A 55352-nucleotide genomic window follows, 5' to 3' on the forward strand; every position below is an offset into this window, starting at 1 on the left:
TTGCGACAAACCGGCGGCACGCACCAGATGCGGTCCGAGCGCGACACGTCCGTCGCGATGTACACCGATCAATTGGCTCAGTACAGCGCGGTCGAGAACGGCCTCGCGTTCGGCAGGCTCGATTTCCACAACGGTGACCGCTTCTACATCGGCCGAATCGGTCTCTTCGACGAGGACAAGGAATACGAGCCGCTGCTGATGGACTGGCGGGCACCCGCGGCCCGGCCGTTCTACCTCGCCACCGCGGCCTCCCCCGACGGCGTCCGGCGGCGCAGGCACCTGCGGACCCGCTCGCGCAAGGTCATCGGCCTCGACGACGAGGTGCTCGACATCAACTCGGTCGAGCCGTCGCGCAACGACGGCCTGACCGGCGAGGCGACGCTGCTGGCGGCGCTGAACGCCTCCCGCACCGGCCAGATGAGCGACATCGTCGCGACGATCCAGGCCGAGCAGGACATCATCATCCGCTCGGAGCTCAACGGTGTCGTCGTCGTGCAGGGCGGACCGGGCACCGGCAAGACCGCGGTGGCCCTGCACCGCGCCGCGTACCTGCTCTACACGCACCGCCGCCAGCTCGCGAAGCGCGGCGTGCTCGTCGTCGGCCCGAACACGACGTTCCTGCGCTACATCAGCCAGGTGCTCCCGTCGCTGGGTGAGACGGGCGTGCTGCTGTCCACGGTCGGCGAGCTGTACCCGGGACTGACCGCCACCGGCCGCGAGCCCGCCGAGGTGGCCGCGATCAAGGGCCGCGTCCAGATGGCCGACGTGATCGCCGCGGCCGTGCGCGACCGCCAGGAAGCGCCGCCGTTCGTCGAGGTCCGCTTCGACAACGACGTGCTGCGCCTGGACCGGCGCGCGATCTCCGACGCGCGGGGCAGGGCGCGCCGGACCCGCCGCCCGCACAACGAGGCCCGCCGCACGTTCGCCCGCGAGATCATCTCGACGCTGGCCGGCATGGTCGTCTCCCGCCTCGGCGGCCACCTGCTCGACAAGGCGGACGTGGACGACATCCGCCGCGAGCTGCGCGAGTCCGACGAGGTGCAGGCCGCGATCTCGTCGCTGTGGCCGGTGCTGACGCCGTTCTCGCTGCTCTCGGAGCTCTACCGGAACCCGAAGCGCCGCAACCGCGCGATGGCGAAGTTCACCCGCGAGGAACGCGACCTGCTGCAGCGCTCGTCGGACGACTGGACGCCCGCGGACGTCCCGCTGCTCGACGAGGCCGCGGAGCTCCTCGGCGAGGACGACACGGAGGCCAAGGCCCGCGCCGAACGCCAGCGCCGCCAGGCCATCGAGTACGCCCAGGGCGTCCTCGACATCCTCGACCTGGAGGACGACGCGGACCCGGACCTCCTGATGGCCTCGGACCTGATGGACGCGTACAGCCTGGCCCAGCGCCACGGCGTCGACCGCTACGAGACCGCGGCGGAACGCGCCGCCGCCGACCGCACCTGGACGTTCGGCCACATCATCGTCGACGAGGCCCAGGAGCTCTCGGCGATGGCGTGGCGCACGCTGATGCGCCGCTGCCCCAGCAAGTCCATGACGGTCGTCGGCGACATCGCGCAGACCGGCGACATCGGCGGCGCCACCTCGTGGGGCACCGTGCTGTCGCCGTACGTGCAGAACCGCTGGCGCCTGACGGAGCTGACGGTCAACTACCGCACGCCGGCCGAGATCATGGAGGTGGCCGCGGACGTGCTCGCCTCCGTGGACGCGTCCCTCGTGCCACCGACGTCGGTGCGGGAAACCGGTGTGGCGCCCTGGGTCTCGCGGGTGTCGTCGTTCACCGCCGAACTGCCGGCCCTGATCTCCGGTGAGGTCACCGCCGTCGGCGACGGCAAGATCGCGGTGATCGTGCCGGCCGCCCTGCTCCCGTCCGTCGGTGCCGCCGTGGTCGACGCGGTGCCCGCCTCCTCGGTGGGCAACGAGCTGGAGCAGGCGCAGGTCGTCGTGCTCGGCGTGACCGACGCGAAGGGCCTGGAGTTCGACTCGGTGGTCGTGGTCGACCCGGAGGGCATCCTCGCCGAGTCGCCCCGGGGGGCGTCGGACCTCTACGTCGCGCTCACCCGCGCCACGCAACGACTCGGCGTCGTGCACACCGGAACGCTGCCGGATGTGCTATCCCGGCTGAAAGACGTTTCCTGACGAACGGAGTCCCGGATGGCCGGCATCGAGTCCGCGGTCATCCGGGTCGTCGTCGGCGTGAGCGACCAGCTCTCCGCGCGCCTGACCGAGACGGTGGACGTTCGTCAGCCTTCCAGCGCCGCCACCGAAGGCCTGCTGGCGGACCTCGGCCGTTCCGACGTCGAGGCGCTGGACGCCTACCTCGGCTCCCCCGACTTCGCCGCGGTCGTCGCCCAGAAGCGCATCGGCGACCTGGCGGGCAAGTCGTCGAAGGACCAGTTGCGCGAAGGCCTCCGGCTGGCAGGCCTCCCCGCCCACCTGCTGGTCAGGGCCACCGACACCGTGCACGACGTGATGGTCGCCGCCTGCCAGGAGGTTTCGCCGCTCTACGCCGGTACGAGCGCCAAGATCGACCGCAGCGACCTCTACACCGCGGCGATCAACAACAGCGCGCTGCTCAAGCGCCTCAAGTCCCTCACCCGCGTCCACGCGTTCGCCGCCCGCATGCGCGACCAGGTGGTGGCGTTGCACAGCCGGATCCGGATGCCGCACGTCGGCGTGAGCCGTTCCGTGCGCTACGACCAGTTGTACGTCGAGCCCACGCTGGCTTCACCGTTCCTCCTCCGGCTCGGGGCGCCTGGCGAACGGGTCCTGGTGCAGGGCGATCCTGGTGCCGGCAAGTCGACGCTGGCCGCGAAGTTCGCGCACGACGTCGCCGTGTCCGGCCGCGTGCCGTTCCTGCTGGTGCTGCGGGAGTTCGCCACGTCGTTCGACGAGGGCGGCCACGATCTCCTGCACTACCTGGAGAAGCTGTGCCAGGCGCCGTACAACGTCAAGCCGCCGCGGGACGGCGTCGAGTACCTGCTGCGCACCGGCCGTGGCGTCGTCGTCCTCGACGGGCTCGACGAACTGGTGCAGACCGAGCTCCGGCGCCGGGTCGTGTCGCTCGTGGAGGGGTTCGCGCACCTGTACCCGTTGGTGCCGATCCTCGTCACGGCGCGGAAGGTCGGGTACGAGGACGCTCCGCTCAGCACGGAACTGTTCCTGTCGAGCACGATCGAGGAGTTCGACAGTCAGCGGGTCGCCGGCTACGTGCAGCGCTGGTTCACGCTGGACGAGGCCACCTCGCCCGCCGAACGCTCGCGGCTCATCACCTCGTTCATGGAGGACAGCGCGCAGATCCCCGAGCTGCGCAGCAACCCGCTGCTGCTGACGTTGTTGTGCGCCATGTACTCCAGCGACCGGTACCTGCCGCGCAACCTCGCGCAGGTGTACGAGCGGTGTGCGTTGATGTTGTTCGAGCAGTGGGACTCGAAGCGGGGCATCACGTTGCCGCTCAAGTTCCACGGGCGGTTGCGCGGGGCGGTGCAGCACCTGGCGTGGCGGATGTTCACGGCGGCGGAGTCCGGCAAGGCCATGCCGCGCACCAGGATCATCAACGTCCTGGTCGACTACCTGGAGGCCAAGCTCGACGACCACGACGAGTCCTCGGCCACCGCGGAGGAGTTCCTGGCCTTCTGCACGGGACGCGCGTGGATCCTCACGGACGTCGGTGCCGAGCGGTACGGCTTCACCCACCGCACGTTCCTCGAGTACTTCGCCGCCGAGCACGTGGTGCGAACCCGCCGGACGGCTGCCGATCTGTGGGCCACGCTCAGGCCCGACATCGAGCAGTGGGACGTCGTCGCCCAGATCGCGCTGCAGTTGTACGACCGCAACGTCGACGGAGGTGTGGACGAACTGCTCACCGAGGCACTGGCCGACGGTGGGCTCGGCTTCGCCGCCCGGTCGTTGCGCCACGTCCACCCCGCCGCTCGCACCGTTCGTGCCATCACCACCGCGGCGGTGGACCACGTCGTCCTGAGCCCCGTAGAGCTTCACCTGGAGGACGAAGGAGCCTCCGCTGAGATCTACGCTCCCTTGCTCGCTTGCGTCCTCGATTCGTCAGCGGCCAACGCACCGTCGATCGGCCGAGCCTTTCTGGACCGCATCGGCGAACTGGTCCAGCGGGGCGAACCCGGCGTCGCGCTGATGGTGGAGACCTTGTACTCCGGAGTCGCACGACATCTGGCCCAGGCCGTGATCCGCACACACCTGGCGGAGCTCGCCGATCTCAGCAAGGCCCTGCCGTGGGCAGGAGGCGTCATCGCTGTGACCTCGGCGGGTGTAGTACCTGAGATCATTCGCCGCCATGGCATGCGGGCTCTCTTCCTGGAGCACTACTCCAGCGAGTACGGCAGTTTCGCTTCCGCGGTCTTCGAAGGCGGATGTTCAGCTCTGCCCGATCCCGATTCGGTCGCAACGGCGATCACCGAGGCGCCCACTCCATGGCCGGAGGACGCGATGTCCGTGACGAACTGGATCGAAAACCCGGCGACGACGCTACAAGTGTTGTTGTCCCTGCCCGCCTTGGAATGGAGGTGCGAACTCACCAACGACCGCAGGGTTCCACCGCCGTCCTGGGATGGTGGGAGCACGCCGCAGGTCCGCGAGTTCCTCGCTCGTTGGCAGCGCGGGGAGTTCAGCGTGGCAACGCCCATCCCAGAGCTGCCGCGCCGACTCCCAGGGCAACGCTGACCACCGCGTTCAGCAGCGCCGGCCGGTACTTCCCGGCCTCCAGCAACTTCACCGTCTCATAGCTGAACGTCGAATACGTGGTGAGCCCGCCGCAGAACCCGATCCCGAACAACGGCATCCATTCCGTCCCGACGAGGAACCCGATCAGGAAGCACCCGAGGACGTTCACGGTCAACGTCCCCCAGGGGAAGTCCGACGAGTGCCGCCCCGACACGAACCGGTCCACCAGGTACCGGCAGGGCGCCCCCAGAGCGGCGCCGAGGAACACGGCCAGCAACGTCACCGGGTCACCCGCAACCCGAGGAACGCCGCCGCCACAGCACAAATCGGCGTAGCGAGGAGCGCCCACGACCACGAGACGGCGTACGACGAGAACGTCGTGAACCCGCCCAACAGCCCGACGCCGAAGAACGCGCGCACCAACGGCCGGGGCACCAGCCCCATCAGGACGCCGATCAGGAACGACCCCAGCACGTTGATCAGGAACAGCCCCCAGGCCCCAGGCACCAGTGCGGACAGCCCGTAGCGCGCCACGCCGCCGAGCCCGCCGCCCAGCGACACCAGCGAGACGAACGCGAGAGGCCGGTCAGGCGGTGGGTTCGGCAAGGTGCTCCACCAGGTGGTCCAAGGCCTTCAGGGCGCGCACCACGTCCTCCCGCTCCGAGGACTCCAGCTTGCCCAGCGCGGCGCCGATCCGCTTCTCGTGCTCGCGCTGCCAGACGAGCAGCTGTTCGTGTCCACGGGGTGAGACGGATAGCCGTGCTACCCGCCTGTCCCTGGGGTCTCCGCCGCGCACGACGAGGCCGGAGTCGATCAGTTGGGACACCAGGCCCGAGACCGTGTTGGGGGCCAGGCGGAGGGCCGCGGCGAGGTCGCCGACCTTCATCGGCGGACGTTCCGCGAGGGTCTGCAGCAGCTCTACCTGCGCCATCGGCAGGGATTCCCACGGCCAGTCGGCCCGGATGCTCGTCCGCAACGCCCGGCGCAGGCGGGTGACGACGTCGGTGAGCGTGCGGGCTTCGTCTGACATGCGGAAATCCTACTGAACCCCCGCTTATAGCTCGGTGTCAGATATAATCTGGATACGATGAACTGGTTCGTCACGGAGTCCCCCAGACCGGCCTGGATCGCGCGCCGGTCGTACGCGCCGTGGCTGGTCATCGCGACCGTGTGCTTCGGGGCTTTCATGGGGCAGCTCGACGCCTCGATCGTCACGCTGGCGTTCCCCGCGATGGTCGCGCACTTCCACGCCGATCCCGAGTGGATCTCGCTCAGCTACCTGATCACGCTCGTGGCGCTGCTCGTCCCAATGGGCAGGATCGCGGACCGCGTGGGGCGCAAGATCGTCTACATCTACGGCTTCGCGTTGTTCACCGGGGCGTCGATCGCATGCGTCTACGCGCCGGGGTTCGACGCGCTCATCGCGGCACGGGTCGCGCAGGCCGTGGGGGCGGCGATGCTGCAGGCGAACAGCGTCGCGCTCGTCACCACGGCGGTCGCGCCCGAGCAGCGGCGCAAGGCGCTCGGCGTCCAGGCCGCGGCACAGGCGGCGGGGCTGGCGGCGGGGCCGTTGCTCGGCGGGTACCTGACGGAGCACCACGGCTGGCAGGCGGTGTTCGCGATCAACGTGCCGATCGGCGTCGTCGCCGTGATCGCGGGCCACTACCTGTTGCCGCGCACGAAAACGGTGCGGGACAGGGGGAAGCCGAGCTGGAGGGTCGTGCCGGGACTGGTGGGCGTTCTGCTCACCTATGCGGCGTTGTTCGCACCGATGACGTTGCTGCCGTTCACCATGCAACGACCGTTGGCACAGATAGGACTCACGGTCGCCGCGCTGCCGCTCGGGTTCGCGCTGGCCGCGACGGTGCTCAGCAAGCCGGGCGTCCGGGTCGGGGCGCTGATCGCGGCCGTCGCGCTGCTTTCGCCCGTGCCGCAGGTGGTCCAGCTCGTCGTGGCGGGCATCGGGCTCGGGATCATCGCGCCGGCGTGCACCAAACGCGTCATGGGCGCGTTGCCGGAGGGGTCGGCCGGCGTCGGCAGCGGGCTCGTCAACGTCGCCCGCGGGCTCGGCACCGCGCTGGGTGTCGCCGTGGCGACGCTGCTGGTCCACGCTCTCCGATGACAGCAGCGGTTCCGCTGCTCCGAACGGGCTCCTCCACTGCCGTCGCCGACTCTCATCTCAGTAGGCTGCTCCCCATGTTCGAACGGGTGAGCTGGGTTCCGGAGGGCGTCGACACCGGCAAGCCGAGCGCGGCTCGCCTGTACGACTACCTCCTCGGGGGCGGGCACAACTTCGCCGCGGACAGGGCGCTGGCGGAGAAGTTCCTGCGCGCCCAGCCGAACGCGCGGACGATTGCACGGCTGAACAGGGCGTTCCTGCGCCGCGCCGTGCTCTTCATGATGGACAACGGCATCCGCCAGTTCCTGGACCTCGGCTCGGGCATCCCGACGGTCGGCAACGTGCACGAGATCGCGCAGAAGTCCGACCCCTCCGCCCGCGTCGTGTACGTGGACTTCGAGGAGGTCGCGGTCGCGCACAGCCAGCTCATCCTGGAGGACGACCCGCGCGCGGCGATCCTCCAGGAGGACATGACGAGGCCCGAGGCCGTGCTGAAGGCGGCGGAGGCGAGCGGTCTGATCGACTTCGCGCAGCCCGTCGGGGTCCTGACGGTGGGCGTCTTCCACTTCGTGCCGGAGGAGGCGGACCCCGCGTCGGTCATAGCGACGTACCGGGACGCCGTGCCGGCGGGCAGCTACCTGGCGTTCTCCCACTTCACGCAGGACCTGCAGCCCGCGGAGATGGCCGGGATCGTCGAGGTGATGGAGAAGAGCCAGAACCCGATCTTCCCCCGCACCAGGACCGAGGTCGAGGGGTTCTTCGCCGGGTTCGAGCTGGCCGAGCCCGGCATCGTGCCGCTGCCGCTGTGGCGGCCGGAAGGCACGAACACCGACGATCCGGACAAGGCGGGCATCTACGGTGCCGTGGGGCGCAAGCCGTAGAGCGCCTGTCGTTGTTGGCCGCGAGACGGCGAATCCGTACGCTCTGCACACAGATGGAACTTCAGGAGCTCGCCACCCGCTGGATGCACGCGCTGACGTCCACCGCGTACATCCCGCTGTCCCACGCCGAGATCGAGCGGGCACTGCTCGACGCGCTGGTGCGACTTCCGGAGTCACCTGAATCGGTCGCCGATCAACTGGTGTCACTGCACGCAACCGGTCCGGACTCGTTGCGCGTCACGATCGAGGTCCTCTTTCCCACCTTCGACCTACCGCTGCTCGCCCGGTTCAGCTCCGCGTACGCACAGGCCATGCGGATGGACGCGTTCGACCAGCAGGAGCAGATCAAAGTCGCGATCGTGCGCGCCAAGCAACGGGTCGAGCGCACGCTCAAGGTCAGCCAGGCGCGGTTCCGGGAAGTGTTCGACTCCGCCGCGCTCGGCATCGTGATCACCGACCTCACCGGCCGGTGCGTCGAGGCGAACGACACGCTCGCCGAGATCGTGGGCCTGAGGTCCGGCGCCGATTTCACCGACCGCGACCTGCGCGACTTCTACCACCCCGAGGACTTGGCCGCCCTGGGCGCCTCGTACCGCAAGGTGAGCGAGGGCCACCTCGACAGGTTCCGCGACCAGCGCAAGCTGATCCGCGCGGACGGCGAGCCGGTGTGGGTGCACCTCGTGGTCTCGGTGCTGCGCGACGCGGACGGCAACCCGACGCACCACGTGACGATGGTCGAGGACATCAGCGAGCTGCACCTGTTGCAGCGCAACCTGGACCACCAGCTGCTGCACGACTCGCTCACCGGGTTGTCGAACCGCCAGCACTTCGTCTCGCAGCTCGAACGGCAGCTCGACGGCACCCCGATCACCCTGTACCACCTGGGGCTCGACGCGTTCTCGGTCGTCAACAACGGCCTCGGCCACGACACCGGCGACAAGCTGCTCAAGATCGTCGCGCGCCGCCTGACCAAGCTCGCCCACGACAAGAAGGCGGTGCTGGCGCGGATCGGCGGCGACGAGTTCGCGTTGGTCGCGGTGGCCGACAACGTCACCTCGACCATCGTGGAGATCCAGGACGTCCTCGGCGAAGCCACGTTCGTGGACGACCACGGCATCGCGCTGTCCGCCAGCATCGGCGTCGTCGACCGCCCACCGGCGTTCGTCACGGCCGCCGAACTGATGCGGTGCGCCAACGCCGCACTGCGCCAGGCGAAAGCACGCGGCAAGCGGCAATGGGCGCTGCACGACCCGCACGACGACGCGCGCCGCCGCGGCAAGTACGCGCTGGCCTCGTCCATGCCGGGCGCCTGGGAGCACGGCGAGATCGAGATCGTCTACGCGCCGGTGCACGACCTGGAGACCCGCGAGGTCCTCGGCGCCGTCGCCCGCCTGCACTGGGACGACCTGAGCCACAACGACCTGATGGCGCTGGCGGACTCGACCGGCCTGTCGCTGCCGATCGGCCGGTGGCTGCTCCAGGAGGCGTGCGCCCAGGCCGCGCGCTGGGCCGGGGAGTTCGGCGACAGGGCACCTGTGCTGCACATCGCCCTGGGTGCCCTGCAGTCCCGCGACGAGGACCTGGTGGCCGACGTCAAGCGAGCGCTCGACGAGACGGGCCTGCCCGCCGGACGGCTGCGCATCGCCCTGGACATCTCCTCGGTGCTCGCCGGCGACGACAACGCGGTGGTGCTGCACGACAGCGGCATCGTGACGGCGCTGGACGGGTTCCGCGGCGGGCACGACGAGCTCGCCGTGCTGACCGAGGTGCCCGTTCGCTCGGTGATCACCCGGGCACCCGCCCCCGCGCCGGGTTCCCCGCTGCGGCAGGCGATGCGCGACCTGATCGCGACGGTGCACAGCTTCGGCGTGCGCTTCGGCGTCGACGAGGTCCACACCCTCGACGACGCCGAGCACTGGAGGTCCGCCGGCGCGGACGGCGTGATCGGCCTGCTGCCCGCCCTGCGCGCCGCCGAGGTGACGGACCTGCTGGCTAGAGCTGCTTCACCGCCGCCAGGAGCTTCGTGAGCGAGTCCTTCGCGTCCCCGAACAGCAGCGTCGTCTTCGGGTTGTAGAGCAGCTCGTTGTCCACGCCGGCGAAACCCGGCCGCATCGACCTCTTCATGAACACCACCGACTTCGCGCGGTCGACGTCGAAGATCGGCATGCCGTAGATCGGACTGGCCGGCTCGTCCCGCGCGCCGGGGTTCACCACGTCGTTCGCGCCGACCACCACGGCCACGTCGACCGACGTGATGCCGGGGTTGACGTCGTCGAGCTCCTTGAGCTGCTCGTAGGGCACGTCCGCCTCCGCGAGCAGCACGTTCATGTGCCCCGGCATGCGCCCCGCGACGGGGTGGATGCCGTACGACACGGCGACTCCGCGCTTCTCCAGCTGCGACACGAGCTCCCGCACCGCGTGCTGCGCCTGCGCGACGGCGAGCCCGTACCCCGGCACCACGACCACGTTGTTCGCGTACCCCAACAGGATCGCGACGTCCTCGACGGTGCCGGACTTGACCGTGCGCTGCTCTTGCTGTTGCGCGGTGGCGGTTGTCGCCTTGAACGCACCGAACAGGATGTTCGTGAGCGAGCGCCCCATCGCCTGCGCCATCAGCCGGGTCAGGATGGTGCCGGACGCGCCGACGAGCGTGCCCGCGACGATCAGCAGCGTGTTCGCCAGCACGTACCCGGACGCCGCCACGGCCAGACCGGTGAACGCGTTGAGCAACGAGATCGCGATCGGCACGTCCGCCCCGCCCACCGGCAGCACGAACAGCACACCGAGCGCGAGTCCCGCCGCCGCCAGCAGCCACAGCAGCACCCCGTTCGGCACCGCCACCGTCAGGGCGCACAGGGCGACCGACGCCACACCGGCGGCGATCGCGAGCTGCCGCCCGGCCGGCAGGAGCACCGGGCGCGTGGTCATCAGCTCCTGGAGCTTGAGGAACGTGACCACCGAGCCGGAGAAGCTGACCGAGCCGATCAGGACCGTCAGCACGGACGCGAGCCGGAACAGCACCGTGGTGTCCGGCACGGCGAAGAACTCCGCGAGTGCGACCAGGGCCGCGGCGGCGCCACCGACCCCGTTGAACAGCGCGACCATCTGCGGGATGGCGGTCATCTTCACGGAGCGCGCGGCCGGGATGCCCACGGCCACGCCGAGCGCGATGGCGAGCAGGATCCACAGTCCGTTGTGGACGACACCGTGGACGTAGGCGGTGACCACCCCGACCAGCATGCCGAACGCGCCGATGAAGTTGCCGTAGCGCGCGTACTTGGGCGAGCTCAGGCCTTTCAGCGCCAGGATGAAGCACAGCGACGCGACGAGGTACATCAACTGGACGATGGTCATTTCTTGAACATCTCCAGCATCCTGTCGGTCACCACGAACCCGCCGACCACGTTGACCGTCGCCAGGAACACGGCGAGCAGCCCGAGCACCAGTTCCAGCGTGCTCTCCGCCGACCCCGTGATCAGGATCGCGCCGACGAGGATCACGCCGTGGATGGCGTTCGCGCCGGACATCAGGGGTGTGTGCAGGATCGTGGACACCTTCGAGACCACCTCGAAGCCGACGAAGACGGCGAGCACGAAGATCGTCAGCAGGTCGATCACGGCAACTCCTTGCGGATCCGACCGTCGTGGGTGAGGCAGCAGCCGTCGAGCACCTCGTCGGTGAGGTCCGGCGACACCGTCCCGTCCGCGATCATCAGCTTGAGCAGGTTCACGACGTTGCGCGCGTACAGGCGGCTCGCGTGCACGGGCATCGACGACGGGAGGTTCTGGGCGCCGTGCACCAGCACGTCGCCGACCCAGGTCTCCGAGCCCGCGACGGAGCCCGCGTAGTTGCCGCCGGACTCCGCGGCCAGGTCGACGAGCACGGAGCCGGGGGCCATCGCCTTGAGCATGTCGGTCGTGACGAGGACCGGGGCCTTGCGGCCGGGAACGGCGGCGGTGGTGATCACGACGTCGGAGGCGGCGACGTGCTCGCCGATGAGCTCTCGTTGGCGTTCCAGGAACTCCTCGGACTGCACGGACGCGTAGACGCCCGACTGGGTCTCCAGGTCGAGCTCCAGGAACTTCGCTCCCAGGCTGCGGACCTCCTCGCCGGCCGCCTTGCGCACGTCGTACGCCTCGACGACGGCGCCCAGACGGCGGGCGGTCGCGATGGCCTGCAGGCCCGCGACGCCCGCGCCCAGCACCAGCACCTTCGCCGGGGGCACCGTGCCGGCCGCCGTGGTGAACATCGGGAGGAAGCGCGGCAGTCGTTCGGCGGCGACCAGGACGGCCCGGTAGCCCGCCACGAGTGCCTGCGACGACAGGGCGTCCGCGCCCTGGGCCCTGGTGACGCGGGGCAGGAGGTCGAAGCTGAACGACGTGACCCGGCGTTCGCGGTAGACCTCGAGCAGGTCCCGTTCGGCACCCGGCTGCAGGAAGCTGATCGTGACCGCGCCCGGTTTCAACCGGGAGGCCTGGTCGGGCGACAGCGGTTGCACGGACACGACGACGTCGGACTCGGGTGTCGGGTCCTCGGGCGTCACGGTCGCGCCCGCCGCCCGGTAGGCGGCGTCGGGGGCGTGGGCGTGTCGCCCGGCGCCCTCCTGGACTTGCACGGTCAGACCGGCGTCGACCAGCGACGACACCGTGTCCGGTACGCAGGCGACTCGGCGCTCGGCGGGCCGCGACTCTGCGGGGGTTCCCACTTTCACCGTACGCACGTTACGCGATCAAAGGTGACCTGGGCCACATCACAGTTGCCAGAGCACCGCACCGGCGAGGGTCAGGCACCCTGCCAGCCCAACGGCGGGCACGACCCGCTTACCGAGCGTCCACGCGCTGGCGTTGGCGATCGCGTAGTAGAGCAGCACGCAGAACGAGCTGAACACGATCGCCCGTGTGACGTCGACGGTGAGCACCAGCCCGATCGCGACCAGCCCGGTCGCGATCTCCGCCCAGCGCAGGTCGGCCAGGAAGCCGGGCAGCCTGCGGTCGCGCGCCATGGCCAGCGCGGTCCGGCTGACGCCCAGTTGCAACGACAGCAGCGAACCGAGGGCGGCCAGGCAAGCGGCGACGCGGATTACGGGCGCCAGAGAAGGCGACACGTCAGCCAGGGTCGACACGGCCAGACGACTGCCCAGCGCGTTCAACGCCACGACAGCCACCACGGCGTAAACGACCAAGGTGATGGCCAACGCGATGACCACGGCACGGGGGATCGTGCGTTCTGGTTCTCGAACCTCCTCTCCGAGAGTGGCAATGCGCGCGTAGCCGGCGAACGCAAAGAAGAGCAGCGCGGCGGCGGGAAGGATTCCTGAGGGCAGGAACTCCGCCGGCTGCACGGCATCGCGTGCCGTCACAGCGGTCAGCACCAGGACGAGCAGAACGGCGACCACGATCACGCGGGTGACCAGCGCCGACTTCTGGACGCCGGTCAGGTTCAGCACGGTCAGCGCCACGATCGCCGCCACCGCAACGGTTTTGGGTGCGCCGACGTACACGCCGACCGTCAGCGCCATGGCCGCGCACGACGCCGTCTTGCCGAGGACGAACGCCCAGCCGGCCAGGTCGCCCCACACGCGCCCGAGGCGTTCCCGCCCGTAGACGTACGTGCCGCCGGACTGCGGGTAGCGGGCCGCGAGCCAGGTGCTCGACAACGCGTTGCAGCAGGCCACCACACCCGCCACGACGAGGCTGACGAGCAACGCGGACCCGGCCGCCGCTGCGGCCGGGGCGAACACCGCGAACACGCCCGCGCCGATCATCGAGCCGAGCCCGACGAAGACGGCGTCGGTGAGGGTGAGACTTCGGGTGAGCTGCACCCCGTCAGTGTGGAACAGGGCAACCCGGGGGCTTGCCGGCGGGGAAGAAGTTCGGCAGCAGTTCACCCGAGTCGTAGTAGCGGTGGTAGACCGGCGTCAGCCCGCCCGACACGGGTGGCACGATCCAGGACCAGTCGGCGGGGCAGGTTCGTCCGGCGGCCTCCTCCTTCTCCAGGTGCGTCAGGAACCTCTTCGACTCGGTGTGGTGGTCCGTGATCGTGACCCCGGCCTCCGCGAACGAGTGCAGGACGGCGCGGTTGAGCTCCACCAGGGCTCGGTCGCGCCACAACGTCGCCTCTGACGACATGTCCAGGCCCATCCGCTTGGCGAGGTACGGCAGCAGGTCGTAGCGGTCGTGGTCGGCCAGGTTGCGGGCGCCGATCTCGGTGCCCATGTACCAGCCGTTGAACGGCGCCGACGGGTAGTCGACACCCCCGATGCGCAGGCGCATGTTGCTGATGGCGGGAACGGCGTGCCACTTCACGCCGAGCGTCGCCAGCCACGGGAGGTCGGGGTGCGACAGCGGGACCTCGAGCACCGCGTCGGCCGGGATCTCGGCCAGCGCGGGGTCGTGGCCCTCGCAGGAGACCATCAGCGGCAGCACGTCGAACGGGCCACGGGTGGACGGCGGCTGCCAGCCCCGCTTCACCGCGAGCTCTGTGAGCTCCAGGTTCCGCGCGTCGCCGAGGACGCCGCCGTCGGAACCGCGGTAGGCGGCGTAGCGGATGATCTGCTCGTTGAGGATCCGCGGGGCGTGCGTGCCGGGTTCGGCGGGGGCGAAGACCGTGATGACGGGGCGGATCTTGCCCTTGTTGGTGGCGACGCGCAGGTGCTGCACGCACTCCTTCGCGACGTCGGCGGGGGCCGACGTCTCCCGGAGGTCGCGCACCTTCAGGCTCCGCCAGTACAGGCGGCCGATGCAGCGGGAGCTGTTGCGCCAGGCCACGCGGGCGCCGAAGGTCAGTTCGGCGGCGGTGTGGCGGTAGGTGCCGGTCGCGGCGATCTCGGCGTGCACCTCGGCCAGCCTGGCCTCGACCGGTCCGAGGTCAGGGTGTTCGGCGTGGTGCTGCCGGACGAAGTCCTCGGCCTCGGCGATGTCGATCTCGACGGTGTTCTCGACCTGCGCCGGGGGAAGCGCCGTGAGGGAACGGGGCAGCACATCAGTCGGGACGGGGGTCATGGCGAGGCACCGTAGTTGCGCTTTCGGGTAGTGGAAACCGCCTGTAGCGCTACGCCATCTGGATCACTGGACCGCGTCCGACACGCTCAGCGAATGCTTGATACCGCAACCGGGTGACAATGGGCGCGACAAAGGGTGGTTCTGGACCGTTATAGCGCCGTCATCAAACAGTGATCGGCGATCTAGGTCGCCGACGGACTCGACCCGTTCGAGTGAACTTCGGCCGGCATCCGCCAAGCGGTGAAACGCGTCATCCCCTTGACGGCCACCGAATGCGGCAGGAGGCGGAAGGCGGAGTTCCGCAACGCCAGGGCGACCGGCGACCGCACCTCGATGCCGAACCTGCCCGCCATCCGCGACCCTTTCCACACCGCTTGCGCGCGGGGTCTCCGCAACGCGTCGTAGCGGGCGAGATCACCACCGACGGCCGCCAGCGTCACCGCGTCCTCCAGCGCCATGCACGCTCCCTGCCCCAGGTAGGGCGTCATCGCGTGCGCCGCGTCGCCGAGCAGCGCGACCCGTCCCTTCACGAACGTCGGCAGCAGCGGCAGCTCGTAGATGTCGTGCCTGATCACGTCGGGCGTCGACGCCACGAGACGGGGCAACGGGTCGTGCCAGCCCGCGAACAGCTCAAGCGGGTCCAACGGCGCCTGAGGGGGCGCCACGGCGGCCATGTACCAGCAGACCCTGCCGTCCCCCAGCGGCAGGATCCCCGCCTCGCGGCCGGGACCGAGCGTCTGCGAGATCGGCAGGTCGTACGGCCCCGGCGCCACCCCGCGCCACGCCGTCGCCCCCGCGTACACCGGTTCCGGCGCGCCGGGCAGCAGTTCCGCGCGCAGCCGGCTGTGGATGCCGTCCGCCGCCACCACGAGGTCCGCGTCCAGCTCTTCGGCGCTGGTGACCTCGACGTCGTTGACGAGGATCTCGGACGGCAGGGCGCGCAGCAGGACGCCGTGCAGGTCGGCGCGGTGCATCGCGACGACCCGGTCCTGGCCGACGTCGGGCAGGTGCACGAGCCAGCGCCCGTCGCAGGACCGCACGCCGCCGGACACGCGCGGGGTGCCCAGCCGCCGGACCTCGTCGGCGACGCCCATCCACTCCAGCGCGCGCAACGCGTTGGGCATCACCCCGACACCGGCGCCGATCTCACCGAAGGACGCCGCACGCTCGTAGACGACGACCTCCCAGCCGACGCGCCGCAACGACACCGCCGCCGCCAGCCCGCCGATGCCGCCACCCACCACGATCGCCTTCATCGCATCCTCCTCTACAGGTGTAGAGGAATCTACACCTGTAGAGTGCGTCCCAGGACGAGATCGGGACCACGATGCGCAAAGACCTCATCACCGACGCCGCGATCCAGCTCGTGGCGGAGCAGGGCATGCGGGGCCTCACCCACCGGGCGGTCGACCGCCGGGCCGGCCTGCCGGAAGGCTCCACGAGCGCGTACTTCCGCACCCGCAAGGCGCTGGTCGAGGGGTTCGTGGAACGGCTCGCCGCCCAGGAGCGGATCGACACCGCCCTCGACCCGGCCGACGTCGCGGGCAGCATCGCGAGGACGCTCGACAGCTGGCTCGTCGAGCGGAACCGGACGCTCGCCCGGTACGCGGCGATGCTCGAGGCCACGCACCACCCCGAGCTGCGGTCGATCCTGGTCCACTCGCCGCGCGAGCAGGCCACGGCGCTCGCGAAGGCGTTGGGGCACCAGGATCCCGAACGCTCCGGCGCGCACTTCACGGCGTTCCTGGAGGGCCTGCTCTTCTACCGGCTCGTCGGCGGCGGCAGCACGACCGGTCCGGAGCCGGGCACCGAGGAGAGCGTGGCCGACCTGCGCGACGCCGTCGAAAAGGCGTTGCGGCCGTAGGTACCGTGGGTTTCATGGGATTCGGGTACGGGGTCTTCTACCTCTGATCACGGACGTGTGCCACCGCGCAACACGTCCTGATTTCGCGTACCCAGAAGAGGATCCCCGTGCGTTCGCATGTGCATCTGACGACCCAAGATCTCACCAAGGGCTATGAGGCCGGGCCCGTCGTCGACGGCATCTCACTGACGGTCTCCGCGGGCCAGCGTCTCGGCGTCATCGGCGAGAACGGCCGCGGCAAGACCACCCTCCTCCGCCTGCTGGCCGAAGACCTCGCACCGGACCAGGGAACCGTGACGCGCCACGGTTCGTTGAGCCTCGTACAACAGGAAATGCCGTTCAACGAAGGCGAAACGGTGGGGGACCTGCTGTCCGAAGCACTGCGCGAGAGCCGTCGAGCACTGTCCGAACTGGACAGTGCGGCGGAGCCGTTCGACGAGCAGCGCTACGCCGCCGCCCTGGCGCACGCCGAGGACATCGAGGCGTGGGACGCCGAACGCCGCGCCGACATCGCGCTCAAGGCGCTCGACGCGGACCACGACAGGTCCGCGGGGCTGGCCCGGCTCAGCGTGGGTCAGCGCTACCGCGTCCGGCTGGCCTGCCTGCTCGCCGAGCGCGCGGACGTCCTGCTGCTCGACGAACCGACCAACCACCTCGACGCGGCCGCGCTGGCGTTCCTCACCGAACGCCTGCAGCAGCACCACGGTGTCGTGGTGCTGGTGAGCCACGACCGCACGTTGCTCGACGAGGTCTGCACCCAGCTGCTCGACCTCGACCCGAGCCCGGACGGCGAGGTGCACCTGCACGGCGGCGGCTACCGGGCCTTCAAGGAGGCCAAGCGCGCCGAACGCCGCCGGTGGGAGCAGCGGTTCGCCCAGGAGGAGGCCGAGCACGACGAACTGGCCGAGAAGGTCGAGCGCGCCCAGACGCGGCTGAAGGACGCCTGGCGGCCGCCCAAGGGGGCGTTCAAGCACAAGCGCGGCACGCGTGCCGCGAACAAGATGCGCAACGTCGCCCGCAGGCTCGAGGAGCTGGACGGCCAGCGGGTCGGCGCTCCCCCGCCGCCGTTGCGCTTCACGCCACCCGAGCTGGAGGCGAGCGGCGACCTGCTGCACGCCACCCCGCTCACGGTGCCGGGAAGGCTCGAGCTCACCGAGCCGATCTCCCTTGCCGCGGGCGAGAAGCTGCTGGTCACCGGCCCGAACGGGGCCGGCAAGTCGACGCTGCTCGCCGTGCTCGCCGGCCGGCTCCAGCCGTCGAGCGGCACCGTCCGCCACGCCGGCAGGGTCGCGTTGCTGGCGCAGGAGTCCTCGTTCGAGAACGAGGGCGCCACCGCGGCGCGGCTGTGCCCGCGGGTGGAGGAACTCGGCCTGCTGCGGGGGAAGGACGTCACGCGACCGGTCAGCCGGCTCTCCACCGGGCAGCGCAGGCGCCTGGAGCTCGCGATCCTGCTGAGCGGCGGTCCGCACGTGCTGCTGCTCGACGAACCGACCAACCACCTGTCGATCGCCCTGGTCGACGAACTGACGGAGGCGCTCCGGCGGACACCGGCCGCCGTGGCCGTCGCGACCCACGACCGGCAGATGCGGACGGATTTCGCGTCGTGGCGTTCCGTGACCCTGAAATCACCTTCACGGAGTCCTGAATTTTCTGTACGTTCGGAATAGGTCCTCTGCCGAGCACTGGGAGGTGTGCGAGATGACCGAACTGATCTCCGACGAACTGCCCACGAAGCGCCAGACCCCGTTCGACCCGCCCGCCGAGGTCACCGAGATCCGCGAGAAGGCCCGCATCAGCAGGCTGAAGTTCGCCGACGGTCACCTCGGCTGGCTGGTCACCGGTCACCACCAGGTGCGCGAGGTGCTGGGAAGCCCGAAGTTCACGAACGACCCCTCGAAGCACCACATGCTCGACGTCCGGTTCCAGGGCGAAGCGCCGCCCGAGCGGCGCAAGGTCGAGCCCGGCATGTTCCTGAGCCAGGACCCGCCGGACCACACCCGGCTGCGCAAGATGCTGCAGGGCCAGTTCACCGTCCGGCGGATGAACCAGCTGTCCGAGTGGATCGGCACGATCGTCGACGACCAGCTCAAGCACCTGCGGTCGTTCGACGGCAGGGCGGACCTCGTGAAGGAGTTCGCCCTCCCCGTGCCGTCGCTGGTCATCTGCGCGATGCTCGGCGTGGACTACGAGGAGCGCCACCGGTTCCAGGAGGACACGGCGAAGCTGCTGAGCCTGGAGTCGACGTTCCAGGAGGCCATGGACGCGATGGGGCGCATCCAGGTCTTCATGCGGGAGCTCGTCGCCCGCAAGAAGGAGACCCCGGGCGACGACATGATCAGCGACCTGATCGCCACGGGTGAGCCGACCGACGAGGAGGCGGCGAACATGGCGCTGCTCCTCCTGCTGGCGGGTCACGAGACCACGGCGAACATGCTGGGCATCGGCACGTTCACGCTCCTGCAGCACCCGGACCAGCTGAAGGTCCTGCGCGACGAGCCCGAGGTCATCGACAACGCCGTCGAGGAGCTGATGCGCTACCTGTCGATCATCCACTTCGGACCGGTGCGCACGGCGACCGAGGACGTGGAGATCGACGGCCACCTCATCAAGGCGGGCGACACCGTCCTGATGCACGTGCCGGCGGCGAACCGGGACCCGGAGAAGTTCCCCGGCAACCCGGAGGAACTGGACCTGCGCCGCCCGGCGAGCGGCCACGTCGCGTTCGGCCACGGCATCCACCAGTGCCTGGGCCAGCAGCTGGCCCGCATCGAGATGCGGATCGGGTTCTCCAAGCTGTTCCAGGAGTTCCCCGACCTCCGCCTCGACGTGGCACCGCAGGACGTCCCGCTGCGCACCGACATGGGCATCTACGGGGTGCACTCGCTGCCAGTAGCGTGGTCGTCATGAAGATTTCGGTCGACCAGTCGAAGTGCTGCGGATCGGGGATGTGCGTTCTGACCGACCCGGACCTCTTCGACCAGAACGAGGACGACGGCACCGTCGTGCTCCTGCAGGAACACCCGGACGAAGCACACGAGGCCACCGCGGAGGAAGCGGCGGGCCTCTGCCCGGCCGGGGCGATCACGATCAGCTGACCGCCGTCGGTACCAGGCGACACACCAGTGCCCCGTCGCCTGGTACCGACGACCGCCCCGCCCCTGGGCTCGGGCCGTGAACACCGCGCCCGGCTGGTACCCGGACAACGCCGACCCGCGCTACGTGCGCTGGTGGGACGGCAACCAGTGGACGCACCACCTCCAGCCGCGCCGGCAGCAGACCGACGCCCACCACCTCGAGATGCAGGTGGGCGGCACGGGCCAGGACCGAGTGGCACACCAGGTCCAGCGCGCCGGCATCGCGCAACCGGTCCGGGGAGGCGGAGGCAGCCTCTTCACCGAACCGGTCCTGGTGGTGAACCAGAAGGCGAAGCTGATCGAGATGTCGAACTCCTACGTCATCTACGACCAGCACGCCCGCCACCTCGCCACCGTCGAACAGGTGGGCCAGTCCGGCGCCGCGAAAGCGTTGCGCGCCTTCACGAAGATGGACGCGGTGCTCGACGTCCGCCTGGAGATCCGCGACGTGCACGGCCACCCGCTGCTGCGCGTCACCCGCCCGGCGACGATGTGGAAGTCCAAGGTCCTGGTGGAACGCGGCGACGGCATGCCCATCGGCGAGATCATCCAGGAGAACGTCTTCGGCAAGGTCCGCTTCTCCTACGTCTGCGGCGGGATGAAGGCCGGCGGCATCCACGCGGAGAACTGGCGGGCGTGGAACTTCTCGCTGCAGGACCACACCGGCACCGAGGTCGCCCGCATCACCAAGACGTGGCAGGGCCTGGGCAAGGCGATGTTCTCGACCGCGGACAACTACGTGGTGCAGTTCCACCGGCAGGTGCCGGACCCGCTGCTGAGCATGATCGTGGCTTCGGGCGTCACCGTGGACACGGTGCTGAGCCAGAACCAGGGCTGACCCGGAGCCGGGGGCGAGCAGGGAACGCCTGCGCCGCCTGGGAAGCGGTGAACGCGACCACGACGGCGATTGCGCGCGATGCCGGGTCGAAGGCGCCCACCGCCTCGAGGCGACGTCACTCCGAAGGCAGCCACCTCACGAAGTGGCCATCCGCAGCTCCTCCACCTCGGCCTGGAACCCGGCAGCGGTCAGCGTCTCCTCGGCCAGCCGCCACTGCTCCCGAGCCTCCCGCGCCCGCCCGGCCCGCTCCAGGGCGTTGCCGAACACCCGCAGGGAGCGGCCGAACTCCGGCGGCGACCCCATCTCGCGAGCCGACTCCAGCGCGAGCGACGCCAGCCTCAACGCCTCGTCGGCCGAGTGCGCCATCCCGGACCTCAGCCGCCACACCCAGATCCGGCCCTGCCGGTCGTCGTGCGCCTCGAAGAAATCCCAGGCCTGCTCCAGCTGCTCCTCCGCGGCGGCGTCCACCCCGGACCGCACCAGCGTGTCCGCGAGGAACAACCGGACGTTCGCCGCCAGGTCCGGGTCGCCGAGCTTCTGCGCGGCCGCCAGCGAAGACCGCAGCAGCGAGACCGAGAGCTCCAGCTCCCCGGTGAACTGGTGCAACCGCCCCAGCTCGAGCGTCGCCATCAGTTCGCTCTGCTCGTCGCCCATCTCGCGGGCGATCAGCCGGGCCCTCTGCAGGTACTCCGACGCCGCGTCCAGCCCGCCGGCACGCCGTTCGATGGCGCCCAGCGAGCAGAGCACCTCGATCTCGCCGTGCCGGTTCGCGGAGGCGGCGAACCGGGTCATGGCCTCGCGGTGGGCCGAGCGGGCCTCGGCGGACCGGCCGCCCCACTCGTGCATCCAGCCCATGCCGTACCAGGCGTAGGCCTCGCCCCACACGTCCCCGGCGGCGGCGAAACCCTCCTGCGCCGCCTGGAAGTTCTCCGAGGCGGCGGCGTAGTCGTGCATCCGCGCGCGCAGGATTCCGCGCTGCTGGAACAGCATCGGCCTGCGGTCGGCCGGCGCGCACGACAGGCCCAGGCAGTTGATCTGCTCCCAGTCGTCGAAGCGCGCCCGCAGGTCGCAGAACGCCATCGACCGGATCGCGAGCTCCGCGGCGAGGTCGCCCAGGCCGAGCGCCGCGGCCTGGTTGATCACGGCGTGGACGTTCTGCCACTCCGCGTCGAACCACTCCGCCGCGTCGCCGAGGTCGAACGGTTCCAGCGCCACGGGATCCAGCCGGACGCCCTGGTGCGGCAGCTCCGCGTCCGCGCGCATCGCGAGGTCCAGCCACTGCTCGAACAACGGCCTCAGCGCCACCGCCGGGTCCTCGGTGGCGGTCTCGCGGCCGAAGGCGCGCAGCAGGTCGTGCAGGCGGTACCGCACCTGTCCCAGCGCGTCGCGGCCCGCGTAGTCGACCAGCCTGGCGTCGACCAGCGCCTCGACGTGGTCCTCGGCGTCGTCGGGGTCGAGGCCCAGCAGCGGGGACGCGACCCAGGCAGGGAAGTCCGGGGTGTCCACCAGCGACAGCAACCGGAACGCGGCCCGGTGCGACTCGTCGAGGCCGTCGTAGGACAACGCCAGCGAGGCGCGCACGTCGAGGTCGCCCAGCGAGAGCTCGTCGAAGCGGCGGCGCTCGTCGGACAACCGGCCGGCGAGCTTCGCGAGCTGCCAGTGCGGGCGCGCCACCAGACGGGCCGCCGCCACGCGCAGCGCCAGCGGCAGGTTGCCGCAGTAGGTCACGATCTGCTGTGCCGCGGCGGGTTCGGCGGCGCAGCGGGCTTCACCGACGGCCGCCCGCAGCAGTGCCAGGGCGTCGGACGGGGGCAGGACGTCCAGCGGCACGACGTGCGCCGCCTCCAGTCCCGCGAGGGCGGCGCGGGAGGTCACCAGCGCGGCCCCGGACGTGGTGCCCGGCAGCAGCGGCCGGACCTGGGCCTCGTTCACCGCGTTGTCCAGCACGACCAGGATCCGCCGGTCCGACAGCAGGTCGCGGTACAGGTCGACGCGGTCGTCCACAGTGGACGGGATCGCGCCGCCCGACACACCGAGGCCGCGCAGCAACCGGTCGAGGGCCGCGGCCGGCTCGACGGGCTTCTGCTCGCCGCCGCGCAGGTTCAGGTACAGCTGGCCGTCCGGGAAGGCGTCGCGCACGACGTGGGCGCAGTGCACCGCCAGCGAGGTCTTGCCGACACCGCCGGGTCCGGTGATCGTCCACGTCCCGCCGGAGCGCAGCCCGGCGGTGAGGCGCGCGACCTCGTCGGCACGTCCGGAGAAGTCGCCCACCGCGGGCGGCAGCCACGACGGTCCGGCCTGGACGGCGACCGGTGCCGACGAACCGGCGAGGACCTCCATGTGCAGGGCGCGGAGCTCGGCGTTCGGGTCGATGCCGAGCTCGTCGGCGAGCACTTCCCCGGCGCGGCGGTAGACGTCGAGCGCCTGCGCCTGCTGACCGGTGCGGTGCAGGGCGAGCATCAGCTGGTACCAGAACCGTTCGCGCAGCGGGTGTTCCGCGACGAGCGAGCGCAGCTCGTCGACGACCTGGTCGTGCCGGCCGAGCTGCAGTTCGGCGTCGTTGCGGCGTTCCAGCACCTCCCAGCGCTGCTCGTTGAGCCGCTGCACGTCGGTCTGCTCCATCCGCAGCGACGACACCTGGTCGAGCGCCGGTCCGCGCCACAGCGCCGCGGCCTCGCCCAGGAGCCGGGCCTCGGTCTCGAGGTCGGGCGCGCGCCGGGCCTCGGCGCGCAGGCGCTGGAAGGTCAGCAGGTCGAGCTGGTCGTCCTCGACGTGGATCGAGTAGCCGGTGGGCCACGTGCGCACCAGCTTGCGGTCCGCCAAGTCGTCCAGCGACTGTCTCAACCGCATGACGTACGTCTGCAGGGTCGCGCGCGCGGCACCCGAAGGCTCTTCGCCCCAAAGGTGTTCCATCAGTTCATACGTCGACACGGGCGCGTTGGCTTTCATCAACAACGCGGCGAGCAGGACGCGCTGCTTGGCCGAGCGCAGTTCCACGATCCGTCCGTCGTCGATGACCTGCAACGATCCAAGAACCCTGAACCCCCACCGCCGTTGCATGACGCCGATCCTAACCAGCCGGTAACCCGGAGGTGTCAGCGAAATGTCAGCGGGCCGCGTGATGATTCTCGCCCGGGGGGAGAACAACCTCGGCCGCGGCATCGGCGTTGTTCATGGGGGACAACGCCCGGGAAACCGGGCAGCACCGGTGCCGCGGCCGGCGCGGACCGGAGCGGCGCTTTGGCCCCCCAGCGGGGCGCCGCTCCTCCCCGGCGGTGTCGCCGGGGCTCGAAGCCCAACCTCTCCTCGGGCCCCGGTGACGCCTCCACGACGAACAGCGCGGGCACGCCCTACGCGGCGCCCTGCGAGCTCGTCATGAACTTCCCCAGGCTCGACGCCAGCCGGTCCGCGGCCTCGTTGCCCCGCATCCGCGCCGCCTCCTGCTTCAACGGCCGCATGCGGTCGCGGGTGCGCGCCGAGCGGATCGGGCCGGACACCGCGATCGCCTGCTCCCCGACCTCCAGCGCCTGCTCGGGTTCGTTGCGCACCAGGTAGTTCATCGCCAGCGCGGCGAGCCGGAACGACTGGCTGCGCGCGGCGTCCTCGCCCCCGGAGGAGATCGCCCTGGTGAGCAACGGGATCGCCGATCGCGCGTACCTCACGTCGCAGGTCCGCGCGAGCTCCGTGTGCACCATGCCGCCGATCGACACCAGGTCGGCCAGGTCGAAGAACCGCGCCCACGGCGGTGCGTCCTCCGTGCGGGCACGGGCGAACTCGTCCTCGGCGCAGGCGAACTGGCGCAGCGCCTGCCTTTCGGCGCCCAGCTTCGCGAGCGCCCACGCCTCGTTCGCGTGCAGGATGGACATGGCCAGGGTGGAGCCGCTGGCCCGCGCGACGGGCAGTCCTCGGCGGAACGAGGCCAAAGCGTCCTCCGCCAGCTCGTAGTGCAGGTGCACGCGGCCCATCCGGTAGTGGATGTTCGCCTCCAGCGCGCAGTTTCCCGATGCGCGCGCGAGGCCCATCGCACGGCCGAAGTGCAGGTGCGCCGACTCGAGCAGTCCCATGTCGAACGACGCCCAGCCGGCGAGGTTGTGCAGGTCCGCGATCGCGACCTGCAGCCGGTGCAGCACCCTGCTCGCGGAGCCGGCGTCGAGCAGCGGGCTCGCCCAGTTCAACAACGCGACGCAGGCGTCCCGGCAGGCACCTCCGCCGTATTCGTGGTCCAGCGCTCTGAGCGCACTCGTCAACGTTTCGACATGCCGCACGTCGGTTCTGTCCACGCGAGCCGGAAACGCATCGCCGTTGAACATGGTTGGCCCTCCTGACGTGCGTCGGACACCCTGAGCGGAGTCACCCGTTGCACACCGCCGGTACTCACGGCGCCGCCGACACCATCCCGTTGTCAGGCCTGGCCGGGAAGGGTCTTCCGACTCCCGCCGGACACGTCGGCGCGACCGCCACGACGCCGTGGTGGTCGCGCCTACGATTTCGGACGGTCGTGGTGATCGGAAAGGGCCATAGCGGTGTCAGCCGAGGAAAGCTGAATCCATTTCCCGTGACGGCACCTCACCGGAACGGCCGATCAGCTCACTCTTGCAGGGTCACCACCTGGGCGGGGCACCTGTCCACCGCGTCACGAACCCCCGGCAGCAGCTCCGCGGGAGGCTCCGAGATCAGCACGAGGCCGAGCCCGTCGTCGTCCGACTGGTCGAACACGTCGGGCGCGGCGAGCACGCACTGGCCCGATCCGATGCACCTGGCCTGGTCTATCCGGACGGTCGCGTTCTGCCGCACGTCACCACACCACCGGGATCTCGGCGGCGCCGTAGGTGATCATGTCGTTGCGGTAGCGCATCTCGGTCACGGGGACCGCCGGGCGCAGGTTCGGGAACCGCTCGAACAACGTCCGCAGCCCGATCTGCAGCTCCGCGCGGGCCAGGTTGGCGCCGAGGCACTGGTGCGGGCCGAACCCGAAACCCAGGTGCGACACGGCATCCCGTTCCAGGTCGAGCTCCTCGGCACGCGGGCACAGCGCCTCGTCGAGGTTCGCCATGAGCGACACGCTCACCCAGTCGCCCGCCTTGATGAGCACGCCGTCGACCTCGACGTCCTCCGTCGCCCTGCGGGTGAGACCCGGCCCGCCGAGCTGGCCGACGGTGTAGCGCATCAGCTCCTCGACGATCACGTCCGCGCGGCTCGGATCGCGCCGCAGGACCTCCAGCTGGTCGGGCTTCTCGAACAGGTGCAGCGTGAACAGGCCGAGGAAGTTCGACGTGGTCTCGTGGCCGGCGGCGAGCAGCCCGATGCACAGGAAGATCAGCTCTTCCATGCTGAAGTCCGTGTCGTTGGCCATCAGGCCGATCATGTCGTCGGTGGTGCCCGCGGCCTTCTTCTCCGCGACGATCGGCGTGAGCACCTCCGCGAGCTTGGTGGCGTGCGCGAGGTACTCGTCCTTCGAGCCGTTCTTGCCGAACAGGTCGCCGGCCGTGGCCTGGAACAGCTCCTGGTGCTCCGGTGGCACGCCCAGCAGTTCCGCGATCACGAGCGACGGCAGCGGCAGGCACAGCGAGCTGACCAGGTCGGCGGGAGCGCCCTTGGCCTCCATCGCGTCGAGGTGCTCGTCGACGATCTGCTGGATGCGGGGACGCAGCTCGTTCATGCGCTTGACCATGAAGCCGCGCGAGAGAGGACGGCGCAACCGCATGTGCTCGGCGCCGTCGATGCCGTTGATGTTGCCGGGCTGGTCGGGGTCGAGCACCGCCTCGCCCTCGTCGGTGCGCATCTCCGGCTGGCCGCCCTTGCGCGTGCTGAACCGCGGGTCGGAGAGCACCTGCCGGACCCCGGCGTAGCTCGACACCACCCACGCCTCGACACCGTTGGGCCAGACCATCTTCACCGGCCCATCGCTGACGGCCTCGGCGAAGCCGATCGGCGGGTGGAGCGGGTGGTCGCGTTCGTGGTGGACCGGGCAGACAGCAGCTTCAGTCACGGGAGTCCCCTCAATAGAACAGAACTGTTCTCTTGAAACCATCACCGAACGTAGCGCAGCTACTACGATCTGACGAGTTATTTGGTTCTAAAGGTCCCGATCAACGGTCTCAACAGGCCGTCCACGATGCCGCCGACCACGTCCTGCTCCTCCGAGCGGAGCACGAACGTCGAGATCAGCGCGGTGATGAGGATCCCGGCGTCGAGGTCGGTCGGCAGCTCACCGCGCGCCTTCGCCCGGTCCACCGCGACCTGCAGGTGCAGCGTGTAGGCGCGGTCGATGTGCTCCTCGCGCAGGTACGCGAGATCGGCGTCCTGACGGCTGCCCTCGAGCAGTCCCAGGAAGATCCCCGCGGTGTCGAACGGCATCGGCTCGCCCCACGCGACGAGGATCCGGCGGACGTCCTCGGCGAACGTGCCCTCGTCCGGCTGCGGCAGCTCGGGCAGGTTCGCCTTCAGCGCGTCGGTGATCAGCCGCGCCTTGGACGGCCAGCGCTGGTAGAGGCTCGCCTTGGACGCGCGGGCCCTGCTCGCGACGAGGTCCATGTTGAACCGGGCGTAGCCGACCTCGGCCAGGACGTGGAGCACGGCGGCGAAGACCTCCTGCTGACGCTCCGGCGCGTCCAGCGGCATGCGACCCAACGCCTCCTCCTCGGCTCAGGTGACGTGCACCGTACCGCCGGGGGCGTCGGCGAGCCGACCCGTGCGCCGCACCGACATCCACCGCAGCTGGGTGCCGTGCAGCGCCGTGACCAACGACTGGATCACGACCGCGTACATCAGCTGCCGGTAGACGAACTGCTGCAGGGGATACGCCCACAACGGCCGGAGGGACTCGCCGTCGAGCCTCAGCGCGTAGCCCGCGCTCGCGGTCTGGATCAGCAGGAACACCGTCCACACGATCAGCGCGAGAGGCGCGTCCGCGACGAGGAACCCGTACAGCACAAAGAGGTCCATCACCGGTGCGAGCAGTGGCAGCAGCAGGTGGAACGCCAGCAGGTAGAGAAGCCCGAACCGCCCCATCGGCCCCTTCTCGACCAGAGCCCCGCGATGTTTCCACATCGACTGAAAAGTGCCGTACGACCAGCGGTAGCGCTGGCGGAACAGGCCGCGGACGGTTTCCGGCGCCTCGGTCCACGCCCTGGCCTGCGGGCGGTAGGCGACCCGCCAGCCCGCGCGGGTGACCGCCATCGTGAGGTCGGTGTCCTCGGCCAGCGTGTGGTCGCTGACGCCGCCGACGTCGGTGAGCGCGGCCCTGCGGAACGCCCCGACCGCGCCCGGCACCGTCGGGATGCACCGCAGCGCGTGCAGGATCTGGCGGTCCAGGTTGGACCCCGCGCAGTACTCCAGGTGCTGCCAGCGACCGAGCAGGCCACGCCGGTTGCCGACCTTGGCGTTGCCGGAGACCGCGCCGACACCGCTGTCCGCGAACGGCTGCACGAGCTGGCCGATCGTGCCCGGTTCGAAGATCGTGTCGCCGTCCACGAGCACCAGCAGGTCGTGCTTCGCCTCGCGCACCCCCGCGTTGAGCGCCGCGGGCTTGCCCCGGTTGCTCTGCCGGACGACCGTGACGCCGGGCAGGTCCAGCTCCCGCGCGCGGTCCGCGGTGCCGTCGGTCGAACCGTCGTCGACCACGACCACCTCGACGTCGGCGAGGTGGTCGTTCGCGGCGATGGACCGCACGGTGGCGGCGATGTTCAACGCCTCGTTGTACGCGGGGACCACCACCGAGACCGGCGGCGCGAACCACGGCGGCGGTTCCAGCTCGCTCTCGCGCCGCAGCCTGCGGTCGGTGTGCGCGAGGCCGAGTTGCAGGAGCGTGCGCAGGATGCCGAGCAGGGCGGCGATCGCGATGGCCGTGCCGAACACGAGGAGCACGACGCCGCCGTTGCGCTGCGACCACGTGGTGACGGCGCCGGTGAACCGTTCGCGGGCGCCGGCGGGAACCGGCTGGTCGTCGGTGACCGTGACGAACCGGTACCCCGGCGTCCTCGTGAGCCCGCGGGCGATGTCCGCGCCGATGCTGCCGTCGTCGTGCAGGCGGACGACGCCTCCCCTGTCCCGCAACGACATCCGCACCAGCGTGCCCATGTCCTGGAAGTCGCGGTCACCGCTGTCGACCTCGGCGGGAGCGCCGACGAGCGGCACGTGGACGCCCAGCGCGTCGGCGAGCGCGGCCTGCGCGAACGCGAGGTTCAGCGGACCGGTGTGGTCGCCCTCGGCGCGGAAGCCGTCGATGCCGATCTGGTGCCCCTCCGCGGCGATGCGGCGGGTCAGCTCCGGGTTGCGGGTGACCTGCGCGCCGACGACGAAGAAGGTCGCCCTGATGTCCGCCTCGCGCAACACGTCCAGCACGCGCGATGTCCACTTCGGATCGGGTCCGCCGTGGAACGCCAGCGCGACGGTGCCTTCCGGGAGATCACGGCGTTCGCCGGCGTGCCGCACCGGCTCGGGCCTGACCGCGGTGTGGGCGTGGAAGGTCATCACGCCCATCAGCACGAGCAGGCCGAGCAGGATGGAGAGCCAGTGCAGCCGCGGCGGCCGCCTCACCACGCTCCCAGCAGGGTGCCGCCGACGACCGCGGCGAACACGATGAGTCCACTCGCGACGGTCAGGCTGATCAGCCGCGCCGCTACCCGTCTACCGCCGGTGCCGTCGACGAAGACCTGCATTTCCCTCTTCCCCCCAGAACGATGCGGACGGCCGCGACCACGAGGGCCGCGCCGGCCGATGCGGCGAGCCACGGGAACCCGGCGACGAGCCACGGGACCGCGTCCGCGACGAACTCCCTGCCGCTGCCCCACGACGACTGCCTGAGCGACTGACGCCGCCAGGCCGCGTTGCCGACCGCGACGACCACGAAGACGACCGGTGGCGCCGGTGCCACCGTCCACAAACCCACCCGGCGGACGAGCGCCGAGGACACGACCGCGCCCGCGACCAGCCAGACGCCGAACGCCCAGCCGAGCTCGTCACCGTCGGCCCAGATCCCCGTCTGCGCGAACACCGCCAGCACCGCGAGCGCCGCGAGACTGGGCAGCTCAACCCCCATGATCACCTAGAATAGTCGAGGGGGTGTCTTGTTCGTGCAACCACGTGGCGGCTATCACCGCACCACGGTCCTGGTCCTGCTGCGCACGGCCTGGTCGGTCGTGTGCGCGGTCGTGCTCGTGGTCTCGGGAGTCGCGTGGTCGACGGTGTCCACGATCTCGACCGGGGTCGAGCGGTCGTACGCGATCCCGGACGACGCACCCCGCTCGGAGTCCGGCCGCAACATCCTGATCATGGGTCTCACGACCCGCCTCGACCTGCACGGCGAACCGCTGCCCGACGACGTGCTGCGCCGCATGCAGGCGGGCGAGAGCGACCGCGGCGGCTACAACGCGAACACGCTGATCCTGTTGCGCATCCCCGATTCCGGGCCCGCCGTCGCGATGTCGGTGCCGCGCGACAACCTCGTGCCGCTGTCGTCGGGAGGCGAGGGCAAGATCAAGGAGGCCTACGGCCGGGCCAAGATCGTCGAGGAGGACCGGCTGCGCGCCGCCGGGACGCACGACAGGCGGGCGCTGGAACGAGCGGGCCGTGAAGCCGGGCGCCGCGCGCAGGTGCGGACGGTGTCGGCGTTCCTCGACCAGCCCGTCGACCACCTCGTCGAGATCTCGCTGATCGGGTTCTTCCACATCGCCGAAGGGCTCGGCGGCGTGGACGTGTGCCTGCGCGGGCCGGCGAAGGACCCGTTGTCCGGCGCGGACTTCCCCGCCGGCCCGCAGCACCTCGACGCGGGCCAGGCGCTGTCGTTCGTGCGGCAGCGGCACGGCCTGCCGAACGGCGACCTCGACCGCACCCGGCGGCAGCAGGCGTTCCTGTCCGCCGTGGCGAAGCGGCTCGAGGGCGCGGACGTGACGGCGGTGCAGGCGATGGTGGACATGGCGAAGCAGGACGTCGTGCTGGACGCCCGGTTCGACCTCGTGGAGTTCGCGCGCGACATCCCGGCGGAGGTGCGGTTCGACACGCTGCCGATCGAGGGCGGCGCGCACCTCGGCGGGCTCGACGTGAACAAGGTCGACCAGGAGAAGGTGCGGGCGAAGGTGACGGAGCTGGCGAGCGCTCCGCCTCCCCCGCCGCCGAACGACGGCGTCCCCTGCGTCGACTAGGCGCTCAACGCCTCTCGTACCTGGTCAGGACCACCCCGCCGGGGAACGTCCGCGTCTGCGCCAGGTCCAGCTCCACCCGGCCGTCCAGCGCGGGGAAGAACGGCTTGCCACCGCCGAGCAGGACCGGGTGCGTGACGACCTCGTACTCGTCGACCAGCCCGGCCCTCATGGCCGCCGCGGCCAGCGCCGCGCCACCGACCCTCATCGGGCCGCCGTCCCCGGCCTTGAGGCGGGTGATCTCGGCGATCGCGTCACCGGTCACCACGCGGGTGTTCCACCCGGCCTCACCGGTCGTCGTGGACGAGAACAGCACCTTCGGCGTGTCCCGCCAGTTCCGCGCGAACGCGGCCTGCGCCGGTGTGGCGTCCGGCCGCTGGTCGCCCGTCGGCCAGTGGGAGCTCATCATCTCCCACAGCCCGCGTCCGTACAGGAACACCTCGATCGCCTGCTCCCGCTCGAGCCACCACTCGAACAGCTCGTCGCTCGACACGCCCCAGCCGACGTCGCCGCTCGCGTCGGCGATGTGGCCGTCGAGGCTCAGGTTCATGCCGTAGACCAGTTTCCGCATGGTGCGATCCTCCCGTCAGCCGTCCTGGAAGTGGGACAGGCGCGACGCGGGGAACTCATCGGTGCGGACGGTCTCAGTTGCGGCGTTCGGTCACCCAGGTCGCGATCTGGGCGCGGGAGGTGAACCCGAGCTTCTGCAGGATCCGCTCGACGTGCCCCTCCGCGGTCCTGCGGGCGATCACGAGCCTGGCCGCGATCTCCTTGTTCGACATGCCCCCGGCGATCAGGTCGGCCACCTGCTGCTCGCGGCGCGTCAACGGCGTGGGGGTGGCGGCCGGGACGGGGTCCTCCGCCTGTTCCTCGCCGATGGCGAACGCGATGGCGTCCTCCAGTTCGAGGTCCATGCCCTTGCGGAAGACCGCGCGGAACTCCTGCTCCCCCAGCGCGGACACCGACATCGACTCGCACTCGCCGTGCGGGGCGCCGAAGTAGCGCGAACCGAACATCGGGTAGCCGACCGACTGCCAGATCTCGTTGGTGGCGCCCAGCAGCGTCGTCGCGCGCACCGCGTCGCCCTGCGACGCCGAGATCCAGGCCAGCACCTCGATCGCGAGCACGATGCCCAGCAGGTCGTGGAACGAGCGCTTGATCCGCAGGCACTCCCTGCCGAGCCGGTCGGCGCGCGCGAGGTCGCCGCTCACCCGCGCGCACAGCGCCAGCACCCAGATCGCGTAGGCCTGCGCCCACAGCTCGCCGTGTTCCTCGCCGACGGCCCTGGCCTCGGTGCAGAGCCGTTCCGCCGCGTCGAAGTCGTGCCGGAACGTGGCCGAGATCGCCAGTTCGACGCCGGCGAGCATGGTGTGGCTGTTGACCGTGCCCTGACCGCGGTACAGGCGCCTGGCCTCCTCGAACAGGCTCTCCGCGAGGTCGAGGTCGTCGCCGACGAGGTGCGTGCAGGCGAGGCGGTGCGTCGAGTAGGCGAGCGCGGACGCGTCCCCGGTCTCGAGGGCGTACTCCCGGCACTCGTCGAGCATCCTCGTCGAGGCGGGGATGTCGCCCTGCAGCGTCGCGACGTACCCGTTGACCCACAGCGCCTTCGCCCGCGACGGGCCCGGTTTCGCGCTCGCCACGGCGCGGTCGAGCCAGTAGCGGCCCTCGCCGAGCATGCCGCAGCCCGCCCAGTAGAACCACAGCGTGCCGGCCAGGTGCACGCACTGGTCGCCGTCCTGCTCGAAGCAGAAGTCGAGGGCGCAGCGCAGGTTCGCGTGCTCCAGCCGGGTGAGCGTGAAGATCTGCGGCTGGGCCGGGCCGAACCACTCCTGCTCGCGCCGCTCGGCCCACTCGATGAAGTGGTCGCGGTGCCGTTCCCGCACGACCTGCTCCCGGCCGGCGGCGCGCAGTTTCTCGAGACCGTACTGGCGCAACGGTTCCAGCAGCCGGAAGCGGGTGCCGGACGGGTGCTGCTCGGAGACGACGACCGACTTGTCGACCAGGCCCATCAACGACTGCAGGACGTCCTCGGGCGCCACGCTGTCGCCCGAGCAGACCCGTTCGGCGGCCTGGAGGTCGAACGTGCCGGCGAACACCGACGCCCGCGCCCACAGGACCTGCTCGGCCCGCGTGCAGAGGTGGAAGCTCCAGTCCACGGCGGCGTGCAGCGTGTGGTGGCGCGGGTCGCCGCCGCGCTTGCCGTCCGCGAGCACCCGGAACGTGTCGTCCAACCTGGACAGCAGGTGGTCGAGGGACAGCACGCGCAGCCGGACGGCGGCCAGCTCGACCGCCAGCGGGATTCCACCCAGGAGAGCGCAGATCTGCGCCACCCTGGCGCGGTTGCGCGAGTCGAGCGCGAAACCGGGTTCGACGGCGGCGGCCCGGTCGGCGAACAGCGCCAGCGCCGGTTCCCGCGGCAGCGGCGCGACCTGCCAGAGGTGTTCGCCGTCGACGCCGAGGCGTTCGCGGCTGGTGACGAGCACGCGCAGGCCGGGAACACCGCGCAGCAACGCGCTCACCAGGTCGGCGGTGGCCTCGACGACGTGCTCGCAGTTGTCCAGGACCATCAGCACCTGGCGGTCGCGCAGGTGTTCCACCAGGACGGTGCGGTGCCGGCGGACGGTGTCGTCGTGGACGCCCAGCTGCTCGAGCACCGAGTGCACGACCAGGTCCGGCTCGGTGACGCCGCCCAGGTCGACGAACCACACCCCGTCGCGGAACGCCCGGCTGGTCTCGCCGCCGACGCGCAGCGCGAGCCTCGTCTTGCCCACGCCGCCGACGCCCGTGAGCGTGACGAGGCGGGACTCGGACAGCAGCCTCCTGACCTCGGCCACGTCCTGCCTGCGGCCGACGAAAGTAGTTGTGTCGGCAGGCAAATTGCCTTTGCGACCTGCGGAAAGCGAACTGCCCACAGCGGCACCCTAGGTCGGCTGGATCTCCCGCTGCAACGCGGTCCCCCGGAGGCACCAACGGTGGAACACGGGTAGTTACCCCCTAGGACGCACGCGGTGATCTTGTCAGTCTTGAAGGCTTGGGACACGCCGGGGAGGGAGCCGATCATGGCCGCTGACGGTCTCGTGGTGGACGTCCGGGAGCAGAGCGGTGTCCTCGTCGTCCGCTTCAGCGGGCGGCTCGACTGGATCACGTACATGCGGGCGCAGGACGTGCTGCTCGACCACGCCACCAAGGAGCTCGTCGGCGTCGTCGTGGAGCTGGACGAGCTGGTCGCCGAGTCCCCAGCGCTGCTCGTGCTGTTCGACGTCGTGTGGCTGTCCGCGGCGCGCTGGCCGGGGATCTCGCTGAGCCTCGTGGTGAGCGGCCACGAGCTGCGGTCGACGCTCGAGTCCCGCGGGCTCCCGCGGCACATCCCGCTGCACTCGTCGACCGCGGCCGCGGTGGCCGCGGTCGTGCGGCTCAAGCACGAGGACAGGGTGGACGCGGCGCTGCCGACGTGCCGCTGCCTGCCGCACGTGGCCGAGCGGATCACCGAACGCGCCTGCGAGCGGTGGGGCGTCCAGTCGCTGCTCGACGTCGCCCCGCAGATCGCCGTCGAGCTCGTGTCGCACGTCGAGGACGACAGTCCGCTGGCGCTACTGCTGCGCATGCGTGGTGACAAGCTGTCAGTCGCCGTGCGCACGACCGCGCGGTTCGACCTCAGGCAGTGGCACATCATGCGGCGCAACATCGCGTCCATCGCCGTCTGCAACTTCACCATGGGCGAGACGCCTGCCGGGGGTGGCCGGCACATCGTCTGGGCGATGCTCGACGTGCCGGAGGACAGCAGGCGGCCCCCGAGCTACCTCCCGGAGATCGCCGCCTTCACCCACCAGGGTTAACGCTTCCGGGTCATTCCGGCGAAGCCGTTCTACCGGCGTGCGTCCCTACCGGGCGTGCATCGCCGCGATGCTGGTGCGGCAGGCCTGGACGACCTGGCGGTTCGCCGCCGTGTCGGGGGTGCCGTAGCCGCACCTCGGGCAGAACAGGACCGCGTTCGTCCCGTAGACGTGCACGTCGAGCGCACGGCGGCACGGACGGCACCAGCGCTGCCCGGTGAAGGGCATGACGTGGTCGGGGAGGGCGACGCACTGGTGCAGCCAGCAGCGGTGCCGCCCGCACGTCACCCGGGCGTGGGGGTCGAGGCCGAGCTCCTGCGCCAGGTCTTCCGCGCTCAGCACCGCTGTGAGAGTCACGTCGCCGGTCTCGGAGGAGGTCACCGGTCGCAGGTGCCCGCGTCGCCTCATGACGAGAACAATGCCCCTGCCGGGGAGCGCGGTTGTACCCGGATTTATACCTGTTCAACCTCACCCCCGCCGGATTCCACTTCGCACAGCACACCCTTTCCAGCGGCACGCGGGCGTCCTACTCTCGGATTCAACGGCGGCGCAGAGGTGTACTACATGGCGAATCCTGCGTACTTCCCTCCCCCGCACTCCAGCCGGATCGGCGCGAGTGACGTCGAGCAGCTGGAGTCGCAAACGCGCTCACTGCGTTCCGTGGACTACCGGTACGGAGGAGGGGCGTGCCGGGACGCCGTTGTCGTCCGGATCTACTGGGCCCAGCAGCTGCTCACGGCCGAGGCGTCGGACGCGGTGCGGGCACGCCTGCTGTCCGCCGTCGCGGACCTGCACAACCTCGCCGGGTGGACGTCGTTCGACAGCGGCCAGGTCGGGGCGGCCTACCACCATTTCGACCGCGCGCTGGATCACGCGCGCCATGACGAAGAGCTGACGACCAACATCGTTTATCGGCGTGGGCGCGTGCACCTGCACCACGGCGCACCGGGTGATGCGCTGGCGTATTTCCAGAGGGGCGCTTTCGCACCGTTGGCGGCGAGCATCATGTATGTGAACGAGGCGTGGGCGTACGCGCGCCAGGGCCGTTCCGCGGAGGCTTTGCGGGCGTTGGGCAAGGCGCAGGACTCGTTCGCGGCCGCCGACTCGGCGCACGCGCCGGACTGGGCGCGGTTCCACGACGAGACCGACCTGACCGCGATGATCGGCGTGGTCCACGCCGAGCTCGGCGACACCCGGCTCGCGATCCCGGCGCTGTCCGAGGCGGTCGAGCGGTTCGGGCCGGCGATGGCGCGCAGCCGGACGTTCTGCCTGATCGCGCTGGCCTGCTGCCACTTCCTCGACGGCGACCTCGACGAGGGCCGCGCCGTGGCGATGCGGGCGATGAGCGCGGCGCGGGAGCTGCGGTCGGAGCGGGTGTGGGACCGGATGCGCCCGCTGGAGCAGGCCGCGGCGGTGCGCGGGGTGGCGCTGCGCTGATCTTTGCAGAACCCGAACATCCGGCGCACCCGGCTCTGATCGTGAGCGGCCATCGTTGTGCGCCATGAACATTTCGCGAATCGTCGGGCTCGTGCCGGTACTGCTGCTGCTGGGCGCGGGAACCGCGTCGGCGCAGGAACCGATCACGATCAGCCCGGAGAAGGTGCAGAAGATCTGTTCGGAGCGGGTACCGCGGGTCGAGTCCCGCCTGAAGGCGCTGACGGACAGGATCAACGGCGGCCCGGAGACGCTCGGCTCGAAGAAGTGGATCGAGCAGAAGGCCGCCGACGCCCGCAAGGCCGGCAACACCGCCCGCGCGGACGTGCTGGACGCCCGGCTCGAGCTGCGCGACGCGCAGCTCGTGAAGCTGGGCAAGGCCGCCGAGCGGATCACCGGGTTCAAGTCCGAGCACTGCGGGGCGAAGTGAGGTGGGTCGCCGCACTGGCGCTGCTGGTCTCGCTGACGGCGTGCCGGGCCGAGGAGCCGCCGCCGGACCTCGATGATGTGGAATCAACGCTGAACAGCATCGAGTCGGACATCAACCAGCCGGGGTGAACGCGTGGATCGTGGCCTGGTGCTCGTCGTGGAGGACGAACCGGCGATCGCGGAGCTGGTCGCGCTGTACCTGCGGCGCGACGGGTTCGGCGTGCACCTGGAGTCCTCGGGGGACGCGGCACTGGCCGCGGTCCGGTCGCTGTCGCCGGTGGCGGTGGTGCTGGACGTCGGCCTGCCCGTGCTGAACGGCATCGAGGTCTGCCGGGCGATGCGCGCGGCCGGTGACTGGACGCCGGTGCTGTTCGTGACGGCGCGCGACGACGAGGTCGACCGCCTGCTCGGCCTGGAGCTGGGCGCGGACGACTACATCACCAAGCCGTTCAGCCCGCGCGAGCTGGCCCTGCGCGTCCGGACGGTCCTCCGCCGCGCTTCCGGACCCGTCTCCGACGTTCTGCAGGTGGGTGCGGTACGGCTCGATGTCGGGGAACGGCGTGCGTTCGCCGGTGGTGACGAGGTGTCGTTGACCTCCACGGAGTTCGGGCTGCTCGCGCACCTGATGAAGAACCCGCGTCAGGTGTTCTCGCGCGAGCAGCTCCTCAGCGCCGTGTGGGGTTATTCGTCCGTGGCCGGCACACGAACCGTGGACGTGCACATCGCCCAATTACGCGCCAAGTTCGGTGCTTCCAGTCCGATCCGGACGGTGCGCGGCGTCGGTTACTCGGCGGACGCGTCATGACCCTGGCGACCCGGATCGCGTTGGTGTGCCTGGGAGTCGTGGTCGTGGCCGTCGTCGTCGCGGGCTTCGTCTCAGCGCGTCTCGTCCTGTCGACGTCGCAGCAGGTGAGCCGCGAGATCCTGCGCTCGCAGGCCGACGTGGTGGCGGGCCGGATCTCGGACGACCGCGTCGAGCGGGTCCTGGAGGACCAAGGCATCGCGATCGTCCGGATCTCCGCCACCGGCGAGGTGACGGGACCCGACCGCGCCGCCGTCCGCGCGGCCCGGGACGTCGGCGTGCGCGAGGTGCTGTCGGGCTCTCCGGTGTCGGGGGTGAGCGGCCGCCTGAACGTGGAGGCCCGTCCGTCGGCGGCGGGCGGCTTCGCCCTGGTCCAGGAGACCGAGACCGGCGGCACCTACCGCAAACTGGTGCGCAACATCGTGTTCGCCCTGGGCGTCGGCCTGCTGGTGGCGGCCCTGGCGGGCCTCGCCCTGGGCGCGTACCTGGCCCGGCCGCTGCGCCGGGTGGCCGGCGTGGCCCACTCGATGAGCGCGGGCCGGCGCGACCTGCGCGCCCCGGTGGCGGGCGCCGCCGAGGTGGCCGAGGTCGCCGCGTCCGTGAACTCGCTCGCGGAGGCGTTGCAGCGCAGCGAGTCCCGCCAGCGCGACTTCCTGCTCTCCGTCTCCCACGAACTCCGCACGCCGCTGACCGCCGTGACGGGCTTCGCCGAGTCCCTGGCCGACGGCGTGGTCTCCGGTGACCGGGTGGCCCCCGTCGGCACCGTGATCCTCGACGAGGCCCGCCGCCTCGACCGCCTGGTGACCGACCTGCTCGACCTGGCCCGCCTGGGCGCCGACGACTTCCGCCTGGACCTGGCCGCCGTGGACCTGGAGCCGGTCGTCCGCTCGGCCGCCGAGGTGTGGCACGCCCGCTGCCACGCCCGCGGGGTGGAGTTCTCCCTGCAGGTCACGGCCTCGCCGGTGGTGCGGGCGGACGCGCGCCGCCTCCGCCAGGTCATCGACGGCCTGATGGAGAACGCCGTCCGCGTCACCCCCGCCGGCCGCCCGGTGGTGCTGGCGCTGTCGTCGGTGCTCCAGGTGCGCGACGGCGGGCCGGGACTGGCCGCCGAGGACTACCCCGTGGCGTTCGACCGCGGGGTGCTGCACGCGCGGTACCGGGGGTCGCGGCCGGTCGGGACCGGCGTGGGGCTCGCACTCGTGCACGGGCTGGTGACGCGGATGGGCGGGACGATCGTGGCCGGACCGGCCGCGGAGGGCGGGGCGGCCTTCACCGTGGCGCTGCCGCCGGCAGGACCTCGGCGGCCGGTCACTTCGACTGCGGGAGCTTGACCTTCTTCTTCGCTCCCGGCGCCGACGGCGGTGGCACCACCGGCCCGATGTCCCCGTCCGGGGCCTCGTCCAGATCGACGATCACCGGTGCGTGGTCGCTCGGCCCGGTGCCCTTGCGCGCGTGCCGGTCGACCCACGCGGCCTTGGCCCGCGGCGCCACCGAGTCGGACGCGAGGATCAGGTCGATCCGCATGCCGAGGTCGCGGTGGAACATCCCGGCCCGGTAGTCCCAGTAGCTGAACACCCGCTCGGTGGGCCAGCGGTCGCGCACGACGTCGTGGAACCCCAACGCCTTGATGGCCTCCAAGGCGGCGCGTTCGGGTTCGGTGACGTGGGTCGAACTCGCGAAGGCGTCGGGGTCGAACACGTCGGCGTCGGCGGGGGCGATGTTGATGTCGCCGCACACCAGCGCGTCGGCGGGGCCCGCCGCCAGCACGTCGCGCAGGGCGGCGAGCCATTCGAGCTTGTACTTGTAGTGGTCCGATTCGGGCTCACGGCCGTTCGGCACGTACAGCGAGTGCACGCGCACGCCACCACACGTCGCCGCCACGGCACGGGCCTCGATGTGCGGGAAGCCCGGTGCGCCGGCCACGCCCACGGCCACGTCGTCCAGGCCGACGCGCGAGAGCAGCGCGACGCCGTTCCACTGCGTTTCGCCGAACAGCGCGAACTCGTAGCCGCGTTCCTTCAAGGAGTCGCCGAGCAGCGCCGTGAAGGCGTCGTCGGCCAGCTTCGTCTCCTGCAGGCACACGACGTCGGGCTGCCGCTGGTCGAGCCACGGCAGCAGGCGGGGCACGCGTTGCTTGACGGAGTTCACGTTCCAGGTCGCCACTCGCACGCTCCAACCGTAGCCATCCGCGCTCAAGCCCGCATGGAACGAGGCGACCTCAGGCCGCGTGCCGCCGCCCACGCGATCACCGGCGCGCCTGGCTACCCGAAGGCTTCGGACAAGACTTCCGGCCAGGTGCTCAGAAGACCGAGAACACCTCCTCCGCGCGGTCCCGCCGCACGAACATCCGCCACGCGACGTCCGCGATGGCGTCGGGATCCAGCGTGCGCACCTCGCCGAACTTCTCCGGCGCCGCCGTCACCGCCCGGTGGATGTCGCCCCGTTCGACGAGCCCGCCGATCGTGAGCGTGCCGGCGTACACGCCCTTGCCGGCGAGCGCCGCGTTGAGCGTCAGCGCGTAGTTCCTCAGCGCCGCACCGGAAAGCGCGAGCGCCCCGAGCATCGGCATCGGCCGCACGGCGCTCAGCCCACCGGCGAACAACAGCCCGCCACCGCGCTCGGCCACGCCCGGCAGCACGTGCTGGACGACGTCGATCGCCGGGTAGAGCCAGCCCATCGCCCTGCGGGCGTCTTCCGACGTCGTCACCGCGATGTCCTCCGGCGCCTCCCCCAGGTCGGTCGCACCGGGCCCGTAGTACACGACGTCCACCGGTCCGATCGAGTCCAAAGTGGACCTCAACTGACCGGGCTCGCGCACGTCAGCCGCGAATGCCCGCGCCTTCACCCCTTGCGCCGCCAACCCCGCCAGATACCCCTCATGCCGTTGCGCACTGCGGGAAACAAGCACGACGTCGTAGCCCTCGCGCCCGAACCGGTGCGCGACCGACAGACCGAGCCCGGGACCAACCCCGAGCACAACCGCGGTGGGAGACATGGATTCCGTCCTTCCGCCCCTAATTCGAGGGCACCCTCGACTTATGCGGCCGACGCTACCACAAAACTTGAGGGCACCCTCGACTTAACCGCTGAGTAGGATCCGGCGCATGGTCACCGCGTCGAGGCCCCTGCGTGCGGACGCGGCACGCAACAGGGACAAACTGCTGGCAGCGGCCGCGGAACTCTTCGCGGACCGCGGCCTCGACGTGCCGCTGGAACACATCGCCCGCAAGGCCGGCGTCAGCATCGGCACGCTCTACAAGCACTTCCCGACCCGCGACGACTTCGTGTCGTCGATCTTCCCGGAACGCCTCGCCGCCTTGGAGGAGATCGGCGCCAAGGCCTTGGCCGACCCCGACCCGTGGCGCGCGTTCACGACGTACCTGGACGACCTCTACGCACTGCAGGCACAGGACCGCGGCCTGAACGACGTGCTGGCCCGCGACCTGCCGAACGCCCCCGAGGTCGTCTCCGCCTGCCACCGGGGCGCGGGCCATGCCCAGGCACTGATCACGCGCGCGGCCGACGCGGGCGCGCTGCGCGCCGACTACTCGATCGCCGACCTGGCCACGCTGACCAGGGCGATGGCCCAGGTGATCAGGGACGTGCCCGGCGAGTGGCGCCGCTTCCTGTCGATCTACGTCGAAGGCCTGCGCGGTGGGCCGGCTTCTGAGCCGTTACAGGGCCCGAGCGCGTATCCGTAACAGACTCCAGATGTGCTGCGACAGGCCCGTCGTCACGCTCAACCGTCGCGGGAGACCCTCACCATGTCGCAGCCCCAGCAGCCCAACGCCGACTCCACACCTGAACGCCACGCGCCCTCGCGCAAGCACCCGCAGGACCCCGAAGGCCCGTTCAAGCCCTACGTGCAGCAGGAAGCCGAGCACGGGCCGATGTGGAACAACGGCCTGCCGGAGGCGTCACTACGGCGGATCCGCGCGTCCGCGACAGTGGAAGAAGCCGGCGTTCAGGCGACGACCGAAGCCGTGATCCTGCTGCACTCCATCCGCCGCACGCTGATCTGGACGTTGATCATCGTGCCGCTGACCGTTCTCGGGCTTCTGATCACGATCGTTGCCGTGGGCGGCGAGCCCACAGCCTGCACCTCGGTCTACTCCTGCCGTTGAACCCCGACTCGGCGCATGCCGTGGAAAACGTCGGCTTTGATCTTGCCAGGCCCGTTCTGAGGCCAAGTGCAGATGCTTCTACCTGGCCTTGTGGTGGGGCAGGTCGGATTCGAACCGACAACCTGACAGATTATGAGTCTGCTGCTCTGACCGGTTGAGCTACTGCCCCCTGCAGCGACAAGCTCCCCCGCTAACGCTGCGTGGTGGAGGATACCGATCACGCCGGACGGGCCTTGCGCGCCCCCGTGGCGAGCGACACATAGGCTGCACGCGTGCGTTTGACCCTCCGCGACTTCACCCCGGCGGACGAGCCCGAGGTGTTGCGGCTGTTCGCCGGCTGCGACGACTGGTTCCAGGCCGCGACGGGTCATCCGTCCGGGCCCGGTGACGTGCAGAGCCTGTTCTACGCGTTGCCGGAGGGGGCGGCGTTCGAGCAGAAGCACCTGCTGGTCGCGCAGGCCGAGGGCTTGATCGGGTTCGTCGACCTCGTGCTGGGCCACCCGGAGCCGGGGGACGCGAGCATCGGGTTCTTCCTGGTGCCCAAGGACCTGCGGCGGTGGGGCATCGGGCGGGAGATGGCTCGGGCGCTGGCCGAGCGGTTCCCGGACGTCACGCGCGTGCACGTGCGGATGGACGACTTCGAGCCCGGCACCGGCTTCCTCAGGGCGCTGGGTTTCACGCCCCGAGGTCAGGAGGCGGTGCTGGAGCTCGCACCGAGGTCGGACGGCCGGTAGCCGCGCGGGTAGCCGGGGTAGGTGCGGTTGCGGGTGGAGGTCAGCTTCAGCTCGCGGCGCACCGGCATCCGGCGGACCACGGCGGCGCGCAGGCGCAGCGCCAGTCGTCCCGCGGCGCCGACCCACGCCGGGGGCGCCGTGAAGCCGAACGCGCGCACCATCTGCTCGTCCAGCATCGCGACCACGGCGCGTGACACCGCCGGGCGCGCGGCGGACGGGTACCACGAGCAGAACAGGTCGAGCGTGTACTGGCCGATGCGGCGGTTCGACGGCGCGAACACGAAGTGCTCCTGCTCGTAGGCCTTCTTGAACGCCAGGAACTCGTCGTAGCCGGCCGGAATCTCGCGGATCCCCATGCGGGCACCGACCGCGCGGTAGAAGTGGAACGCGGCCAGCCGCTCGTTGTGCGTCAACGGTCGCCAGCCGTAGCGCTGCAGCCAGTCGATGGGGTCGTAGATGAACGTCGACAGCACGTAGAGCATGTCGGCGTTCGAGATGTCGTAACGGCCGTGCTGCCGGTTGACCACGCGCAGCGCCTCACGTCCGCGCGACGAGTCGTAGCCGTGCTCCACGAGCTCGGCCATCAGGACAGCGGTGTCGTCGTAGCGCTTCTGCGGCCGCCGTTCGAACTCGCCGGTGCGTTCCAGCAGCCCCGAGATCGTCGGGACGCAGTACGTGCGGAACAGCGCCATCTCCAGCGCCTTCTGGTAGTCCCACGGGAACTCGAGGCCGGCGGAGATCCGCATGATCTCCTGGTGGTCGGTCACGGGGTCCAGGGCGGAGATCCGGCGGAGGTTCGCGAAGCGGGCCATGCCCCCAACGTCACGCACGGGAGCCGAAACCGATAGACCCCACTTGGATGAGCGGGGCCTGCGAACTCGCGAAAGACGGCCGTGAACGACGTGAGGCCCCGTCCTCGATCGGACGGGGCCTCACCTCATTGCTACGCTCCCCCAACTGGACTCGAACCAGTAACCCTGCGATTAACAGTCGCATGCTCTGCCAATTGAGCTATGGGGGAATGTTCTGTTGTTCCGCACTGCCAGGCTTGGTTCCTCCTGACAGTGGGTAACTCTACATGAGCCGCGAAAGGGGTTTTGCAAGCACCCCCCACTTTGCGGCGAAATAGGGCCTGACCAGGCACGATGCGAGAGGAGACGCCACATGAAGGGCATCTTGGTCGGTGCGGCCATCGGCTACGTGCTCGGCGCGAAGGCCGGACGGGAGCGCTACGACCAGATCGTGCGCCTTTGGCACCGCTTCGTCGAGAACCCGACGGTGCGCAAGACGGCGAGCCAGGCGAAGGACAAGGCGTTCGAAGCCGCAGTTCAGGCCAAGGACCTCGCCGCCGACGCCGCCGAGAAGGCCGCGGAGAAGGCTCCGTGGAAGCACCAGGCGGAGTCCAACGGCAAGGCCTTCACGCCTCCGGCGACGCCGCGGGCGTGACGATCTTCACACTCGCGCCACCGCGAAGATCCGCCTGAAAGGGAACCAAGTGGTGCCGTCGGCGCGCGCGGGGTACGCCTCGCGCAGCCGCGGCGCCAGTTCCGCCACGTAGGCCTCCCAGTCCGCTGAGGACAGTGCCGCCCGGACGGGTCGCAGCGCCGTTCCGGCCACCCATTCGAGCACCGGGTCGGGACCGGAGAGCCGCTGCACGTACGTCGTCTCCCAGACGTCCACAGTGGAGCAGTCGGCCAGCAGTCCGGCGTACTCCACCGGGCTCAGCACCGGCTTCTCGCCACGGAAGACGTGTGCCAGAGCCTCACCCGCCACCTCGCGGATCAGCCTGTGCGACGGGCTCGTGAAGTTGCCCGGCACCTGGAACGCGAGCCACGCGCCCGAAGGCAGCGAGGAAGCCCACCCGGACACGATCGAGGGATGTTCGGGAACCCACTGCAGCACCGCGTTGGACACCAGGACATCGGTGTCGGGCGCCGGACGCCAGGTCCTCACGTCGTCCACGCGCGCGTCGACGCCGGCGGCACGGGCCGCCTCGACCATCTCCGGCGACGAGTCGAACGCCTCGACCACGGCCGCGGGCCAGCGCGAGGACAGCGAGACCGTCAGGTTGCCCGGTCCGCAGCCCACGTCCACCACACGCCGAGGCTCCGAGGCCTGGACGCGCGCCATGAGCTCGTAGAACGGCCGCGCCCGGTGATCGGCGAAGGCCAGGTACTGCGCCGGATCCCACATACGACTTACAGTACAGGCGTACTGCTAGCCCGCAAGCTTCGCGGCGAACGCCGAGACGGCCTCGCGCACGTCGGCGAGGGCGACACCCGCGTCGCCACGCGCCTGCCACACCACGCCGTCCTGGCCGGGGATCTTGCGCTGCAGGATCCACACGCCCGGCGACTCGACGCGTTCGCGGTGCCGGATCGACCCCTCGACGCGCTGGCTGATCGCCCGCAGCACGCGACCGGGGTCGTCCAGGTCGAACCGTTGTGCGGGAAGGTCCTCCAGCAGCACGACAGGCCCTTCGACGGAGGCCTCGGTGGCCTCCACGACCCGCAGCGCGCCCTCCCACTTCACCTTGCTGACGAGGTGCCAGCCGATCCGGCGCGGCTCCTCGCCCGGCAGCCACAGGCCGAGCGACGTCACGACGAGGTGGCCGCCGCCCTGCACGGGCGCGGAGGCGATGACGGTCTCGTCCTTCTCCAGCGCGCCGGTGAACCCGTCCGGCGCGCCGTTGCCGAACAACCGCTTGAACAAGCCCACTACAGCACTCCAGCGCTCTGCTGCAGGAGCGCCTTGCGGTACTCCTCCAGCGCCACCAGGTCGCCCCACAGCGCCCGGTACTCGTCGGCGTCCTTGATCGGCGACAGCCGCCGCAGCCGCGACTTCACGTCCTCGACCTGCTTGCCGACCTGCACCTCCTGCAGGCGCGCGATCACCATCGACACGTAGCGGAACTCGTCGTTCTGCTTGACGGTCAACGGTTCGACGGCGAGCTCGGTCAGCACCGACCGCACCGACGCGTGCCGGCACGCCTGCGAGATCGCGTCGAGGTACGCCGTGCCCGCGAGGCCGCTGGACGCGCCACCGGCGTCGCGGATCGCGCGGTGCAGCGCCACGTACGCGGGATCGGTGAAGGCCTCGTCCGGCAGCGAGTCGTACAGCGGCCCCGCGTACTCCGGCAGCCGCAGCGCGATCTTGAGGACCTCGCGCTCGGGCACCAGCCGGGGGTCGCGCGGGTTCGGCCGGGGCGGGCCGTCGACCTCGACGCCGAGCGCCATCTGGTTCGGGTCGGCGCGCTGGGCGGGCGCGACCGGGGCCTTGCCGCCGGCGGTCTGGCGCACCCGGCGCACGACCATCGCCTCGTCGTCCCAGCCGACCCACCACGCGAGCCGCGTCGCGTAGCCGTCGCGCTTGGCGCGGTCCTTGATCTGCGCGACGAACGGCACCATCTTCTTGAGCGCCTCGACGCGCCCGTCCACGGAGTCGAGGTCGTACGCCTTGAGCTGCGCCTTGATGGCGAACTCGATCAACGGCGTGCGCCGCGCCACCAGGTCGCGCACCGCCACGTCGCCCTTGGCCTGCCGCAGCTCGCACGGGTCCATGCCGTCGGGCGCCACCGCGATGTAGGTCTGCGCGTTGAACTGCTGCTCGCCCTCGAACGCCTTCAGCGCGGCCTTCTGCCCCGCCTCGTCGCCGTCGAAGGTGAAGATGACCTCGCCGTTGACGTCGTCGTCGATCAGCAGCCTGCGCAGCACGTTCATGTGGTCCGTGCCGAACGCCGTGCCGCAGGACGCGACCGCCGTCGGCACGCCCGCCAGGTGCATCGCCATCACGTCGGTGTAGCCCTCGACGATGACCGCCTGCTTGCGCTTGGCGATCTCGCGCTTGGCCTGGTCGAGCCCGAACAGCACCTGCGACTTCTTGTAGATCATCGACTCGCTGGTGTTCAGGTACTTGGCCTGGATCGGGTCGTCGTCGAAGATCCGGCGCGCGCCGAACCCGACCACTTCGCCGCCGATGTCCTTGATCGGCCACAGCAGCCGCCGGTGGAACCGGTCGATCGGGCCCTGGCGGCCCTCCTTGGTGAGCTGCGCCTTGATCAGCTCCTGCACCTCGAAACCGCGCCCGAGCAGGTGTTTGGTGAGCTTGTCCCAGCCGCCCGGCGCGAAGCCGCACCCGAACTGGCGTGCCGCGGCCTCGTCGAACCCGCGCTCGGCCAGGAACTCCCGCGCGGCCTGCGCGTCCGGCGTCGCGAGCTGCTCCGCGTAGTACTCCGCGGCGGCCTTGTGCGCCTCGATGAGCCTGCTGCGCGTGCCCCGGTCGCGCTGGACCGTCGCGCCGCCGCCCTCGTAGACGAGCTGGATGCCCGCGCGGTCCGCGAGCCGCTCGACGGCCTCGACGAACGACAGGTGCTCGACCTTCATCACGAAGGCGATCACGTCGCCGCCCTCGCCGCAGCCGAAGCAGTGGAACGTGCCGTGCGACGGGCGCACGTTGAACGACGGCGTCTTCTCGTCGTGGAAGGGGCACAACCCCTTGAGCGCTCCTCCGCCGGCCCGCTTCAGCGAAACCTGGTCACCGACGACCTCGTCGATCCGGCTGCGCTCACGCACCAATGCGATGTCGCTCTCCCTGATGCGTCCTGCCACGCGTCCGAGTCTAATCCCCTGGCAAACTGCCAACCGTGACCGCCGCCGACGTCTTCGGACTCCACCGCGCGCACCTGATCGGTGTCGCCTACCGCCTGACCGGCAGCATCGCCGACGCGGAGGACGCGGTGCAGGAGGCGTGGCCGCGGTTCGCGAAGGCGGAGCACGTGCAGGACGCGCGCGCTTGGCTCACGACGGTGGTGAGCCGCATCTGCCTGGACCGGCTGCGCTCCGCCGCCGTGCGCCGCGAGACGTACGTGGGCTCGTGGCTGCCGGAGCCGCTGCTCACGACCGGCGAGGACGAGGACCCGCTGGCGAGCGTGGTCCGGTCGGACGGCGTGCGGATGGCGGCGCTGGTGGTGCTCGACCGGCTCACGCCCGACCAGCGCGTGGCGTTCGTGCTGCACGACGCGTTCTCCTTGCCGTTCAACGAGATCGCCGGCGTGCTGCAGGTCTCGGAGGCCTCCGCCCGCCAGCACGCGTCCCGTGCCCGCAAGGCCGTCGCGGACGCCGAGCCACCGCCCCGCGCGGCGCTGGCCGAGCAGCAGGAGGTGCTGGAGAAGTTCCTGCGGGCCATGTCGAGCGGGGACATCGACGCCGTGCTGGAGCTGCTCCACCCGAACGCCGTCATGATCGGCGACGGGGGCGGCAAGGTGCGCACGGCGGTCCACACGGTCTCGGGCGCGGACAAGGTCGCCCGCTTCTTCCTCGGCCTCTTGCGCAAGTACGGCTATCCGGAGGCGCACCGGCCGGTGCTGGTCAACGGCGACCTGGGCGTGCTCATGCCGGCCTACGGCGAGGTGACGGCCCGTGTGACGGCGTTCACGGTGCACGACGGCAAGGTTGCCGCGATCTACGACATCGCGAACCCGGACAAGCTCGCCCACGTCGAGTTCTGACGGGGCTTTTGGTCTGGACCGTAACTGGAACCGCCGATCGTTCCGGCACTAACGTCCGGTCCCGTCGGTCCAGCCCAAGCCCCCTGCCGCGGGTTGCAACCACCGGAGTTCGACCATGCCCGAACAAGACGTCCCCTCACGCCGGGCGTTCCTCGCGACCGGCGCGGCCGCCGTCGTCGCGCTGACCGCCGCCGGCACCACCACGGCGCGCAGTGCGCCCTTACCCCTGACCCCGACCTGCGTCGATGACGACGACACCCCGTCGAACATCGAGGGTCCCTACTTCAAGCGGGACTCCCCGCAGCGCACCAACCTGCGCACGCCCGGCGTGACCGGCGTCGTGCTCAGCCTGACCGGGTTCGTCTACACGATGAAGTGCGAGCCGATCCCGAACGTCCTGCTGGACTTCTGGCAGGCCGACGACCGCGGCGTGTACGACAACCGGACGTACAAGATGCGCGGGCACCAGTTCACCAACGCCTCCGGCGCGTACGTGCTGGAGACGATCATCCCGAAGGACTACCCCGGCCGGACCCCGCACATCCACGTGAAGGTGCAGGCGCGGGGCGGTCCCGTCCTGACCACGCAACTGTTCTTCCCGGACACCCTGCGGGCGTACGGGATGAACGTGGCCTGGCTGAACCGCCGCGACGCCTACCTCGACCGCGAGTGCGAGGTCGCGCTCGGGCCGCTCGTCGGCAACCGCTACACCGCCAGGTTCGACTTCGTCATCGACACGTGATCACCACCGCAGGCGCAGCAGCTTCCCGACGTCGCGGAGCTTCGGGATCGCGCTGACGACCTTCATCTGGATCCTGCCGGACCTGGGCAACGCGTCCAGGTGCGGCAGGTCCACGCTGCGCCAGGCGTCCACTGTGGTCAGTCCGGGGTGCAGCGCCTCGATCTCGCGCGGGTCGTCGACGCCCCAGTGCAGGGTCGCGCCCGCGTTGCGCACGGCCGGCACGAGCTTCTGCAGCTTGATCCCCCACGACCCGTAGACGTCGAACAGCAGCTCACCGCTGGGGAACCGCTCGGTGATCCGGCGGATCAGCGCGTGGCCGTCCTCCCGCGTCAGGTACATCGTCAGGCCCTCGAACACCCCGACGACCGGGCGGTCCGCGGGCACCTCGGCGAGCCACGCGTCCTCGGTGACCGACGACGCCACCAGCCGGTAGTCGCCCGGCGGCACCGGCAACAGCCTGTGCCGCAACGCGACGACGTCCGGCATGTCGACGTCGACCCACCGCACGGTGCTGGGCCGTTCGACCCGGTGCGCGCGGGTGTCGAGGCCGCAGGCCAGGTGCAGCACCGTGCAGGAAGGGGTGCGGCGGAGGAACTCGCGCGTCCAGTCGTCGAGCACCCTTCCCCGGATGGCGACGCCGACGGCGCTCGTCGTGGTCATCCCGGTCTTCGTGAAGTCGTAGTCGATTCGGTCCGCAGCGCGCTTCGCCTCGTCGTCGTGCAGCACGGACGCGGGGCGCTCGCTGTCGAGCGCCCGTCCGTACAGCGTGGCGAGCATGGTCTCCTGCGCACCCGTCAGGGTGATCTTCTCCACCCTCCTAGTGTGTCGGGACGCGGCAGGCGTCACCACTGGTGAATCCCTGGTCCCTGATGTCGAACGCGCTGTTGAACCGGGCGCGCTGGTTCTCCAGGGCGATCTGGTAGGTCAGCGCGACGAGTTCCTTGCGCCCCAGCAGCCGCTCCAGCTCGGCGACCTGCTCGTCCGTGACGGTGACGGGCGTGCCGGTCATCGCGTCGGCGTAGGCGAGCGCCTTGCGCTCGACGTCGGTGAACAGCGGCGAGGTGGCGTAGTCGTCGATGTGCGCGAGCCGCTCGACGTCCAGACCGCCGTGCTTCATCAGCATGGCGCCGAAGTCGACGCACCACGAGCAGCCGAGCCGAACCGCCGTGCGGTAGACGCAGAGTTCGGACAACGGCCCGTGCACGGCCTTCTTGACCGCCAGCTCGTGCCGCCCGCTCGCGATCAGCAGCCGCGGGTGGTGCGCCATGACCGTGACGGGCTCCGGCACCGCCCCGAACTCGCGCCGCGCGAACCAGTACAGGGCCTTCGTGAGCAGGCCCGCGTCCTTTTTGGTGACTCCGTTGATCCTCGTCATGACCAGTGGACGGGGCAGCCCGCCGGAACGTGACACCTTTGGGTGACTGGGTCGGGAGGCGGTCTGCTCATAGGGTCCACGCATGAGCAACGACTTCGTGCTGGACATCGATCACGAGTCGGCCGGCCTCCTCGCGGGAACGCTGCTGGCGGGCGATTCGTGCGCGGTGCCGGTGCGACACCAGAACGTCAAACTGCTGCTGTGCGCGCTGCCGGGCGAGAACGGGATGCGCCTGTTCCTGCGGCGGAACACGCCTTAGCGGTCGTACACGGCCACATATTGCATGAGCACGTCACGCGAACGTTCGTTGTCGAGGGCCACGACGTGCATGCGCTGGAAGATGTGCACGGCGCGTTCCACGGTCGCCGCGTCGCTGGCGAGCGTCCAGTTGGCGAGGTAGACCAGCGGCGGCTCGTGCTCGTACTGGATGAGCGCGTAGTCGAGCCCGACCGCCGCCGCCCCGCCCGCGCTGGCGGGCACCACCCGGATCGAAGGAGCGTGGAACAGCAGGTGCAGGACCTGGTCCTCCATCAGCCGGTTGCCGCCGACCACGGTCTGCAGCGCGTACTCGTGGATGAAGAACACGCACCGGGGCGGCACCTCGTCCTGCCGCAGCTCCGGTGTCGGCGCGAAGCCCAGCGCCCTGGTCAGCGCCTTCGCGTAGCACTCGGTCCTGAGCAGGACGGGGATGGTGACGCCGCTGAAGCAGGTGATACTCGTGGCGCCCGCCGCGGCGAGCACGACGAGCTGCTCGCCGGCACCGTGCTGGGTCATGCGCAGAACGGTAAGCCCATGATCATGATCGCGCCGTGCGAAACGCTCGCCCATCAGAGCGGCACGCCGTCACGGATGGGCGACCTGCGCGACGAAGTAGACGGCCTTCGACCCGGCGTGCCGGACCACGAGCAGGAACGGCCGGTCGACGTGCACGAGCACCGGGTCGACGGGTGGCCGCGAGCCCGCGCCACGGGTCATCACGACCGCGGTCGCGGCGGCGCCCTCCAGGCCTCGCTCGTCCACGCGCAGCACGGCCTCGTGGACCACCTCGCTCACGACCAGGTGGTCCGGTGAGAGCCCGGCGAAGTCCGCGCCGGCCGAGAACATCGTGCCCACGCCGACCCGCTCGAGCACGTCGCTGAGCTCGAACTTCTCGCGGACGTCCACTTTGGGCAGCAGCAGCGTGATGCCGGCGCTGTCGTCGACGTCGAACGCCGACGGGCCGAGCGGCTGGTCCAGCGACTCGTCGGGCAGCAGCACGAGGACCTCCACGCCGGACCCCGCGGGCAGCACGACCGTCCGCCAGCCGTCGCGGTGGGCGTGGCCGAGCCGGGCCGTGACCTTCATCGTCGGCACCTCCACGTCACCACCGGGCGCGTGGAACAGCCGTGGTTTGGTGGCGTTGGCCTTGAACGGGCGCCGCCAGGAGACTTTCAAGTACAGGGCGTTGACGAGGACCGCGACGGTGGCCGGCGAGACGTGCCCGAGCAGCTCGGGCACCAGGCCGCGCGTCGCCTCCCCGACGGCCGCGTTGATCAGCTCGCGTGCGGTCCGGTGGTCGGAGAACGCCGTGCGCCGGACCGACGACGCGAGCGGGAAGCCGGGGTTCAGGGCCAGGCCGTCGTCGGCCCACAGCATGGCCGCGAGGGCGAGTTCCGGCACGTCCAGCGCGTCGCCGGGGTCGAAGCCGCGGAGCAGGACGTCCAGCTCGGCGCGGGTCCGGCCGCGGGCTCCCTCCCGCGCGAGGGCGAGCGCGCAGGCCACCGAGAACGGCGACCAGCACGCGTTCTGCGACGGATCAGGGACGGCGACGCGGTGCAGGTCCAGGGCGAAGCCGGCCTGATCGGTCAACGAACCTCCAGCTGGCTAAGGACGGGCGACCTGCGCGAGGAAGTAGATCGCGCCGGAGCGGGCGTGCCGGACCGCCAGCAGGAACGGCCGGTCGACGTCCACCACGACCGGGTCCGCCGGGATCTCGAAGGACACCGTCCGGAACGTGACCGCGGTGGCCGCGGCGCCCTCGAGGCCCTCCTCGTCCAGGCGCAGCACCGCCTCGTGGACCACGTCGTCGACGAACAGCCGTTCGTCCGGCGAGAGCCCGCCGAAGTCCGCGTTCCGGGTGAACATGCTCCGGACCCCCAGCCGCTCCACCACGTTTTTGAGCGTGAGCTTCTCGCGCACGTCCACTTTGGGCAGTGACAGCTCGAGCCGGGTGAACTCCCGCGCCTCGAACACGGCCGGGGTCAGCGGCTGCTCCAGCGACTCGTCCGGCAGCAGGACCACGACCTCGACGCCGGAGTCGGCGGGCAGCACGATCGTCTGCCAGCCGTCGTGCCGGGCGTAGCGGAACTTCTCGGTGACCTTCATCGTCGGCACGTCCACGTCACCACCGGGCGCGTGGAACGGCTTCGGCTCCGTCTCCCCCGCGGAGAACGCGTTCAGCCACCCGACCTTGAGGTACAGGGCGTTGACGATGATCGCCGCGGCGTCCGGGGGCGGCGGGCTCTCCAGCAGCTCGGGGATCAGGCCGCGGGTGGTCTCGGCGACGTCGGTGTTGACGAGCTTGCGGACGGTCGAAGGGTCGGAGAACGCCGTGCGCCGCACCGAGCCGGCGAGGGAGAAGCCCGGATCGAGGGTCAGGTCGTCGTCGGCCCACAGCGTGTTCGCGACCGCCAGCTCGGGCACGTCGAGCGCGTCCGAGGCGTCGAAGCCGCGCAGCAGCCCGTCGAGTTCGGCGCGCGTCTCGCCGCGGGCCGCCTCCCGGGCGAGGGCGAGCGCGCCGGCCACGGAGAACGGTGACCAGCAGGCGTTCGAGGACGGGTCGGGGACGGCGACGCGGTGCAGGTCCAGGGCGAACTCGGCCTGATCGGTCACGGGGAGCTCCTGTCGTCGGCGACCTCCCCGAACCTACGCCGATGCGCGGTGCCGGGCCACGGCCTGGGCGTCGGTGAGCAGCGCGACCTGGTCGACCACGACGCGCAGCCTCGCCGCCGGGGAGGACGCCGCCGCGAACAGCGGGCGGAACGCGGGGTCGAGCAGCGCCGGGCGTTCCAGCAGCCGGGTGACGAGGTCGGCGATCAGGTCGCGCTGCCTGGCCTGCATCGCGAGGCGGGCGGGGTCGCTCATCACGTACCGCACGGCCATCGCCTTGAGCAGCGCCACCTCCGCGGCGACCTGCCCGGGGACCTCCAGCGAGGCGTTGTAGCGGGTCAGCGCGCCGTCGCCGTGCACCTCGCGGGTGGCGGTGACGGCGGCCGAGGCGAAACGGCCCACCAGTTCGCTCGTCAGGTTCTTCAACGCCACCTGCGCGCCCAGCGAGCCGTCGTACTCGTGGCCGGTCCAGTACGCGATCACCGGCAGCGTGAGCAGCTCCTCGGCGGTGGCCTCGAGCGTGGCCACGGACTCGTCGGAGAACGTCTTCGCGGCGAGCTCGGCGATGGCGGCGCGTTCGTCGGCACGGGCCAGCGCCCCGAGGCTGATGCGGTGGGCCAGCACGCCGTCCTCGACGTCGTGCACCGAGTACGCGACGTCGTCGGACCAGTCCATCACCTGCGCCTCGATGCACCGCTCGCGGTCCGGTGCGCCCGCGCGCATCCACTCGAACACCTCGAGGTCGTCCTCGTAGACGCCGAACTTCACCATGCCGGGGGTGCGGGCCCACGGGTACTTCGTCGAGGCGTCGAGCACCGCGCGGGTGAGGTTCAGGCCGTGCGCGGACTTGGGTTCGAGACGCGCGAGGATGCGGAACGTCTGCGCGTTGCCCTCGAAGCCACCGCACGGTCCGGCCAGCTCGTTGAGCGCCCTCTCGCCGTTGTGCCCGAACGGCGGGTGGCCGATGTCGTGCGCGAGACCGGCCGTGTCGACGATGTCCGGGTCGCAGCCCAGCTCCTCGCCGATGCCGCGGCCGATCTGCGCGACCTCCAGCGAGTGCGTGAGGCGCGTGCGCGGCACACCGGTGACCTCGGAGCCCTCGCCGGGACCGACGACCTGGGTCTTGCCCGCGAGCCTGCGCAACGCCGCGGAGTGCAGCACGCGGGCCCGGTCACGGGAGAACGCCGTGCGTGTGTCGGTGCGGGCACCCGGCAGCGCGGCGCTCTTGGGGTCTTCGGGGAGCAGGCGCTCCGCGTCGTGGCCGGTGTATCCCATCACCCGATTTTAGGGAGGTTGAACTCCTCGAACACGCCGGCGTGGGCCTTCATCAGGCGGTAGTAGAGCAGCGCTCCGGTCTCGCGCTTGATGTAGTACAGCTGCGTCTCGCGCGTCTGCACGTTCGGGCCGACCCGCGTCGGGGACGTCCACGCCTTCAGGCCCGCGTCCTCGGCCATCGTGCGGGCGCGCAGCGAGTGCCACGGGTCGCTGACGATCACGGCGGTGTTCAGGCTGCGCTCCTGCGCGACCGAGGCGACGGCCCGCAGCGAGCCGAGCGTGTCCGCGCCCTCGCCGACCTGGAGCACCTTGTCCTCGGGAACACCGCGCTTGACCAGCCAGAGCTTGCCGACCTGGCCCTCGGTGAAGTTGTCGCCGGGCTGGCGGCCACCGGTCGTCGCGATGTAGCTGACAACGCCCTCGCGGTAGAGGCCGAGCGCGTGCTCCAGCCGCGCCGCGAGCACGTCGGACGGCACGCCGTTGTACTGCGCGGCGCCGAGGACGATCGCCACGTCGGCCTTCGTCCAGTCGTCGACCCTCGCGACCTGCCACACGCGGAACGCCGTGCCGCCCACCACGAGCATGCCGATGACCAGCACCCCGAAGACGAGGCGCAACACGATCCGGCGAATCCGGGCGAGTGGCTTGAGGGGCGTGGTCCGCACACCGTGCATGGTTCCAGACACCACGCCCACCGCGTTGACGCCCCTGCGAGGATCACCGTCATGCCTGCTGAGCAGCCCACCATCCTCGCCACGTCCGGCGGTGTGCGCGCCGGGAGCCGCACCTACCTCGAGTTCGGCAAACTGATCCACTTCGCTCTCGACCTCTCCGGCGTGGACGGCCGCACGCCGCGCCTGTGCCACGTCGGCACCGCCGGCGGCGACCAGCGCGCGTCGAACGCGAACATGGCGGAGGCCGGCCGGGTCGCGGGCGTCGACGTGTCGTTCCTGAACCTCTTCCCGATGCCGCCGACCGACGACCTCGAGGACTTCGTGCTGTCCCACGACGTCATCTGGGTCGGTGGAGGCTCGGTGGCGAACCTGCTCGCGCTGTGGGAGGTGCACGGGCTCGGCGAGGTGTTCCGCACGGCCTGGCAGGCCGGCGTCGTGCTCAGCGGCGTGTCCGCGGGCTCGATCTGCTGGCACGCGGGCGGCGCGACGGACTCGTTCGGCCCGGACCTGCGGATCGTCACGAACGGCCTGGGCTTCCTGCCGTACGGCAACGGCGTGCACTACGACTCCGAGGAGCAGCGCCGCCCCAAGATCCACGAGGCTGTCGCCTCCGGTGTGCTGCCGCGGACGTACTGCACCGACGACGGCGTCGGCCTGCTCTACCGGGGCACCGAACTCGTCGAGGCCGTGACGGAACGCGCGGGGGCGAGCGCCTACCTGGTGACCAGGGACGGTTCCTCGGCGACCGCGCGGGAGGAGGAGCTCGACACCCGGCTCCTGTGAGGCGGGCCTCGCAGGAGTGCGCCGGGCGGTGAGCGCGGAGCTGGGCGTCCACGGGTGACGCCCAGCGACCCGTCCTGCTCGGATCAGCAGCCCACC

The 55352-nt window shown here is 70.7% G+C and carries 58 protein-coding genes and 2 tRNA genes (2 of these 60 cut by a window edge); 25 read left to right on the forward strand and 35 right to left on the reverse strand.

The annotated features are described in order from the left end of the window. Window positions 1-2145, forward strand: the 3' portion of a protein-coding gene (locus L6E10_RS30760) for an AAA family ATPase (RefSeq protein WP_275677197.1). The gene continues 123 nt to the left of window position 1, outside the view; 2145 of the gene's 2268 nt are visible here — the last part of the coding sequence; its start codon lies off the left edge, out of view; it ends in the stop codon at window positions 2143-2145. Between the two features lie 15 nt (window positions 2146-2160). Then, window positions 2161-4701: an NACHT domain-containing NTPase gene (locus L6E10_RS30765; RefSeq protein ID WP_236223650.1), complete on the forward strand. Its 2541-nt coding sequence runs from the start codon at window positions 2161-2163 to the stop codon at window positions 4699-4701. Here L6E10_RS30765 and crcB read toward each other — a convergent pair. The 3 genes from crcB to L6E10_RS30780 are packed head-to-tail and all read right to left on the reverse strand — an operon-like array spanning window position 4646 to window position 5731. Beyond that, the gene (crcB, locus tag L6E10_RS30770) at window positions 4646-4984 is read right to left on the reverse strand and encodes a fluoride efflux transporter CrcB (RefSeq protein ID WP_236223651.1); all 339 of its coding nucleotides are present in this window, start codon (window positions 4982-4984) and stop codon (window positions 4646-4648) included. The genes L6E10_RS30765 and crcB overlap by 56 nt on opposite strands. Further along, a complete protein-coding gene (locus tag L6E10_RS30775; protein ID WP_236223652.1) occupies window positions 4981-5307 on the reverse strand; it encodes a CrcB family protein in 327 nt (108 codons plus the stop codon). Before L6E10_RS30775 ends, crcB begins: the two co-directional genes overlap by 4 nt. Beyond that, window positions 5288-5731: a MarR family winged helix-turn-helix transcriptional regulator gene (locus L6E10_RS30780; protein WP_090100601.1), complete on the reverse strand. Its 444-nt coding sequence runs from the start codon at window positions 5729-5731 to the stop codon at window positions 5288-5290. Before L6E10_RS30780 ends, L6E10_RS30775 begins: the two co-directional genes overlap by 20 nt. Before the next feature lie 57 nt (window positions 5732-5788). Here L6E10_RS30780 and L6E10_RS30785 point away from each other — a divergent pair, with 57 nt between their 5' ends. From L6E10_RS30785 to L6E10_RS30795, 3 genes are all read left to right on the forward strand, one after another. After that, a complete protein-coding gene (locus L6E10_RS30785; RefSeq protein ID WP_236223653.1) occupies window positions 5789-6823 on the forward strand; it encodes an MFS transporter in 1035 nt (344 codons plus the stop codon). Between the two features lie 74 nt (window positions 6824-6897). Further along, the gene (locus tag L6E10_RS30790) at window positions 6898-7701 is read left to right on the forward strand and encodes an SAM-dependent methyltransferase (protein WP_236223654.1); all 804 of its coding nucleotides are present in this window, start codon (window positions 6898-6900) and stop codon (window positions 7699-7701) included. Between the two features lie 53 nt (window positions 7702-7754). Then, entirely contained in the window at window positions 7755-9728 is a 1974-nt protein-coding gene (locus L6E10_RS30795; protein ID WP_236223655.1) for a diguanylate cyclase domain-containing protein, read from the forward strand. Here the strand turns inward: L6E10_RS30795 and L6E10_RS30800 are convergent. The 6 genes from L6E10_RS30800 to L6E10_RS30825 all read right to left on the reverse strand — a co-directional run bounded on the left by L6E10_RS30800 (window position 9694) and on the right by L6E10_RS30825 (window position 15958). After that, complete coding sequence (locus L6E10_RS30800) at window positions 9694-11055, reverse strand: NAD(P)(+) transhydrogenase (Re/Si-specific) subunit beta (RefSeq protein ID WP_236223656.1); 1362 nt, start codon at window positions 11053-11055, stop codon at window positions 9694-9696. The two genes, L6E10_RS30795 and L6E10_RS30800, sit on opposite strands and share 35 nt — an antisense overlap. Next, complete coding sequence (locus tag L6E10_RS30805) at window positions 11052-11318, reverse strand: NAD(P) transhydrogenase subunit alpha (RefSeq protein ID WP_198680616.1); 267 nt, start codon at window positions 11316-11318, stop codon at window positions 11052-11054. Before L6E10_RS30805 ends, L6E10_RS30800 begins: the two co-directional genes overlap by 4 nt. After that, the gene (locus L6E10_RS30810; protein ID WP_236223657.1) at window positions 11315-12412 is read right to left on the reverse strand and encodes an NAD(P) transhydrogenase subunit alpha; all 1098 of its coding nucleotides are present in this window, start codon (window positions 12410-12412) and stop codon (window positions 11315-11317) included. Before L6E10_RS30810 ends, L6E10_RS30805 begins: the two co-directional genes overlap by 4 nt. Before the next feature lie 39 nt (window positions 12413-12451). Then, window positions 12452-13522 carry an APC family permease gene (locus L6E10_RS30815; RefSeq protein WP_308102916.1) on the reverse strand — a complete coding sequence of 357 codons (1071 nt, stop codon included), beginning with the start codon at window positions 13520-13522 and terminating at the stop codon, window positions 12452-12454. A 4-nt stretch (window positions 13523-13526) separates the two neighbouring features. Then, complete coding sequence (locus L6E10_RS30820; RefSeq protein ID WP_236223658.1) at window positions 13527-14702, reverse strand: nitric oxide synthase oxygenase; 1176 nt, start codon at window positions 14700-14702, stop codon at window positions 13527-13529. A 182-nt stretch (window positions 14703-14884) separates the two neighbouring features. Beyond that, window positions 14885-15958 (reverse strand): FAD-dependent monooxygenase, encoded by a 1074-nt coding sequence (locus L6E10_RS30825; RefSeq protein WP_236223659.1) that lies wholly within the window; start codon window positions 15956-15958, stop codon window positions 14885-14887. A gap of 71 nt (window positions 15959-16029) precedes the next feature. Here L6E10_RS30825 and L6E10_RS30830 point away from each other — a divergent pair, with 71 nt between their 5' ends. The 5 genes from L6E10_RS30830 (at window position 16030) to L6E10_RS30850 (ending at window position 20538) form a co-directional block, all read left to right on the forward strand. Beyond that, the gene (locus tag L6E10_RS30830; protein WP_236223660.1) at window positions 16030-16566 is read left to right on the forward strand and encodes a TetR/AcrR family transcriptional regulator; all 537 of its coding nucleotides are present in this window, start codon (window positions 16030-16032) and stop codon (window positions 16564-16566) included. A 77-nt stretch (window positions 16567-16643) separates the two neighbouring features. Continuing rightward, window positions 16644-18233: an ABC-F family ATP-binding cassette domain-containing protein gene (locus tag L6E10_RS30835; RefSeq protein WP_374237581.1), complete on the forward strand. Its 1590-nt coding sequence runs from the start codon at window positions 16644-16646 to the stop codon at window positions 18231-18233. Between the two features lie 31 nt (window positions 18234-18264). After that, window positions 18265-19473 carry a cytochrome P450 gene (locus tag L6E10_RS30840; RefSeq protein ID WP_236223662.1) on the forward strand — a complete coding sequence of 403 codons (1209 nt, stop codon included), beginning with the start codon at window positions 18265-18267 and terminating at the stop codon, window positions 19471-19473. Then, on the forward strand, window positions 19470-19661 hold the full coding sequence (locus tag L6E10_RS30845) for a ferredoxin (RefSeq protein WP_090100831.1): 192 nt from the start codon (window positions 19470-19472) through the stop codon (window positions 19659-19661). The genes L6E10_RS30840 and L6E10_RS30845 overlap by 4 nt, the downstream gene beginning before the upstream one ends. A gap of 76 nt (window positions 19662-19737) precedes the next feature. After that, window positions 19738-20538 (forward strand): phospholipid scramblase-related protein, encoded by an 801-nt coding sequence (locus L6E10_RS30850; RefSeq protein WP_236223663.1) that lies wholly within the window; start codon window positions 19738-19740, stop codon window positions 20536-20538. Between the two features lie 135 nt (window positions 20539-20673). Here the strand turns inward: L6E10_RS30850 and L6E10_RS30855 are convergent, their stop codons facing one another. The 7 genes from L6E10_RS30855 to L6E10_RS30885 all read right to left on the reverse strand — a co-directional run bounded on the left by L6E10_RS30855 (window position 20674) and on the right by L6E10_RS30885 (window position 29578). Continuing rightward, the gene (locus tag L6E10_RS30855) at window positions 20674-23598 is read right to left on the reverse strand and encodes an AfsR/SARP family transcriptional regulator (protein WP_236223664.1); all 2925 of its coding nucleotides are present in this window, start codon (window positions 23596-23598) and stop codon (window positions 20674-20676) included. 290 nt (window positions 23599-23888) lie between these two features. Beyond that, complete coding sequence (locus tag L6E10_RS30860; RefSeq protein ID WP_236223665.1) at window positions 23889-24803, reverse strand: hypothetical protein; 915 nt, start codon at window positions 24801-24803, stop codon at window positions 23889-23891. 322 nt (window positions 24804-25125) lie between these two features. Continuing rightward, window positions 25126-25332: a ferredoxin gene (locus L6E10_RS30865; protein ID WP_236223666.1), complete on the reverse strand. Its 207-nt coding sequence runs from the start codon at window positions 25330-25332 to the stop codon at window positions 25126-25128. 1 nt (window position 25333) lies between these two features. Then, window positions 25334-26527 carry a cytochrome P450 gene (locus tag L6E10_RS40965; protein ID WP_236223667.1) on the reverse strand — a complete coding sequence of 398 codons (1194 nt, stop codon included), beginning with the start codon at window positions 26525-26527 and terminating at the stop codon, window positions 25334-25336. A gap of 77 nt (window positions 26528-26604) precedes the next feature. Continuing rightward, window positions 26605-27159: a TetR/AcrR family transcriptional regulator gene (locus tag L6E10_RS30875; protein ID WP_236223760.1), complete on the reverse strand. Its 555-nt coding sequence runs from the start codon at window positions 27157-27159 to the stop codon at window positions 26605-26607. Between the two features lie 24 nt (window positions 27160-27183). After that, on the reverse strand, window positions 27184-29076 hold the full coding sequence (locus L6E10_RS30880) for a glycosyltransferase (RefSeq protein WP_236223668.1): 1893 nt from the start codon (window positions 29074-29076) through the stop codon (window positions 27184-27186). Window positions 29077-29158: 82 nt separating this feature from the next. Continuing rightward, window positions 29159-29578 (reverse strand): DUF6542 domain-containing protein, encoded by a 420-nt coding sequence (locus L6E10_RS30885; RefSeq protein WP_236223669.1) that lies wholly within the window; start codon window positions 29576-29578, stop codon window positions 29159-29161. Window positions 29579-29612: 34 nt separating this feature from the next. Here L6E10_RS30885 and L6E10_RS30890 point away from each other — a divergent pair, with 34 nt between their 5' ends. Next, the gene (locus L6E10_RS30890) at window positions 29613-30680 is read left to right on the forward strand and encodes an LCP family protein (protein WP_236223670.1); all 1068 of its coding nucleotides are present in this window, start codon (window positions 29613-29615) and stop codon (window positions 30678-30680) included. A gap of 4 nt (window positions 30681-30684) precedes the next feature. Here the strand turns inward: L6E10_RS30890 and L6E10_RS30895 are convergent, their stop codons facing one another. Continuing rightward, on the reverse strand, window positions 30685-31248 hold the full coding sequence (locus L6E10_RS30895) for a dihydrofolate reductase family protein (RefSeq protein ID WP_236223671.1): 564 nt from the start codon (window positions 31246-31248) through the stop codon (window positions 30685-30687). 73 nt (window positions 31249-31321) lie between these two features. Further along, window positions 31322-33553: a LuxR C-terminal-related transcriptional regulator gene (locus L6E10_RS30900; protein ID WP_236223672.1), complete on the reverse strand. Its 2232-nt coding sequence runs from the start codon at window positions 33551-33553 to the stop codon at window positions 31322-31324. Between the two features lie 183 nt (window positions 33554-33736). On the opposite strand from L6E10_RS30900, the gene L6E10_RS30905 reads away from it, so the two are divergent. Next, complete coding sequence (locus L6E10_RS30905; RefSeq protein ID WP_236223673.1) at window positions 33737-34513, forward strand: hypothetical protein; 777 nt, start codon at window positions 33737-33739, stop codon at window positions 34511-34513. Window positions 34514-34558: 45 nt separating this feature from the next. On the opposite strand, the gene L6E10_RS30910 is transcribed toward L6E10_RS30905, so the two are convergent. Beyond that, window positions 34559-34918, reverse strand: a complete 360-nt coding sequence (locus L6E10_RS30910; protein ID WP_236223674.1) for a hypothetical protein — start codon at window positions 34916-34918, stop codon at window positions 34559-34561. 156 nt (window positions 34919-35074) lie between these two features. Between L6E10_RS30910 and L6E10_RS30915 the strand changes: the two genes are divergently transcribed. The 5 genes from L6E10_RS30915 to L6E10_RS30930 all read left to right on the forward strand — a co-directional run bounded on the left by L6E10_RS30915 (window position 35075) and on the right by L6E10_RS30930 (window position 38506). Next, complete coding sequence (locus L6E10_RS30915) at window positions 35075-35947, forward strand: hypothetical protein (protein ID WP_236223675.1); 873 nt, start codon at window positions 35075-35077, stop codon at window positions 35945-35947. Between the two features lie 64 nt (window positions 35948-36011). Next, window positions 36012-36374 carry a hypothetical protein gene (locus L6E10_RS30920; protein ID WP_236223676.1) on the forward strand — a complete coding sequence of 121 codons (363 nt, stop codon included), beginning with the start codon at window positions 36012-36014 and terminating at the stop codon, window positions 36372-36374. After that, a complete protein-coding gene (locus tag L6E10_RS40465; protein WP_275677198.1) occupies window positions 36371-36502 on the forward strand; it encodes a hypothetical protein in 132 nt (43 codons plus the stop codon). The genes L6E10_RS30920 and L6E10_RS40465 overlap by 4 nt, the downstream gene beginning before the upstream one ends. Window positions 36503-36506: 4 nt before the next feature. Then, window positions 36507-37178 carry a response regulator transcription factor gene (locus L6E10_RS30925; protein WP_236223677.1) on the forward strand — a complete coding sequence of 224 codons (672 nt, stop codon included), beginning with the start codon at window positions 36507-36509 and terminating at the stop codon, window positions 37176-37178. Then, the gene (locus L6E10_RS30930; protein ID WP_236223678.1) at window positions 37175-38506 is read left to right on the forward strand and encodes a sensor histidine kinase KdpD; all 1332 of its coding nucleotides are present in this window, start codon (window positions 37175-37177) and stop codon (window positions 38504-38506) included. Before L6E10_RS30925 ends, L6E10_RS30930 begins: the two co-directional genes overlap by 4 nt. Here the strand turns inward: L6E10_RS30930 and L6E10_RS30935 are convergent. Together L6E10_RS30935 and L6E10_RS30940 are read right to left on the reverse strand one after the other, a co-directional pair. After that, window positions 38484-39344, reverse strand: coding sequence for an exodeoxyribonuclease III (locus tag L6E10_RS30935; protein WP_236223679.1), 861 nt, complete (start codon window positions 39342-39344; stop codon window positions 38484-38486). The two genes, L6E10_RS30930 and L6E10_RS30935, sit on opposite strands and share 23 nt — an antisense overlap. Window positions 39345-39474: 130 nt before the next feature. Continuing rightward, complete coding sequence (locus tag L6E10_RS30940) at window positions 39475-40170, reverse strand: SDR family NAD(P)-dependent oxidoreductase (RefSeq protein WP_236223680.1); 696 nt, start codon at window positions 40168-40170, stop codon at window positions 39475-39477. A 109-nt stretch (window positions 40171-40279) separates the two neighbouring features. Between L6E10_RS30940 and L6E10_RS30945 the strand changes: the two genes are divergently transcribed. Continuing rightward, the gene (locus L6E10_RS30945; protein WP_236223681.1) at window positions 40280-40876 is read left to right on the forward strand and encodes a TetR/AcrR family transcriptional regulator; all 597 of its coding nucleotides are present in this window, start codon (window positions 40280-40282) and stop codon (window positions 40874-40876) included. A 63-nt stretch (window positions 40877-40939) separates the two neighbouring features. Next, window positions 40940-41299, forward strand: a complete 360-nt coding sequence (locus L6E10_RS30950) for a hypothetical protein (protein WP_236223682.1) — start codon at window positions 40940-40942, stop codon at window positions 41297-41299. A gap of 91 nt (window positions 41300-41390) precedes the next feature. On the opposite strand, the gene L6E10_RS30955 is transcribed toward L6E10_RS30950, so the two are convergent. Next, window positions 41391-41468: transfer RNA gene (locus L6E10_RS30955), tRNA-Ile, on the reverse strand. 103 nt (window positions 41469-41571) lie between these two features. Between L6E10_RS30955 and L6E10_RS30960 the strand changes: the two genes are divergently transcribed. Further along, entirely contained in the window at window positions 41572-42033 is a 462-nt protein-coding gene (locus L6E10_RS30960; protein WP_236223683.1) for a GNAT family N-acetyltransferase, read from the forward strand. Here the strand turns inward: L6E10_RS30960 and L6E10_RS30965 are convergent. Both L6E10_RS30965 and L6E10_RS30970 read right to left on the reverse strand, forming a co-directional pair. Next, window positions 41988-42845, reverse strand: coding sequence for an oxygenase MpaB family protein (locus L6E10_RS30965; protein ID WP_236223684.1), 858 nt, complete (start codon window positions 42843-42845; stop codon window positions 41988-41990). The genes L6E10_RS30960 and L6E10_RS30965 overlap by 46 nt on opposite strands. Window positions 42846-42981: 136 nt before the next feature. After that, window positions 42982-43054, reverse strand: a tRNA-Asn gene (locus L6E10_RS30970). Between the two features lie 143 nt (window positions 43055-43197). Between L6E10_RS30970 and L6E10_RS30975 the strand changes: the two genes are divergently transcribed. Next, entirely contained in the window at window positions 43198-43479 is a 282-nt protein-coding gene (locus L6E10_RS30975; RefSeq protein ID WP_236223685.1) for a hypothetical protein, read from the forward strand. A 6-nt stretch (window positions 43480-43485) separates the two neighbouring features. Here L6E10_RS30975 and L6E10_RS30980 read toward each other — a convergent pair whose 3' ends face one another. The 3 genes from L6E10_RS30980 to dnaG are packed head-to-tail and all read right to left on the reverse strand — an operon-like array spanning window position 43486 to window position 46640. Beyond that, the gene (locus tag L6E10_RS30980) at window positions 43486-44226 is read right to left on the reverse strand and encodes a trans-aconitate 2-methyltransferase (RefSeq protein ID WP_236223686.1); all 741 of its coding nucleotides are present in this window, start codon (window positions 44224-44226) and stop codon (window positions 43486-43488) included. Between the two features lie 24 nt (window positions 44227-44250). Then, window positions 44251-44751, reverse strand: coding sequence for a hypothetical protein (locus L6E10_RS30985; RefSeq protein WP_236223687.1), 501 nt, complete (start codon window positions 44749-44751; stop codon window positions 44251-44253). Then, entirely contained in the window at window positions 44751-46640 is a 1890-nt protein-coding gene (dnaG, locus tag L6E10_RS30990) for a DNA primase (RefSeq protein ID WP_236223688.1), read from the reverse strand. The genes L6E10_RS30985 and dnaG overlap by 1 nt, the downstream gene beginning before the upstream one ends. A 35-nt stretch (window positions 46641-46675) precedes the next feature. Here dnaG and L6E10_RS30995 point away from each other — a divergent pair, with 35 nt between their 5' ends. Next, on the forward strand, window positions 46676-47539 hold the full coding sequence (locus L6E10_RS30995; RefSeq protein ID WP_236223689.1) for a sigma-70 family RNA polymerase sigma factor: 864 nt from the start codon (window positions 46676-46678) through the stop codon (window positions 47537-47539). A gap of 115 nt (window positions 47540-47654) precedes the next feature. Next, a complete protein-coding gene (locus tag L6E10_RS31000; RefSeq protein ID WP_090100513.1) occupies window positions 47655-48281 on the forward strand; it encodes a hypothetical protein in 627 nt (208 codons plus the stop codon). On the opposite strand, the gene L6E10_RS31005 is transcribed toward L6E10_RS31000, so the two are convergent. Together L6E10_RS31005 and L6E10_RS31010 are read right to left on the reverse strand one after the other, a co-directional pair. Continuing rightward, window positions 48282-49094, reverse strand: a complete 813-nt coding sequence (locus L6E10_RS31005) for a class I SAM-dependent methyltransferase (RefSeq protein WP_236223690.1) — start codon at window positions 49092-49094, stop codon at window positions 48282-48284. It abuts the gene before it with no gap. Between the two features lie 4 nt (window positions 49095-49098). After that, on the reverse strand, window positions 49099-49656 hold the full coding sequence (locus L6E10_RS31010; protein ID WP_236223691.1) for a carboxymuconolactone decarboxylase family protein: 558 nt from the start codon (window positions 49654-49656) through the stop codon (window positions 49099-49101). A gap of 82 nt (window positions 49657-49738) precedes the next feature. Here L6E10_RS31010 and L6E10_RS31015 point away from each other — a divergent pair, with 82 nt between their 5' ends. After that, complete coding sequence (locus L6E10_RS31015) at window positions 49739-49915, forward strand: hypothetical protein (protein WP_236223692.1); 177 nt, start codon at window positions 49739-49741, stop codon at window positions 49913-49915. Here the strand turns inward: L6E10_RS31015 and L6E10_RS31020 are convergent. The 5 genes from L6E10_RS31020 to L6E10_RS31040 all read right to left on the reverse strand — a co-directional run bounded on the left by L6E10_RS31020 (window position 49912) and on the right by L6E10_RS31040 (window position 54383). Then, a complete protein-coding gene (locus L6E10_RS31020; RefSeq protein ID WP_236223693.1) occupies window positions 49912-50430 on the reverse strand; it encodes a Scr1 family TA system antitoxin-like transcriptional regulator in 519 nt (172 codons plus the stop codon). The two genes, L6E10_RS31015 and L6E10_RS31020, sit on opposite strands and share 4 nt — an antisense overlap. A 69-nt stretch (window positions 50431-50499) precedes the next feature. Further along, window positions 50500-51504 carry a serpin family protein gene (locus L6E10_RS31025; protein ID WP_236223694.1) on the reverse strand — a complete coding sequence of 335 codons (1005 nt, stop codon included), beginning with the start codon at window positions 51502-51504 and terminating at the stop codon, window positions 50500-50502. Between the two features lie 15 nt (window positions 51505-51519). Then, on the reverse strand, window positions 51520-52527 hold the full coding sequence (locus L6E10_RS31030; protein ID WP_236223695.1) for a serpin family protein: 1008 nt from the start codon (window positions 52525-52527) through the stop codon (window positions 51520-51522). A gap of 33 nt (window positions 52528-52560) precedes the next feature. Further along, complete coding sequence (locus L6E10_RS31035; protein ID WP_236223696.1) at window positions 52561-53799, reverse strand: deoxyguanosinetriphosphate triphosphohydrolase; 1239 nt, start codon at window positions 53797-53799, stop codon at window positions 52561-52563. Continuing rightward, window positions 53799-54383: a YdcF family protein gene (locus tag L6E10_RS31040; RefSeq protein WP_236223761.1), complete on the reverse strand. Its 585-nt coding sequence runs from the start codon at window positions 54381-54383 to the stop codon at window positions 53799-53801. The genes L6E10_RS31035 and L6E10_RS31040 overlap by 1 nt, the downstream gene beginning before the upstream one ends. Before the next feature lie 141 nt (window positions 54384-54524). Here L6E10_RS31040 and L6E10_RS31045 point away from each other — a divergent pair, with 141 nt between their 5' ends. Further along, window positions 54525-55256, forward strand: coding sequence for a peptidase E (locus L6E10_RS31045; RefSeq protein WP_236223697.1), 732 nt, complete (start codon window positions 54525-54527; stop codon window positions 55254-55256). An 83-nt stretch (window positions 55257-55339) separates the two neighbouring features. Here L6E10_RS31045 and L6E10_RS31050 read toward each other — a convergent pair whose 3' ends face one another. Beyond that, window positions 55340-55352 carry the final stretch of a glycine--tRNA ligase gene (locus L6E10_RS31050; protein WP_236223698.1) on the reverse strand. The gene runs 1373 nt beyond the window's last position, so the window shows 13 of its 1386 coding nt (coding positions 1374-1386); its start codon lies off the right edge, out of view — the gene reads right to left on this strand; the stop codon is at window positions 55340-55342.

Origin of the sequence: Lentzea sp. CC55, from assembly GCF_021056325.1 — a bacterium.
GTDB classification, from domain to species: Bacteria; Actinomycetota; Actinomycetes; order Mycobacteriales; family Pseudonocardiaceae; genus Lentzea; species Lentzea jiangxiensis.

What these genes read in the sequence shown, in the direction of transcription:
- L6E10_RS31015 (WP_236223692.1), top strand. Translation starts at nt 49,739, where the DNA reads ATGAGCAACGACTTCGTGCTGGACATCGATCACGAGTCGGCCGGCCTC.
- L6E10_RS30820 (WP_236223658.1), bottom strand. Translation starts at nt 14,702, where the DNA reads ATGACCCCCGTCCCGACTGATGTGCTGCCCCGTTCCCTCACGGCGCTT.
- L6E10_RS30795 (WP_236223655.1), top strand. Translation starts at nt 7,755, where the DNA reads ATGGAACTTCAGGAGCTCGCCACCCGCTGGATGCACGCGCTGACGTCC.
- L6E10_RS31040 (WP_236223761.1), bottom strand. Translation starts at nt 54,383, where the DNA reads ATGCTCGTGGTGGGCGGCACGGCGTTCCGCGTGTGGCAGGTCGCGAGG.
- L6E10_RS30765 (WP_236223650.1), top strand. Translation starts at nt 2,161, where the DNA reads ATGGCCGGCATCGAGTCCGCGGTCATCCGGGTCGTCGTCGGCGTGAGC.
- L6E10_RS30980 (WP_236223686.1), bottom strand. Translation starts at nt 44,226, where the DNA reads ATGTGGGATCCGGCGCAGTACCTGGCCTTCGCCGATCACCGGGCGCGG.
- L6E10_RS30840 (WP_236223662.1), top strand. Translation starts at nt 18,265, where the DNA reads ATGACCGAACTGATCTCCGACGAACTGCCCACGAAGCGCCAGACCCCG.
- L6E10_RS30855 (WP_236223664.1), bottom strand. Translation starts at nt 23,598, where the DNA reads ATGCAACGGCGGTGGGGGTTCAGGGTTCTTGGATCGTTGCAGGTCATC.
- L6E10_RS31020 (WP_236223693.1), bottom strand. Translation starts at nt 50,430, where the DNA reads ATGACCCAGCACGGTGCCGGCGAGCAGCTCGTCGTGCTCGCCGCGGCG.
- L6E10_RS30830 (WP_236223660.1), top strand. Translation starts at nt 16,030, where the DNA reads ATGCGCAAAGACCTCATCACCGACGCCGCGATCCAGCTCGTGGCGGAG.
- L6E10_RS31000 (WP_090100513.1), top strand. Translation starts at nt 47,655, where the DNA reads ATGCCCGAACAAGACGTCCCCTCACGCCGGGCGTTCCTCGCGACCGGC.
- L6E10_RS30875 (WP_236223760.1), bottom strand. Translation starts at nt 27,159, where the DNA reads ATGCCGCTGGACGCGCCGGAGCGTCAGCAGGAGGTCTTCGCCGCCGTG.
- L6E10_RS30965 (WP_236223684.1), bottom strand. Translation starts at nt 42,845, where the DNA reads ATGGCCCGCTTCGCGAACCTCCGCCGGATCTCCGCCCTGGACCCCGTG.
- L6E10_RS30845 (WP_090100831.1), top strand. Translation starts at nt 19,470, where the DNA reads ATGAAGATTTCGGTCGACCAGTCGAAGTGCTGCGGATCGGGGATGTGC.
- L6E10_RS30780 (WP_090100601.1), bottom strand. Translation starts at nt 5,731, where the DNA reads ATGTCAGACGAAGCCCGCACGCTCACCGACGTCGTCACCCGCCTGCGC.
- L6E10_RS30915 (WP_236223675.1), top strand. Translation starts at nt 35,075, where the DNA reads ATGGCGAATCCTGCGTACTTCCCTCCCCCGCACTCCAGCCGGATCGGC.
- L6E10_RS30895 (WP_236223671.1), bottom strand. Translation starts at nt 31,248, where the DNA reads ATGCGGAAACTGGTCTACGGCATGAACCTGAGCCTCGACGGCCACATC.
- L6E10_RS30910 (WP_236223674.1), bottom strand. Translation starts at nt 34,918, where the DNA reads ATGAGGCGACGCGGGCACCTGCGACCGGTGACCTCCTCCGAGACCGGC.
- L6E10_RS30920 (WP_236223676.1), top strand. Translation starts at nt 36,012, where the DNA reads ATGAACATTTCGCGAATCGTCGGGCTCGTGCCGGTACTGCTGCTGCTG.
- L6E10_RS30930 (WP_236223678.1), top strand. Translation starts at nt 37,175, where the DNA reads ATGACCCTGGCGACCCGGATCGCGTTGGTGTGCCTGGGAGTCGTGGTC.
- L6E10_RS30785 (WP_236223653.1), top strand. Translation starts at nt 5,789, where the DNA reads ATGAACTGGTTCGTCACGGAGTCCCCCAGACCGGCCTGGATCGCGCGC.
- L6E10_RS30950 (WP_236223682.1), top strand. Translation starts at nt 40,940, where the DNA reads ATGTCGCAGCCCCAGCAGCCCAACGCCGACTCCACACCTGAACGCCAC.
- L6E10_RS30975 (WP_236223685.1), top strand. Translation starts at nt 43,198, where the DNA reads ATGAAGGGCATCTTGGTCGGTGCGGCCATCGGCTACGTGCTCGGCGCG.
- L6E10_RS31045 (WP_236223697.1), top strand. Translation starts at nt 54,525, where the DNA reads ATGCCTGCTGAGCAGCCCACCATCCTCGCCACGTCCGGCGGTGTGCGC.
- L6E10_RS30885 (WP_236223669.1), bottom strand. Translation starts at nt 29,578, where the DNA reads ATGGGGGTTGAGCTGCCCAGTCTCGCGGCGCTCGCGGTGCTGGCGGTG.
- L6E10_RS30940 (WP_236223680.1), bottom strand. Translation starts at nt 40,170, where the DNA reads ATGTCTCCCACCGCGGTTGTGCTCGGGGTTGGTCCCGGGCTCGGTCTG.
- L6E10_RS30905 (WP_236223673.1), top strand. Translation starts at nt 33,737, where the DNA reads ATGGCCGCTGACGGTCTCGTGGTGGACGTCCGGGAGCAGAGCGGTGTC.
- L6E10_RS30800 (WP_236223656.1), bottom strand. Translation starts at nt 11,055, where the DNA reads ATGACCATCGTCCAGTTGATGTACCTCGTCGCGTCGCTGTGCTTCATC.
- L6E10_RS30790 (WP_236223654.1), top strand. Translation starts at nt 6,898, where the DNA reads ATGTTCGAACGGGTGAGCTGGGTTCCGGAGGGCGTCGACACCGGCAAG.
- L6E10_RS31035 (WP_236223696.1), bottom strand. Translation starts at nt 53,799, where the DNA reads ATGGGATACACCGGCCACGACGCGGAGCGCCTGCTCCCCGAAGACCCC.
- L6E10_RS31010 (WP_236223691.1), bottom strand. Translation starts at nt 49,656, where the DNA reads ATGACGAGGATCAACGGAGTCACCAAAAAGGACGCGGGCCTGCTCACG.
- L6E10_RS30945 (WP_236223681.1), top strand. Translation starts at nt 40,280, where the DNA reads ATGGTCACCGCGTCGAGGCCCCTGCGTGCGGACGCGGCACGCAACAGG.
- L6E10_RS30825 (WP_236223659.1), bottom strand. Translation starts at nt 15,958, where the DNA reads ATGAAGGCGATCGTGGTGGGTGGCGGCATCGGCGGGCTGGCGGCGGCG.